Genomic DNA, 56,787 nt, shown 5'->3' on the forward strand with positions numbered 1-56,787 from the left:
GCCAGGCCATGCTGGCCGAGCGCGACGCCGAGATCGCCCTCTCGCCGGGGTTCCGCTGGGGTGGCACACTTCTGCCGGGTGACCCGATCACCTTCGAGGCGATCTCCAACGCCACGGCGATCACCTATCCGGCTTGCTATCGTAACATGATGACCGGCCAGCAACTCAAGGACGTGCTTGAGGACGTGGCCGACAATATCTTTACCCCCGACCCCTATTTCCAGGGCGGCGGCGACATGGTCCGTGTCGGTGGGGTCGGCTATGCCATTGATATCGGCCAGCCCATGGGTAAGCGCATAAGTGAGCTGACTTACCTGAAAACCGGGCAACCGCTTGATCCGGCCAAGACCTATGCGGTCGCCGGCTGGGCCAGCGTCAACCAGGGCGTGGACGGTCCGCCGATCTGGGAACTGCTCGAGCGTTACGTCGCCGCGACCAAGACCATCGACATAACGCCGACGGGCTCGGTCAAGGTTTCCGGCACCTGAGGCGGGGGCGGAGGCTTCGATGCACGTCATACTTATTCAAAAATGCGAATTTGAATATCCGTCCGGGAGGATGCGATGAACCAAACCAAGCCGGGGAGGCGAGTGGATCGCCGCCGCTTTCTCACATTGGCCGGCCTTGCAGGCGCCGGTGCGGCTGCCGGGGTGCGGCCCGCGGCCGCCGAGGCGACGCCCGACCCCGATATCGTCAACCTGCCGCCTTGGACCCAGGCTCTCGGGGCCGGGGTAAACAACCACCCCTACGGCACCCCCTCGCCCTTCGAGAAGGACGTCGTCCGTCGCGAGGTCACCTGGCTTACCGCCAGCAGCGAAAGCTCGGTGAGCTTCACACCGCTCTACGCGCTCGACGGCATCATCACGCCGAACGGCCTGTGCTTCGTCCGCCATCATGGGGGCGAGGCGGAGATCGATCCCGCCCGCCACCGCTTCATGATCCATGGAATGGTCGACAAGCCGCTGGTGTTCACCATGGAGGACATCAAGCGCATGCCGGGGCGCACCAACCGGGTCTATTTCCTCGAATGCGCCGCCAATAGCGGCATGGAATGGCGCGGCGCCCAGCTCAATGGCTGCCAGTACACCCACGGCATGATCCACAACGTGGTCTACACCGGCGTGCCGCTGCGGGCGTTCCTCGAAGCCGCCGGGGTGAAGCCGAAGGGCAAGTGGGTACTCGCCGAGGGCGCCGACGCCTCCGCCATGACACGTTCGATCCCGCTGGAAAAGGCGATGGATGACTGCCTCGTCGCCTGGGCGATGAACGGCGAGGCGCTGCGCCCCGAGCAGGGCTATCCGCTGCGCCTCGTCGTCCCCGGATGGGAAGGCAATATGTGGATCAAGTGGCTGCGCCGGATTGAGGTGGGCGACCAGCCCTGGGGCCAGCGCGAGGAGACGTCGAAATATACCGACCTGCTCGCCGATGGCCGTTCGCGCCGCTTCACCTTCATCATGGACGCCAAGTCGGTGGTCACCAGCCCGAGCCCGCAGGCGCCGCTCCATGCCAAGGGGCCGAACGTGGTCTCCGGCGTCGCCTGGTCGGGGCGCGGCACGATAACCCGCGTCGATGTCACTCTCGATGGCGGCAAGAACTGGACGACGGCTCGCATCGAGGGGCCAGCGTTGCCGCGCGCCATGACCCGCTTCTATCTCGACGTCGACTGGAACGGCGAGGAACTGCTGCTGCAGTCGCGCGCCATGGACGACACTGGCTATGTGCAGCCGACCAAAGCGGAGCTGCGCGCCGTGCGTGGCGTGAACTCGATCTACCACAATAACGGCATCCAGACCTGGCTGGTGCGCAGCAATGGAGAGGCGGAGAATGTCGAGGTCAGCTAGGTCCTGCGCTGTCGCGGGTGCGTTTCTCCTGGCCTTCACTGGCCTTGCCAGCGCGGATGCGGTGAAGCTCGGCCGGCCGGCGCTGCCGGAGGAGATCAAGGCGTGGGACATCGACGTGCGCCCGGACGGCCTCGGCCTGCCCGAGGGCAAGGGTTCCGTGTCGCAGGGCGAGGAACTGTTCCAGAACAATTGCGCCGCATGCCATGGCGAATTCGGCGAGGGCGTCGGTCGGTGGCCGGTGCTCGCCGGCGGGCAGGGCACGTTAAAATCCGAGCGGCCTGAGAAGACCATCGGCTCGTTCTGGCCCGATACCTCGACGGTGTTCGACTATGTGCATCGGGCCATGCCGTTTGGCGCCGCGCAGACGCTGCAGCCGGACGAGGTCTATGCCATCGTCGCCTATCTGCTCTATCTCAACGACGTCGTTGCCGAGGACTATGTCCTGTCGAAGGAGAATTTCCCGAAGGTCGCGCTACCCAACCAGGCGAATTTCTACGATGACGACCGCGAGATCACGGAAAAGGCATTCTGGAATGCGCAGCCCTGCATGAAGGACTGCAAGCCGAAGGTCGAGATCACCAGCCATGCGGCGGTGCTCGATGTCACGCCCGATGCCGGCAAGGAAGGCGACAAGCCCGCCGGCGCGGTCGAATAAGGCTGCGGCTGCACGCCTGCCGTTGCATCCGCCAATCAGGAAGGAAAGCGCCATGCCCATACTGGAGTTGAACCGCCGGAACGTGATGGCTGGCCTGGCCGTCGGCGGTGCCGCGCTCACCGTCGACAGGGCCGCCGCAGCACCCGTGCAGGTGACGCTGGACGAGATCAAGAAGGATGCCGAGGTCGCCTGCCTCTACCATTGCGACTATGGCGACCCCGACCGCTTCGCCCAGACGCTGAACAATATCGGCAACCATTATTCAGTCTATGGCGCGGACCCCTTCGCGCTGCAGATCGTGCTGGTGGTGCATGCTGGCGGCATCAAGTTCTTCCTCGACAGTCTCGACGGCACGATGTGGGCGGATGAAAAGCTGCCGCCGAAACTGTTTGCCCGTGCTGAGGCGATCTCCAAGACCGGGCTGAAGGTCTATCTCTGCGAGATCACCTTCAAGCGGAACCAGCTGGACCTGTCCCGAGCGAAGCAGGCGGACTTCATCTCCTTCGTGCCCTCGGGGGTGGCCACCTGCGCGACGCTTCAGGGAAAGGGCTTCGCCTATATGAAGGTCGGATGAGGCGCCCGGTGCCGATCTCACGGACGCGGCGCGCACTGGTATTGAGCGTTATAGGCGGGCTCGCCCTGCCGCATGTGGCACGTGCGGCGCCGGCACGCGTCGTGGTTGTCGGCGCCGGCGTGGCGGGCGCTTCCTTCGCCACTTATGCCGCCCGCCTTCTCAAGGGGGTGGGCGAAATCGTTCTGGTCGAACCTGCACCGGGTTATCTGGCGCTCTATCGCTCGAACCTTGTGCTCGGTGGAATAATAGAGACGCCGGCAATCTGGTCTGGCTATGACGCGCTCGCCCGCCGCACCGGCATAAAATGGGTCGCGGCGCGGGCCGCGCGGTTCGACCGCTCCCGCCGGGAGGTCGTTCTCACGGATGGTGCCCGGCTTGGCTATGACCTGGCCATCGTCGCCCCCGGCATCGGGCTCGATTATGGCAGCGTGCCGGGTTGGAGCCGGGAGGTCGCCGCCATCATGCCGCACGCCTGGAAGGGAACGGAACAGTTCCATCTGCTTAAGCGGCAGCTTGATGCGGTGCCGGACGGCGGGCGGATTGTGATCCTGCCTCCGCCCGATCCGTCCCGATGTCCGCCGGCACCATATGAGCGGGCCTCGATGATGGCTTTTGCGCTGAAGGCGTCGGGACGCGGCGGATGCCGGATATTCATCGTCGACGTCAAGGAGCGTTTTGCAAAAATGGCTTTGTTTCTAGATGCTTGGGAGAAATATTATCCCGGCATGATCGACTGGCTGCCGCCCTCCATCCATGAGGGCGTCAAGCAGGTCGACCCATTGACCATGAGCGTCGAGACAGGCTTCGAAACATTTCGCGACTGTGCACTGGTGAACGTGATCCCGGCGCAGACGGCGTCGCAGATCGCGGTTGCATCAGGGCTCGCGGACGCGACAGGCTTCTGCCCGGTGGGGGCATGGGACATGCGCTCCCTCATCGATTCAAGCATCTTCGTGCTCGGCGATGCCGCGCATGCGGGCGCGATGCCAAAATCCGCTTTTGCCGCCAACAGCCAGGCAATGGTGGCGGCCCGAACCATAGCGGCTGAATTGCTCGCTCAAGGTAGTGCTCCGCCCGACTATGAGAGTCGGTGCTGGAGCCTCCTGGCGAAAGGCGACAGCGTGAAATCGAGTTCGAATTTTATTGCGGATGATAATAAATTTAAAGAATATGGCGAATCCGTATCTGTTATACATGAAGAGAAATACTTGCGACAAGTAACCGCAGATGAAAGTTCAGTCTGGTTTGATAGACTTGAAAATGATTTATTCATGTAAGCCGTTTATAATAAGCGGCTGTATGGCGTTCGAGTGCCATATTATGTCATGGGGGCAGCATGGCGCTGCTTGTTCGCGATATTCTTTGCCGCGATGCCATGCGTATCGTCGAATTCGCCGCGGATGCGCCGATTGAATCCGCTGTTGCGTTGATGGGCTTCGTCGGCCTGCCAGCCCTTGTGCTCATTGATTGCCGTCGTCGCGCCGTCGCCCTGCTCACCGAACGCGACATTGTCGATTATTTCGCGAGGCCCGGCTTCAAGACGGCCTGCAGAGCAGCCCTTGTCGCCCGATCGGCACCGAATGACGAATTGCCGCAATGCTCCAGCTGCGATCGCTTATCGACAGTAATGCAGAGGATGAATGAGGAGAACCTCCGCGCGGTCCTGGTGGTCGAAGGCGGTGTGGGATTGGGACTGCTGACGCAGGACGCTGTTGCGGCTGCGATCGCCAAGGTCGAGACGGAATGAACCGTTGTAGCCAAGCTGAGGCGTCAGTCGGAAGCCGCCGTTAAAGTCCGCTGTCATTAGATCGATCTATGCGTCAGCGGATTACGCTATTCCGGTTGTTTAGCCGGAATCCGCCATGTGGGGACATGGCCGGTATGGGGCGCGGCGCAAGCCGCGTCCCTTTTTTGCGAGGTGCAAACGGACTCGGCTACTCCATCACCTCATAAGGTGATGGTGAGCTGTCGGTAGTTCAAATCGACGCGCCTGCGGCCCAAAGTACAGGCTTGCGATTTGGGTTTTCAAAGAGATGATGTCTCGCTCCTCTAAGCGTCGTTAGGGTCGACCTTCGCCCTGCCACGGCCCAAGCGCCGCGCTGTGCGCCAAGCACAACGCCAGGACCCGCGCCGAGCCAAGGCGATGATGGCGGGAACACGCTGCTCCCCGACGGCGTGCGTCGATCCTGGTGAGCGGCCAACTCGGCCATCGGGAAATCAGAGATGCGCGGCGAGCATATGCGCGCGGCGAAGACCGGGAGGAACGTGTTCGGCGGGGGGCCCCGTTCCAAGACACCCGCACGAGCTTGCCGCCATTCGCGCATTGACAGCCGCCGTGAACAAAGCCGCCTCGAAGAGTGCGCTGGCCTGCTATTTGCTGCTCAGCGGGGAAACGAGGGTGGATAGTGCTGCGCGTATTGGTGATCGATCAGAATCGCAAGCGGGCCGAGGGCGTTCAGGCGGCTTTGCAGGCCGAGCCGGATGTAGAGGTGCAGATTGCCGCCGTCGGCTCCAGCCATCTGCTGGGCTTGCTGCGGCAGGCGGCCCCCGATGTTCTTATCGTCGACCTCGATCTGCCCGACCGCGACACGATCGAGCAATTGCGTATCGCCAATCGCGAGGTCGCGCGGCCGATCGTGATGTTCGTCGACCAGAGCGACACGGAAGCCATGCGCACCGCTGTCAGCGCCGGGGTCAGCGCCTATGTGGTCGACGGTCTCCAGCCGCAGCGGGTGAGGGCGGTGCTGGATGTCGCGGTGGCGCGCTTTCAGGAATTCGAACGGCTGCGCCGCGAACTGGATATCGCGCGTACCAGTCTTGCCGAGCGCAAGCTGATCGACCGCGCCAAGGGCATCTTGATGCGGGCGCGCGGCATGAATGAGGAGGATGCCTATAATCTGCTGCGCTCCAAGGCGATGAAGGACCAGAAGAAAGTCGCGGAGATCGCCCAGTCCGTCATCACGGCGGCGGAGTTGCTGAAATGAGAATCCGCGCCGGCTTTATTCCGCTGGTCGATGCCGCCATCCTGGTGGCGGCGGCCGATCATGGATTCGCGGCGGCGGAGGGGATCGAACTCGAACTGGTGCGTGAAGTGTCCTGGTCCAATGTGCGGGACAAACTCACGCTCGGCCATTTCGAGGCGGCCCATATCCTCGCGCCTCTGGCGATCTCGATCAGCCTTGGCCTCGATCATGCGCGGGTGCCGCTCGCCAGCCTCATCGCGATGAACCAGAACGGCAATTCCTTCCTGCTCGGCAACGAGACCTTCCGGGCGCTGGAGGAGGAGGCGCAGGGCGGCGACCTCGCCGATCCCTTCATCTCCGGCGCGGCGTTGAAGCGCCTTGTCGCGGCGCGTGCCGCGCGCGGCGAGGAGCAGCTTGCCTTCGGCATGACCTTTCCCTTCTCCACGCATAATTACCTGCTGCGCTTCTGGATGGCCGCCGCCGGCATCGACCCGGACCGCGACGTGCGCCTGATAGTGCTGCCGCCGCCCTATATGGTCGACGCGCTCTCGAACGGGCATGTCCACGGCTTCTGCGTGGGTGCGCCCTGGCCGAGCGTGGCGGTCGAGACGGAGATTGGGCGCATCCTGCATTTCGGCTCGGAAATCGTCGCCACCTGCCCGGAAAAGGTGCTGGCCATGCGCGCCGGCTTCGTCGCGGAAAACGGCGAGGCGACGCTGGCGCTGACCCGCGCTCTGATCCGCGCCACCGCCTGGTGCGCGACGCCGGAGAACAGGGTGGCGCTTGCTCATATGCTGGCGGCGCCCGAACGGCTCAATCTGGGGGCGGATTTGATCCTGCGCTCGCTGGACGGGCGGCTGCGCATCGATGCCAGGGGCATGGTTCGCGAGGATCCGCGCTATCTGGTGCTCGAAAGTGCGGCGGCGCGGCCGGATGTCCGCCAAGCTCTTTGGCTCTATGCGCAGATGGTGCGCTGGGGGCAGGCCACGCTCGGTGAGGCGGGGCGCGCGGCCGTGGAAAGCTGCTATTCGCCTGAAATATATGACATGGCGCTTGCCGGAATGGCGGGTGGCGGGCGGCGGGACGACGGCATCGGCGCCTTTGCCGGCCCAAGCTTCGATCCGCTCAATCTGGCGGGTTATCTGGCAGAAACCTCGAAGTGACCACGCTTTGTGCAGGGTGCGCACAATAAACCGTCTTGCACAAAGTTGAGAGCACTTCGAAACTGATGCTCGGTTAGATGTCCTGACAAGAGCAGGTGTCACGACCCAGAGTTTCGTCGCCCCATGATGCGGGCGGCACGTTTCGCGCCCAACGAAGGGTGCATCCATAAGCAACGCCGCTGCGAGCCTGGTCATTTCGTCCGGGATGCGCGGCGGCGTTTTTGTTTGCACCAGAGGCCAGCGACATGACGACTTCACGGAAGATCGACGGCACCACTCTGCGCGGCGGGATCACCCGGCGCGGCATCTTGCGGGCAGCCTCCGCCACTGCGGTGCTCGCCGCGGCGAAAACCACCTTCCCGTTCGGGGCGTATGTGGCCGAGGCCGCGGGCCCGGAAACCACACGCGCCGTCCTCGGCTATATCGCGCTGACCGACGCCTCGCCGCTGATCATCGCCAAGGAAATGGGCCTCTTCGCCAAGCATGGCATGCCCGATGTCGAGGTGAACAAGCAGGCAAGCTGGGGCACCACGCGCGACAATCTCGTGCTCGGCTCGCAGGGCTCGGGCATTGACGGGGCGCATATCCTGACCCCGATGCCCTACCTCATCTCGGCGGGCAAGGTGACGCAGAACAACGTGCCGCTGCCGATGTACATCCTCGCCCGGCTCAATCTCGACGCGCAGGGCATCTCGGTCGCCAAGGACTATGCGGATCTCAAGGTCGGGGTGGACGCCGCGCCGTTGCGCGAGGCCTTCGCCCGGAAGAAGGCCGCCGGCCAGTCGGCCAAGGTTGCCATGACGTTTCCGGGCGGCACGCATGATTTGTGGCTGCGCTACTGGCTCGCCGCCGCCGGCATCGACCCGGACAAGGATGTCGAGACCATCGTGGTTCCGCCCCCGCAGATGGTGGCGAACATGAAGGTCGGCACCATGGACGCCTTCTGCGTCGGCGAGCCCTGGAACGAACAGCTCGTCAATCAGGGTATCGGCTACACCGCCTGCAACACCGCCGAACTGTGGAACCTGCACCCCGAGAAGAGTCTGGCGATGCGTGCCGACTGGGTGGACGCCAACCCGAAGGCGACGCAGGCGCTGATGATGGCCGTTATGGAAGCCCAGCAATGGTGCGACGACATGGCGAACAAGGAGCAGATGGCCGACATCATCGGCAAGCGTGCCTGGTTCAACGTGCCCAAGAAAGACATCATCGACCGCATCAAGGGCAATTACGACTACGGCAATGGCCGGATCGAGCCGAACAGCCCGCACTTCATGAAGTTCTGGCGCGACCACGCCTCCTATCCCTTCCAGAGCCACGATCTGTGGTTCCTCACGGAAGACATCCGCTGGGGCAAGCTGCCGCCGGAAGCCGACATCAAGGCGATGGTCGCGAAGGTGAACCGGCAGGATCTGTGGAAGGAGGCGGCCGTCCAGCTGGGCGTCAAGGACATCCCCGCCTCCACCTCGCGCGGTGTCGAGACCTTCTTCGACGGCAAGGTTTTCGATGCCGACAAGCCCGGCGACTACCTCGCCAGTCTCGATATCAAGCGCATCGCCGCGTGAGCGCGCGCCGCAGGAGAGCCGCCATGAGCGTTCCCGCCCGAGATAGCGTTCCCGCTCCCGAGACCAGGGTCGCTGCCTTTCCGAAGGCGAAGGTGCTGCCGATCGTGGCAGCCCGGCCCAAGCCCTGGCGCGCCCGGTTCGTCGCCGTCGGCCGCGCGGTTGCGGGCAAGGTGGTGCCGCCGCTGATCCCGCTCCTGTTCCTTCTGGTCGTGTGGGAACTGCTGTGCGCCGGGCCGGATGCCGCGCTGCCGCCGCCGTCCCGCGTCGTCGCCGATACGTGGGAGCTGATCACCGATCCGTTCTATGATCGGGGCGGGCTCGACAAGGGTCTGTTCTGGCACCTGTTCGCCAGTCTCCAGCGCGTGCTTCTGGGATATTCGCTCGCGGCCATTGGCGGCGTCGCGATCGGTACGCTGATCGGCCAGTCGCAATGGGCGATGCGCAGCCTCGATCCGCTGTTCCAGGTGCTGCGCACCGTGCCGCCGCTCGCCTGGCTGCCGCTGGCGCTGGCGGCCTTCAAGAGCGGCGAGCCCTCGGCGATCTTCGTCATCTTCATCACCGCGGTCTGGCCGATCGTCATCAATACCGCCGTCGGGATCCGCAATATTCCCGAGGACTATCGCAATGTCGCGCGGGTGCTTCAGCTCAATCCGCTCGAATACGCCGTCAAGATCATGATCCCGGCCGCCGCTCCCTACATCTTCACCGGTCTGCGCATCGGCATCGGCCTGTCCTGGCTCGCCATTGTCGCGGCGGAGATGCTGATCGGCGGCGTCGGCATCGGGTTCTTCATCTGGGATGCCTGGAACTCCTCGCTGATCAGCGACATCATCGTGGCGCTGATCTATGTCGGGATCATCGGCTTCTTCCTGGATCGTTCCGTCGCGCTGGTCGGGGTGCTCGTCACCCGCGGCACCGCCACCTCCTGAGGAAGAGGCGATCATGGCAAGCGCCTATCTCTCCATCGAACAGGTCGGCAAGTCGTATTCGCGCGGCGGGGCCACCACCCAGGTCCTGACCGACATCGACCTCAAGGTCGATCGCGGCGAGTTCATCTCCATCATCGGCCATTCCGGCTGCGGCAAGTCCACGCTGCTGAACATCGTGGCCGGCCTCACCCCGGTGAGCACGGGCGCGGTGCTGCTGGACAATTGCGAGGTGAATGCGCCGGGGCCGGACCGCGCCGTGGTGTTTCAGAACCACTCCCTGCTGCCCTGGCTTACCGTCTACGACAATGTCCGCCTCGCGGTGGACAAGGTGTTCCGCGGGCGCAAGACCTCCGCCGAACGCCACGACTGGACGATGCACAATCTCGATCTGGTGCAGATGGGCCATGCCCGCGCCAAGCGGCCCTCCGAGATTTCCGGCGGCATGAAGCAGCGCGTCGGCATCGCCCGGGCGCTCGCCATGGAACCGAAGGTGCTGCTGCTCGACGAGCCCTTCGGCGCGCTCGATGCCCTGACGCGGGCTCACCTTCAGGACTCGGTGATGCAGATCCATGCCGGCCTCGGCAACACGGTGATGATGATCACCCATGATGTCGACGAAGCCGTCCTGCTCTCCGACCGCATCGTGATGATGACGAACGGCCCCTCGGCCCGCATCGGCGAAATCCTCGACGTGCCGCTGGAGCGCCCGCGCCGGCGCCTCGATCTGGTGGCGGACCCCATTTATCTGCGCTGCCGGGCGGCGGTGCTGAAGTTCCTCTATGAACGTCATCGCTTCGTCGAGGCGGCGTGAGGGGGCGATGCACCATCTCAGCACCCCGCCGTCACGCGAGCGCCTCCTCGTCATCGGCAACGGCATGGCCGGCATTCGGCTGGTCGAGGAGGTGCTGGAACGCGCGCCCGACCGGTTCGACATCACCATTTTGGGCGCCGAGCCGCGCCCGGCCTATAACCGCATCCTGCTCTCCCCCGTTCTCGCGGGCGAGAGGGTGGCCGACGACATCCTCATCCATGAGCCCGGCTGGTATGCGCGGCATGGCGTGACGCTCCATACCGGCGTCACGGTGCAGGCTCTCCAGCCGGAGGCGCGCCGCGTCGTCGCCACCGACGGCCGCGCCTTCACCTATGACCGACTGGTGCTGGCAACCGGCTCGGACCCGGTCGTTCCGCCACTCCCCGGTGTCCGGCTGCCGGGGGTCGTCCGCTTCCGCGATGTCGAGGATGTCACTTCCATGCTGGCGCAGGCCGGCGCGGGGCGGCGGGCCGTGGTAATCGGCGGAGGTCTGCTGGGACTGGAGGCGGCTTATGGCCTCGTCCGGCGCGGCATGGCGGTGACGGTGCTGCACCTCATGCCTCATCTGATGGAGCGTCAGCTCGACGCGGAAGCCGCCGGTCTGCTACGCGGGGCTCTGGAGGCGCGCGGCATCGCCATCCTCACCGGCGCGGCAACGCAGGAAATCACCGGCACGGATCATGTCACCGGAGTGCGCCTTGTCGATGGCCAGACCCTCCCGGCCGACCTCGTCGTGCTGGCGATTGGCGTCCGCCCCCGTGTGGAGCTGCCGCGCGCCGCTGGGCTTGAGATCGCGCGCGGCATCGTGGTGGACGACGCGCTGTGCACCAGCCGGCCCGGAATCTACGCGCTGGGCGAATGCGCCGAGCACAGGGGCATCTGCCACGGCCTCGTCGCGCCGCTCTATGAGATGGCGCGGGCGCTCGCCACCCATCTTGCCGGAGAGGCCGGTCACTATGTTCCTTCGCCGACCGCCACGCGGCTGAAGGTGACGGGGATCGACCTGTTCTCGGCCGGAGACTTCGCCGGTGGTCCCGGCAGCGAGGACATCGTGCTGCGGGATCCCCGCATGGGCCACTACGCCCGCCTTGTGGTGCGGGACGACCGCCTGGTCGGTGCCGTGCTCTGCGGTGACACCACGGATGCCGGCTTCTTCTTCGATCTCATCCAGAGCGGACGGGACATCGATCCCATCCGCGACACCCTGATCTTTGGCCCGGCCCTGTGCGCGGCCGCCTGACGATTCGAGCTGAGGACGCCATGAGCGGGGATTTCACGGTCGAGCAGAAGAATTACCTGGAAGGTTTCGTCTCCGGCATCGCCGCGATGCGGGCCTCCCGTGGCCTCGGCCCCATCGTCGGCACGAAGGCGGCGGCGGCTGCGTCGGCCTCACATCCCGAGCCGATCGGCCCGGATGCCGCGAGCCACCGCGCCATGGCCCGGTTCGAGGCTGCGGGCAGGAAGCTGGTCGATGCCGAGATCGCCAAGCGCGAGGAAATGGGCCTCGATTCCTATGCCCGCATGAAGAAGGCGGCCCAGGAGGGCAGCTATCCCAAGGGGCCGGATGTGCTGCGCTGGCGCTATCACGGGCTGTTCTTCGTCGGCCCGACGCAGGACAGCTACATGGTGCGCCTGCGCATCCCCAACGGGGTGATGACCCATTGGCAGCTTGCCGGCGTGGCCGACATTGCCGAGGCCCATGGCGGCCCCTATGCGCATGTCACCACCCGCGCCAATCTTCAGATCCGCGAAGTGCCGGCCACTGATGGCATCGCGGTGCTGGAGAAGCTCGTCGGGCTCGGCCTTACCTGCAAGGGCTCGGGCGCGGACAATATCCGCAACGTCACGGGCACGCCGACCGCCGGCATCGATCCGCAGGAACTGATCGACACCCGCCCCTATGCGCTGGAATGGCACCACCACATCCTCAATGAGCGGGTCATGTACGGCCTGCCGCGCAAGTTCAACGTTGCCTTCGACGGCGCCGGGCTGATCGCCGCGCTGGAAGACACCAACGATATCGGCTTTCAGGCGGTGGAGGTGACGGACGGCCACGGCGTTGCGCCGGGCATCTGGTTCCGCCTCGCGCTGGGCGGCATCACCGGCCACAAGGACTTCGCCCGCGATACCGGGGTCATCGTCCGGCCGCAGGATGCCACCCGGGTCGCCGATGCCATTGTCCGTGTGTTCATCGACCATGGCGACCGGACCAACCGCAACAAGGCCCGGCTGAAATATGTGCTGGACGCCTTGGGCTTCGACGCTTTCCTCCGGGAAGTCGAGGGCAAGCTCGGCGCGCCGCTCACCCGGGCGCCGGCCGGGTCCATCGCCGAGCGTCCCGGCGCCGGCCGGCAGACGCATATCGGCGTGCACCGGCAGAAGCAGGCCGGGCGCAACTGGATCGGCGTGGTGCTCCCGGTCGGTCGCATGGACCTCGACCAGATGCGCGGCATCGCCCGCATCGCCCGCGATCTCGGGGATGGCGATATACGCCTCACGGTCTGGCAGAACCTGCTGATTTCCGGCATCCGGGACACCGATGTCGCTCTGGCCACCGCGGCGCTGGAGGCGCTCGGCATCGGCATATCGGCGAGCGCGGTGCGCGCGGGTCTGGTGGCCTGCACGGGAAGCGAAGGCTGCAAATTCGCGGCCGCCCCGACCAAGCGGAACGCCGAGGAAATCGCGGCCTGGTGCGATGGCCGCATCCGCGTCGACCAGCCGGTGAACATCCATCTGACGGGCTGCCACCATTCCTGCGCGCAGCATTACATCGGCGATATCGGCCTGCTCGGCGCCCGCGTCCCGGTCTCGGAGGAGGGCGACACGGTGGATGGCTATAATGTGCTGGTGGGCGGCGGCTTCGGCCCGGAGGCCGCCATCGGCCGCGAAGTCTTCGCGCAGGTGAAGGCGGAAGACACGCCCCGCCTGATCGAGCGCATGCTCGGCGTCTGGATGGAGCGGCGGGCCTCGCCCGATGAGAGCTTCGCCGCCTTTTCGCACCGCCATGAGGTCGCCGAGCTTGCGGCGATGTTCGGCCCGGAGGGTGCGCAATGAGCGTCCAGCCGCCTCCCTTTCTCACCCCGCTCCTGCCGGACAATGCGCCGTTTACGCCGGTGCAGCGGGCCTGGCTCAACGGCTTCTTTGCGGGCTTGCTGTCGCTGGACGGGCAAGGACCGTCCCCGCTTGCGCCGGGCGACGCGCAGGCGCTGATGCCGGGCCTGACCCTGCCGCAGGGGGCAGTGGGTGATGGCGATGATGGCGCCGCGCCCTGGCATGACCCGAGCCTTCCGCTGGGGGAGCGCATGGAGATGGCGGCCGGCCGGCCGTTGCGCCGCCGGATGATGGCGGCGATGGCCCAGCAGGATTGCGGCCAGTGCGGCTACACCTGCGAGGATTATTCCAACGCCCTCGCCGGCGGCGCCGAGGCGCGGCTGAATCTCTGCCAGCCCGGCGGCAAGGACACGCTGCGCATGCTCAAAAAGCTCGCCGCCGAACGCGACGGCGACGCGGGCACCCCCACAGGCGCCATCGCCCAGGCCGCGCCGGCGCCCTCGTCCGGGCCGTTGCCCGGCCGCTCGCGCGAGCACCCGGTGAGCGCGACCTTCCTGTCCCGCCGCCGGCTCAACAAGGGCGCATCGGCCAAGCAGACGTGGCATCTGGATTTTCAGCTGCCGGAGGGGCTCGACTATGCGGCGGGCGACAGTTTCGGCCTGCTGCCGGTGAACGCGCCTGAACTCGTGGATGCGGTGATGGCGCGGCTCGGCCTATCCCTCGACGCGAGGGTGGACGGTCGCTCTGTGCGCGGGCTGCTCCTTACCGAAAAGGCGCTCGGTGCCGCCCCCGATGCGCTGTTCACGCTGCTGGCCGAGACCACGGCGGACCCGGACGAGAAGGTGAAGCTCGCCCGCTTGGCCGAAGGGGACGATCCCGATGGCGACCTCGAGACGACCGATGTCCTGGCCGCGCTCGACAAGGCCTCCGCGGTGCCGGAGGCGGGCGCCTTCCTCGCCGCGCTCGATCCGCTCCAGCCCCGGCTCTATTCCATCTCCTCCAGCCCGAAAGCCTCGCCCGGTCAGTTGAGCCTGACGGTGGATACGGTGCGCTACGACATTGGCAGCCGCACCCGCCTCGGCGTCGCCTCGACCTTCCTTGCCGACCGCATCGAACCGGGCGCCACCCTTCCGGTCTATGTGCAGAAGGCCCATGGCTTCGCGCTGCCGGCCTCGGGCGAGGTGCCGATCATCATGGTCGGTCCGGGCACCGGCATCGCCCCCTTCCGCGCCTTTCTTCAGGAGCGCCTTGCCACCCGCGCGAGCGGCGGGGCGTGGCTGTTCTTCGGCCATCAGCGCCGCGAGAGCGATTTCTTCTACGAGGAGGAACTGGAGGGGCTTCAGGCCACCGGCACGCTGACGCGCCTCTCGCTCGCCTGGTCGCGCGATGGGGAGCGCAAGGTCTATGTGCAGGACCGGATGCGGGAGGAGGGGGCGAGCCTGTTCGACTGGCTGGAGCGGGGAGCGCATTTCTATATCTGCGGCGATGCCAAGCGCATGGCGGCCGATGTCGACAAGGCTCTGCATGCGGTGGTCGAGCAGCATGGCGGGCGCGATGCCGCCGCCGCCAAGGCCTATATCGCGGCGTTGAAAGCCGCCGGCCGCTATCAGGCCGACGTGTACTGACGGGCAGGCTGATGACGGCACTCACCACTCCCGCCCTGGTGCGCACAACCTGTCCCTATTGCGGCACGGGATGCGGGGTGTTGGGCGGGCCCTCGCCCGTCACTGCCGGCGATCCCGGCCATCCCGCCAATCATGGGCGGGTCTGCACCAAAGGATCGGCGCTGGGGGAAACGCTCTCGCTGGAGAACCGCCTGCTCCACCCGATGGTGAAGGGCGAGCGCACCGGCTGGGAGACCGCGCTCGATCTGGTGGCGGCGCGCTTTCGCGCGGCGATCGAGACGCATGGGCCGGAATCGGTCGCCTTCTATGCCTCGGGCCAGCTTCTGACCGAGGATTACTACGTCGCCAACAAGCTGATGAAGGGCTTCATCGGCGCGGCCAATATCGACACCAATTCCCGCCTGTGCATGGCGTCGTCCGTTGCCGGCCATGTGCGCGCCTTCGGCGAGGACATCGTTCCCTGCTGCTATGAGGACCTCGACGAGGCCGACCTTGTCATTCTCGTCGGCTCCAATGCCGCCTGGTGCCACCCCATCCTGTTCCGCCGCCTCACCGATGCCCGCGCCCGGCGCGGCACCCGGCTGGTGGCGATCGACCCGCGCCGCAGTGCCACCGCCAGCGACTGCGATCTGTTCCTGCCGATCCATCCGGGAACGGATGTGCTGCTGTTCAATGGCCTGCTGGCCCATCTCGCCCGCATCGGCGCGCTCGATAAGGCCTATCTCGAGCGTTCTACCGCCGGCTTCCCGGCCACGCTTGCCGCGGCACAGCAGGACGCGCCGGATGTCGAGACGGTCGCGCGCGGCTGCGGCCTGGAGGTGGCGCTGGTCGAAGCCTTCTATGCCGCCTTTGCCGCCACGCGCCGCGTCGTCACCGTCTATTCGCAGGGCGTGAACCAGTCCTCGCACGGCACCGACAAAGTCAACGCCATCATCAACTGCCATCTTGCCACGGGACGGATCGGCGCGCCGGGCATGGGCCCGTTCTCCTTCACCGGCCAGCCCAATGCCATGGGCGGGCGCGAAGTAGGCGGCCTCGCCAACCAGCTCGCCGCCCATGCCGGCTTCACGGAGGCGGCCGATCTCGACCGGGTGCGCGATTTCTGGCGGGCGCCGCGTCTCGCCGAGCGGCCGGGGCTGAAGGCCGTGGAGCTTTTCAACGCGTTGGGGGAGGGGCGTATCCGCGCCCTTTGGGTGATGGGCACCAACCCCGCCGCCAGTCTTCCCGATGCAGCCCGCGTGCGGGCGGCGCTGGAGAGCTGCGATTTTCTCGTCGTGTCCGATTGCGTGGCCGGCACCGACACGGCGCGCCATGCCGATGTGCTGCTGCCGGCCGCGGCGTGGGGTGAGAAGGCGGGCACCGTCACCAATTCGGAACGGCGTATCTCCCGCCAACGCGCCTTTATGCCGTTGCCCGGTGAGGCGAGGCCGGACTGGTGGATGCTGACGCAGGTCGCCCGCCGGCTCGGCCATGGCGCGGCCTTCGCCTATGACAGCCCCGCCGACATCTTCCGCGAGCATGCGGCGCTGTCGGGCTTTCGCAATGAGCGACGCCTGTTCGATATTTCCGGCCTCGCCGATCTGTCGGATGCGGACTATGAGGCGCTCGATCCGGTGCAATGGCCGGTGCCGGCCGGACAGCGTGCCGGCACCGCGCGGCTGCTCACGCAGGGGCGTTTCCCGACACCGGACGGGCGGGCGCGCCTCGTCCCCGTGCGGCAGGCCGCTCCCGCCCACGCCCCTTCCACCGCGGCGCCGCTGGTTCTGAACACCGGGCGGCTGCGCGACCAGTGGCACACCATGACGCGCACCGGCGAGGTGCCGCGCCTCATGGCGCAGGCCGCCGAGGCCTTCGTCGCCGTCCATCCCCTCGACGCCGCCGCCGCCGGTCTGCGCGAGGGTGACATCGCCGATATCACCAGCGCCTGGGGCCGGGCGAGGGGGCGTGTGCGGCTCAGCGACGATCTGTCCGCCGGCCAGATCTTCATGCCGATGCACTGGACCGATGAGGCGATGCCGTTCGGCTCCCCTGGTCGGGCGGTCAATCCAGACTGTGATGCTGTTTCCGGTCAGCCGGAACTGAAGCACACGCCTGTCCGCCTCTCTCCCGTTCCGCTGGGCTGGGAGGGGCTGCTGCTCTCCCGCCGCCGGCTGCGCCCCGAGAATATCGACTACTGGGCCCGGACGCCCATCGAGGGTGGGCACGCTTACCGGCTGGCCGGATCAGGAGCGGCCGAAGACGGCATGGAGCGCGCACTCCACCTGCTTGGCGACGATGCGGGACGAGCCGAATTGCGGGATCAGAGGCGCGGCATCTTCCGCTGCGCGATCACGGACGACGCCGGCAGGATGCTCGACTATCTCATGATCGCGGCACCCGGCGCGCTTCCCGATCCAGACTGGCTTTTCACGATGTTTGCGTCGACCGGGCCGCTCGATTCCCAGATGCGCAGAAGCCTGCTGGCCGCGCGTTCCAGCGGTCCCGTGGTCGCGGCAGGAGAGATCGTCTGCTCCTGTTTCGGCATCGGTAGCGAAGCCATCCGTCAGGCGATCTCCGATGGTGCGCGTGACACGGCCGCGCTCGGCGCGGCGCTGAAATGCGGCACCAATTGTGGCTCATGCCTGCCCGAGCTGCGCCGGTTCATTGCGGCTGGCGAGGGCGGTCGGGAAAGGGCGATGCCATGTTTTCTACCGTCCTGACCCTGGTGCTCGTCCTCGCGGTGACGTTCAGCCTGCCGTCCTTCCTTGCGCTGCTCAAGGAAACGCAGGAGACGGTGTACCCCGTTCTGGCCACGGTGGGGACAACGGCGCTGATCGGCTCGCTGCTCCTGCTCGCGGCACGGCTGGGCTGGCCCTCATCCGCCGCCGTGCTGGTCGCCGCGGGCGTCTTTGACAGGTTCGTCTACACGCCGCGCTCCGACTTTTCCCACCAACTCACGACGGTCTCGGCGATTGCTCTCCTGCTGATCGGGATCAGCCTGGGCGACGGGCCTGTCATCCACACCCATTGAGCCGCCCCCATTGAGCCGCCCGTCCGGCATGTGAAGCCGCCGAGAGCGGCATGGGCCGGCCGGCTTGTCGCTCGTGCCGGGCTCCCCGATGATCAGCCCCCGAGTATATTCTCCGGGCGAACCGGACGGGATGACGCCTCATGACACTCGACCAGTTGCGCGTTTTCGCCGTGGTGGCGCAGCATCAGCACATCACCAAAGCCGCGAAGGCGCTGAACATGACGGCGTCGGCGGTCAGCGCGGCCGTCACCACGCTGGAACAGCGTCACGGTGTGAGCCTGTTCGATCGCGTCGGCCGGTCGATCGTGCTCAACCAGACCGGGCGGATCTTTCTGGAGCGCGCCCAAAAGGTGCTGCTCGAAGCCAAGGCGGCGGAAACCGTTCTCGACGATCTCGCCGACCTTGAGCGCGGCGAGTTGTCGATCATGGCGAGCCAGACCATCGGCGCGCATTGGCTGCCGCGCCGGCTCGCCCGCTTCCATGCCCGCTATCCCGGCATTTCGCTCGATATGCGCATGGGCAATACCGAGGCGGCCGCCGACGCGGTCGAAGCCGGGTTGATCGAGATCGGCCTGGTGGAAGGGCGGATTGATCGGCCGGTGCTGTCGTCGCGGGTGGTGGCGGCGGATGAGATGATCATCGTGGTGGCGCCGGACCATCCGCTGGCCGATGGACGCCCGGTGGATCGCGCCGGGCTGGCGGCGCAGTCCTGGGTGCTGCGCGAGGCCGGTTCCGGGACGCGCGGCGCGTTCGAGGCCTTGGCGGAAAGCGAAAATCTTACGATGCCCGCGCTCCATGTCGCCATGGTACTGCCGGGCAATGAGGCGGTGCTCGGCGCGGTCGAGGCGGGGGTCGGCGCGACGCTGACCTCCCGCAGCGCCGCCTCCACCGCGCTTTCCGCCGGGCTGCTGCGCGAGGCGGCCTACCCGCCCGTGCCGCGCCCGTTCTACCTGTTGCGGCACAAGGAACGCTACCGCAGCAAGGCAGCCGCTGCCTTCGAAACGCTGCTGGATGAAGACTGACATCGTTCGATTTTAACGAATGAAATATCAAAAAATGTTCGTTGGAAACGAACAGTCTAATTGCCTATCTACCCTCCAGACGCAGGAGGTGGATCGTGGCACAGTTGATTTCAGTCGCCGACCGGCCGGTCGATGCGGCGTTGCTGGCGAGCCGGGGGCATGTCATCCGCCACTTCACGCCGCAATGGTTCGCCGCGACCATGGGCACCGGCATCCTGTCGGTGGCGCTCGCGCAGTTTCCCGGGCATCCGCTGCTGTTCCAGGCCGGGCAGGCCCTGTGGCTGCTCAACATCGCGCTGTTTGCCGGCTGTGCGCTGCTCTATGGCGCGCGCTGGGTTCTTTATCCCGATGAGGCGGCGCGCATCTTCCAGCATTCGGTGGTCTCGATGTTCTTCGGCTGCGTGCCGATGGGGCTGGCGACGATCATCAACGGCTTCCTGATCTACGGAATCGCGCAGATCGGCGAGATGGCGGTCGCCATCGCCACGCAGCTGTGGTGGATCGACGTGGCGCTGTCGCTCGCCTGCGGTCTGGCCATTCCGTTCATGATGTTCACGCGGCAATCCCATTCCATCGACAGGATGACCGCCGTCTGGCTGCTGCCGATCGTGGCGAGCGAAGTGGCGGCGGTCAGCGGCGGCCTGCTGCTGCCCCATCTCGCCGGGGCCGAGCCGCAGCTTGCCGTCCTGTTCACCAGCCTGCTGCTCTGGGCCTGCTCGGTGCCGCTCGCCATGAGCGTGCTGGTGGTGCTGTTCATGCGCATGGTCCTGCACAAGCTGCCGCCGATCAGCATGGCGTCGTCGAGCTGGCTTGCTCTCGGGCCGATCGGCACCGGCGCGCTCGGCCTGTTCGTGCTCTATCAGAATGCCCCGGCCGTGCTGACGGCCAACGGGCTGGGCGATGTCGCAAGCGCCGTGGCGGGCGCCAGCCTGCTCGGCGGCATCCTGCTGTGGGGCTATGGCGCCTGGTGGCTGGCGATGGCCGTCATGATCACGTTGCGCTATGCGCGGGAGGGCATCCCGTTCAACATTGGCTGGTGGGGCTACACCTTTCCGCTCGGCGTCTATGCCGTCGCCACGCTGCGTCTGGCGCAGATCATCCCGCTCGCCGCCGTGTTCGCTCTCGGGGCCGTCCTTGTCGCCCTGCTGGCCGCCATCTGGGTGTTCGTCGCGGCGCGCACCGTGCGGGGTGTCTGCGACCGCTCGCTTTTCGTCTCCCCCTGCCTCGCCGCCGATTGAGACTGTCGGCATTCCGGCTTGGCCGATCGCCAAAATGCACGGTCCTTCGGGTCGGGCGGGCTATTGGGAACCATGCTCCTGCCCTAGCGTTCTACCTCTCGATCTTTCGAGCCGGCGAGCGGGGAAACAACCGAACATGCAGCAGGGCGCAGAGCAGGGGGGCCGGGCGATCGCGCTGATCGTCATGGGGCCGTCGAGCATCGGCAAGACGACCACGGCGCAGCGTCTGGCCGACGCGCTGGGATGGCCCTTCTCGGAGGGCGACACGTTCCATCCCCCCGCCAATATCGCGAAAATGTCGAAGGGCATTCCGCTCAACGACGATGATCGGGCCCCCTGGCTGGAACTGATCCGCGCCTTCATCGACGACGAGGCCGCCGCCGGTCGCAATGTCATCATCACCTGTTCGGCGCTGAAGCGCCGCTACCGCGACACGCTGCGCGCCGCAAAGGCGGATGTGCGCTTCGTCGAGCTGATCGCCGACCGCGCCGTGGTCGCCGAGCGCATGGCGCGGCGCACCGGCCATTTCATGCCGGCCTCGCTGCTGGATTCGCAATTCGACACGCTCGAAGACCTCGGCGAGGGCGAGCCGGGCATTCAGATCACGGTCGATGTGCCGCCCGACGAGGTGGTCGCGCGGGCCATCAAGGGGCTTGGCCTCGAACAGCGGGCGCGCGAGCGCGAAACGTCGAGGACATGAGCGTGCAGGGTTTCGAACAGACACTGGGCATCGGCCCGCTTCTCGCCATCGTGGTCGGCGCCATCGCGCTGCTGCTGGTCCTCATCATCCAGTTCCGCGTCCACGCCTTCGTCGCCCTCATCCTCGTCAGCCTGCTCACAGCCATCGTCGCCGGCATCCCGCCGCAGGCGCTGCTCACCACCATGACCAGTTCCTTCGGCTCGACACTGGGCGGGGTGGCGCTGCTGGTCGGGCTCGGGGCCATGCTCGGGCGGCTTCTGGAAGTCTCCGGCGGCGCGCAGGTGCTGGCCGACGACCTTGTCGACCGGTTCGGCGAGAAGCGCGCGCCCATGGCTCTGGGCATCGCCTCGCTGATCTTCGGCTTTCCGATCTTCTTCGATGCCGGCCTGGTGGTGATGCTGCCGGTGGTGTTCACCGTTGCGCGCCGGCTCGGCGGCGGTCTGCTGCTCTACGGCATCCCGGTCGCCACCGCCTTCTCGGTGATGCACGTCTTCGTGCCGCCCCATCCCGGCCCGGTCGCGGCCTCGGAACTGCTCGGCGCCGATGTCGGCCTGCTGGTGCTGGTCGGCCTTGCCGTGGCGATCCCGACCTGGGTGGTCGCCGGCTGGCTGTTCGGCCAGTGGATCGGCGCGCGCATCGTGCTGCCGGTGCCGGACATCCTGTCCGGTGGCACGCGCAGCGACGAGCCGCCGGTCAATCCGCCGGGCTCCGGCACGGTGATCGGCCTGCTGCTGCTGCCGCTGGGGCTCATCTTCATCAATACCGGCCTTGATTTCGCCCGTGCGCAGGGCTGGGTAAATGGCGATGCCGGCTGGTTTCAGCTTGCCCGCACCTTTGGCGCGACGCCGGTGGCGCTGCTCATTTCCGTGCTGGTCGCCGCCTATGTGCTGGGTCCCCGGCGCGGGCGCGATGCGGCCACTGTGGAGCGCACGCTGGATTCGGCGCTCGGCCCGGTCTGCTCGATCATCCTTGTCACCGGCGCTGGCGGCATGTTCGGCGGCGTGCTGCGCGCCTCCGGCATTGGCGACGCGCTGGCCGACGGCATGGCCTATATCGGCCTGCCGATTTTCGTGGCCGGCTTCCTCATCGCCACCGCGCTGCGGGTCGCGCAGGGTTCGGCCACGGTCGCGCTCATCACCTCCGCCGGGCTGGTGCAGCCGGCGGTACAGGCGGCCGGCTATCAGGGCGCGGATCTGGCCGCCATCGTGGTGGCGCTGGCCGCCGGCTCGGTCATGCTCTCGCATGTCAATGATTCCGGCTTCTGGCTGGTCGGCCGCTTCTTCAACATGGACATCAAGACCACGTTCAAGACCTGGACCGTCATGCAGACGCTGGTCGGCCTCATGGGTTTCGCCCTCGCCGGGCTGATCTTCTGGCTGTTCTAGAACGTACCCGGTAACAGGTCGCGTGCTGTTGACGTATCCTCCCAAGGTGAGCGGGCATCCGCGATCCCTCTCAATGCCCCAGCGTCGGAGAACGCCATGAAAGCCGCCGCCATCCGCCTTGCCGGTGCCGCCCTGATGAGCCTCGGTCTCGCCGTTGCCGCGCCGTTGGCGGCCGCGGCCAAGCCGGTCGTCGTCGCCTCGAAGATCGACACGGAAGGCGCGGTGCTCGGCAACATCATCGCGCTGATGCTGGAGAATGCCGGCATCGAGGTGAACCGCAGGATCCAGCTCGGCCCGACCAAGATCGTGCGCACCGCGCTGCTGGTCGGCGAGATCGACATCTACCCGGAATATACCGGTAATGCCGGCTTCTTCTTCTCCATGCCCGACGATCCCGCCTGGAAGAACCCGCAGGCCGCCTATGAAAAGGCGAAGGCGCTCGATGCCGCCAACAACCTTGTCTGGCTGACCCCGGCGCCGGCCGACAACACCTGGGGCATCGCCGTGCGGGGCGATGTCGCGCGCCAGCAGAAACTCGCCACGCTGGAGGATTTCGGCCGCTGGGTGCGCGAGGGCGGCAAGGCCAAGCTCGCCGGCTCGGCCGAATTCGTCGAGAGTGCCGCGGCGCTGCCGAGTTTCCAGACCGCTTATGACTTCAAACTCGCCGGCGACCAGCTGCTCGTCCTGTCCGGGGGCGACACCACCGCCACCATAAAGGCGGCGGCGGAGGGCACCTCGGGCGTCAACAGCGCCATGGTGTACGGCACGGACGGCGCCATTGCCGCGCTGGACCTGAAGGTCATGCGCGACACCAAGCAGGTGCAGCCGGTCTATCAGCCCGCGCCGGTGGTGCGGGCCAGCGTGCTCGCCGAGCAGCCGAAGATCGCGGAAATCCTCGCCCCGGCCTTTTCCGGCCTGACGCTGGAGGTGCTTCAGGGCCTCAACGCCAAGGTGCAGCTTGACGGGCAGGATGCGCGGGCGGTCGCGCAGGCTTACCTTCAGGAGGCGAAGCTGCTGAAATAGCGGCGCCCGAGGGATCTGCATGACTCACAGCACGGCGCAGGACGGCAGCCTGGCTCTCCCCCGCGCCCGGCCGGGCGCGCCTGCGCTCGCCGCCGCCTTCATTCTCGCGCTCTGTGCGGTGGCGGGGCTGGCCGGCTTCGTCTCGGTGGCGCCGAACCGTCTGGCCAGCGGCCAACCGCTGCCGCTCTGGGTCGCCAGCGGGCCAGCCGTCACCTTCGCTCTTGTCGCGCTGGCCGGGCTGATCGCCGGGCTGGCGCTCGCCCCGCGCCGGCCCGATCGTCCTCTGCTCGTGGCGCTGGCCTCGGCCATGCTGGTCCTGGGGCTGGTCGCCGCCACCGGCGAGGCGGCCACCCGTCTCGTTGCCGAGGGGGCATCGGGCGGCGGCCGGCTCACACGGGTTTCGCTCGGCCCGGCCTTCTGGATCTGGCTCGTGGTGGCGCTTCTCGTCTTTGCCGACGCCACGGGCCGGATCGCGGCGCTGAAGCTGCGCTTCCTGCTGGTGCTCGGGCTCGCCGCCGGGCTGGGCGGTCTGGCCGCCAGTGGGCGGCTGGCGGACCTGTCGCTCGCGCGTGAGTTCGCAGTGAACCGGGATATCTTCGTCGAGGCGGTGGCGACCCATCTCGGGCTCACCTTTGGCGGGCTGCTGCTGGCGCTGCCCGCCGGCATCGCCATCGGCGCCTATGCGGCGGCGCGGGGCCGGCGGGCCGGGGCGCTGTTCGCCGGGCTGAACCTCATCCAGACCATTCCTTCGATCGCGCTGTTCGCCCTGCTGATCGGTCCGCTGACCGCGCTCACCGCCGCCCTGCCGGCGCTGCGCGCGCTGGGACTGGCCGGCATCGGCGCCTTCCCGGCGCTGATCGCGCTGGCGCTCTACGCCCTGCTGCCGGTCGCCCGCGCCGTGGCGGCGGCGCTCACCGCCGTGCCGCCGGCGACGCTGGAGGCTGGCCGGGCCATGGGCATGACGCGGACCCAGCTCGCGCGCGAGGTCACGCTGCCGCTCGCCCTGCCGATCCTGCTGGAAATGGCGCGCGTCGTCCTCGTGCAGTTGATCGGCCTCACCGTGCTGGCGGCGCTGATCGGGGCGGGCGGGCTCGGCACCTTCATCTTTCGCGGGCTCGGCCAGACGGCGGCCGATCTCGTGCTGCTCGGCGCGCTCGCCACCATCGCGCTGGCGCTCGCCGCCCATCTCGCGCTCGGCCTGCTCATCGGCCTCGCCCGACCGCAGGGGGCGGCATGATCCGGCTCGACCATCTCACCAAACGCTATGGCGCGACCGTCGCGGTCGACGACGTGTCGCTGGATATTCCCGCCGGGGCGATCTGCGCGCTGGTCGGCCCGTCCGGTGCGGGCAAGTCTACCCTCTTGCGCCTGATCAATCGCCTCATCGAACCGGATGGCGGGTGTGTCCAGATTGGCGGCGCGGAAGCGGGCACGCTGCCGGTGGTCGCCCTGCGCCGGCGGATTGGCTATGTGATTCAATCGGTTGGCCTGTTCCCGCACTGGAGCGTCGCCCGCAACATCGCCACCGTGCCGCGCCTGCTGGGGTGGGAGACGGCGCGGATCGAGCGGCGCATCGACCAACTGCTCGACCTCGTCGGCCTCCCCCCCTCCCTCGCAACCCGTTATCCGCACGAGCTTTCTGGCGGTCAGCAGCAGCGCGTCGGGGTCGCCCGCGCGCTCGCCGCCGAGCCGGAACTGCTGCTGATGGACGAACCCTTCGGCGCGGTCGATCCCGTGACCCGCCGGACCCTGCAGGACGCCCTTCTCGAGATCCAGGCGCGTACCGGCACCACTATCATTCTCGTCACCCATGATGTCGACGAGGCGGTTCGCCTCGGCACGGTCATCGCCTTCCTCAGCCATGGCCGGCTGGTGCAGGCGGCATCCCCCGCCGAGATGCTGCGTGCGCCGGCAAGCGCCGAGGTTGCCGCCTTCTTTGGTGGCCCGCGCCTGGGCCTGCGGCTGCTGCAGACGGCGAGCGCCGGCGAACGGGCCGATTTTGCCCGCACCATCGCTGGCGAGCCGGTCGAGGCCGAGGCGATGCTGGACGAGGTGGTCGCCCGCATGGCGGCGGCTGGCGTCACATCGCTGCCGGTGAAGGATGGGCAGGGCCGGCGCGGCGTGATCTCGCTCGACGACGTGGTGGCGCGGTGAGAATGCTGCTCGCCCGCCCGGCCGCCTGGGTTGGCGCGCTGTTCCTCGGGCTCACCTTCGGTATGGACCGTCTGGCCCCGTTGTTCTCATGGCTCTACCCGGACCTCGATCGCCCAGTCTACACCCGCGCGGGCTTCCCCGAGCTCGCCCTGTCCCATGCGCTGCTCGCCGGCTCGGCCAGCCTTGTAGCGACGCTGATCGGCATTGGCGCGGCGGTGCTGGCGACACGGCGTGCCGGGCGGGCCTTCGCGCCCAGCCTTCAGGCGCTCACCTCCATCGCCCAGACCTTCCCGCCCGTCGCGGTGCTGGCGCTCGCCGTTCCGGCCACCGGCTATGGTGCGCTGCCCACCCTCATCGCCCTCATCCTCTACGGGCTGATGCCGGTGACCAGTGCGACGCTGGCGGGGCTCGCCTCGGTGCCGGCGGCGCTGCGCGAGGCGGCGGATGGCAGCGGCTTCTCGCCCGTGGCCCGGCTCTGGCAGGTGGAACTGCCGCTCGCCGCTCCGCTGATCCTTGCCGGGGTGCGCACCTCCACCATCATCGGCATCGGTACCGCCACTATCGGCTCGACGGTCGGCGCGCTCACACTGGGCTCACCGATCATTGACGGCCTGTCCGGCTCCAACCCGGCCTATGTGCTTCAGGGCACGGTGCTGGTGGCGCTGTTCGCCATCTTTGTCGATCTGCTGTTCGGCGAGATCGAGCGCCGCCTGCCGCGGCTGTGATGGCGGCGCGCTCGCCAAGGCCGGCGGCGATCTTTATGGTCGCGCCCCCGACCTGACGATTCCGTGGATTGCATGACCGCCGACAAGACCAGCAAGACCGCCGAGACTGCCGCCATCGCCGCCCGCATCATCCGGCAGATTGCCGGGGAGATCGGCGCGCGGGCCGAGCAGGCCGCCGCCGCCATCGCGCTTCTCGATGAAGGGGCAACCGTGCCTTTCATCGCCCGCTACCGCAAGGAAGTGACCGGCGGGCTCGACGACACGCAATTGCGCCGGCTCGACGAGCGGCTGGTCTATCTGCGCGAGCTGGAAAGCCGCCGCGCCGCCATCGCCGAGTCGATCCGCCAGCAGGACAAGCTCACCGCGGAGCTGGAACAGGCCATTGCCGGCGCCGTCACCAAGGCGGAGCTGGAGGATATCTATCTTCCCTACAAGCCCAAGCGCCGCAACCGCGCCGACATTGCCCGCGAGCGCGGCCTTGGCCCGCTCGCCGACACGATCCTCGCCGACCGCGCGCGCGTGCCGGCTGACCTGGCGGCGGGCTACATTACCGACGAGGTGCCGGATGTGAAGGCGGCGCTGGAAGGCGCGCGCGACATCCTTTCCGAGCAGTTCGCGCAGAATGCCGAACTGCTCGGCCGATTGCGCACCCATCTGCGCGAGAAGGCCAGCCTGCGCGCCCGCGTGGTGGAGGGCAAGCAGGAGGCCGGCGCCAAATTCTCCGACTATTTCGACCATGTGGAGAAATGGGCAGGCGTGCCAAGCCACCGCGCGCTCGCCATGCTGCGCGGGCGCAATGAGGACGTGCTGACCCTCGACATCGAGGTCGACGCTGACGATGCCGCGCCGGTGAAGCCCACGCTGCGCCTCATCGCGCAGGCCTATGGCATTGGCGACCGGCTGCCGGGCGATGTCTGGCTGATGGAGGTCGCCGGCTGGACCTGGCGGGTCAAGCTCTCGCTGCATCTGTCCATCGACCTGATGACCGAGCTGCGCAGCCGCGCCGAGACCGAGGCGATCAACGTCTTCGCCCGCAACCTCAAAGACCTGCTGCTCGCCGCCCCGGCCGGCACGCGCGCCACCATGGGGCTCGATCCCGGCATCCGCACCGGTGTGAAGGTGGCGGTGGTCGACGCCACCGGCAAGCTGCTGGCGACCTCCACCGTCTATCCCTTCCCGCCGAAGAACGATGTGCGCGGCACGCAGGCTGAACTCGCCCGCCTCATCCGCCTGCACAAGGTGGAACTGGTGGCCATCGGCAACGGCACCGGCAGCCGCGAGACGGAGAAGCTGGTCGCGGATATGCTGGGCGACCTGCCTCCGCCCAAGCCAATCAAGGTCGTGGTCTCCGAGGCCGGGGCCTCGGTCTATTCCGCCTCGGAAGCGGCCGCCGCCGAATTTCCCGGCCTCGACGTGTCGCTGCGCGGCGCCGTTTCCATTGCCCGCCGACTCCAGGATCCGCTGGCGGAACTGGTCAAGATCGAGCCGAAATCCATCGGCGTCGGCCAGTACCAGCACGATGTCGACCAGCACCACCTCGCCCGCGCGCTCGACGCGGTGGTGGAGGATGCGGTGAACGCGGTCGGCGTCGATCTCAACACGGCATCAGCCTCGCTGCTGGCCCGTGTCTCCGGCCTTGGCGCCTCGCTGGCCGAGGCGATCGTTGCCTATCGCGATGTCAACGGCCCCTTCGCGAGCCGCAAGCAGCTCCTTGGTGTGGCCCGTCTCGGGCCGCGCACCTTCGAGCAATGCGCCGGCTTCCTGCGCATCCGCGACGGCGCCGAACCGCTCGACGCCTCCGCCGTCCACCCGGAGGCCTATGGCGTCGCCCGCAAGATCGTGAGCGCCTGTGGGCGGGACCTGCGCGTGCTGATGGGCGACAGCGCGGCGCTGAAGGCGGTCGATCCGCGCGCCTTTGTCGATGACCGTTTTGGCCTGCCCACCGTGCGCGACATCATCGCCGAGCTGGAGAAGCCCGGCCGCGACCCCCGCCCGGCCTTCAAGACGGCGACCTTCGCCGATGGCATCGACGACATGAAGGACCTGAAGCCGGGCATGCTGCTGGAGGGCACCGTCACCAATGTCGCGGCCTTCGGCGCCTTCGTCGATATCGGCGTGCATCAGGACGGGCTGGTCCATGTCTCCCAGCTCGCCGACCGCTTCATCAAGGACGCCCATGAGGTGGTGAAGGTCGGCGATGTGGTGAAGGTGCGGGTGCAGGAGGTCGATATCAAGCGCAAGCGCATCAGCCTCTCCATGCGCAAGGATAGTGCGGGTGGCGGGCAGGGCGATCGCACGCCGCGCGATCAGGCTGCGCGCGCCCCGGCGCCCAAGGCGGCGCCGTCCAGATCCGCCCAACCCCAACCGTCACGCGCAGAACCGCAAGGCGCGCTCGGTGCCGCGTTGCTGGACGCGCTGCGGCGCAAATAAGCCCAGCGTCCCGGCAGGTCTAGCGGCCGGGCAGGGCGAAGACGGTCAACTGGCCGCCCAGCGCGGTATAGCTGGAGAGCGCGGCATAGGCGTCCTTGGCGCCGGAACCGGCATTGGGATCGGTGAGGCCGGCGGCAAGGCCGATCCCGGCCCACCCGCCGACGCCGGAGAGCACGGCGACGAATTGTCGGCCGCGATGGCTGTAGGTCATGACATTGCCGACGATGCCGGAGGGCGTCTTGAAGCGGTAGAGTTCCCGCCCGGTCGCGGCGTCGACCGCCTTCAGATAGCCTTCCAGCGTGCCGTAGAACACCACGCCGCCAGCGGTCGCCAACGCGCCGGACCAGACCGAGAACCGCTCCGGCACCGCCCACACCACGCGGCCCTTGAGGTTGTCCCAGGCGATGAAGCGCCCGGTGCGCCCCTCGCTGCCCGGCGCGGGATACATGGTCAGCGTCGCCCCGACATAGGGCTGGCCCGCCGCGTAGTCGACATGGAAGGGCTCGTAATCCATGCAGAGTTGCGTGCCCGGCACATAGAACAGGCCGGTGACCGGCGAATAGGCCGCCGGCTGCTGGTTCTTGGCGCCGATGGCGGCCGGGCAGATGCCGGAATAGGTGACGTCCTCGCCCTCCGCTTCCGTGCCATAGCGCGGGTCGCGGATCGGCCGTCCATAGGTCGGGCTCGCGCGGTCCATGTCGATACCGCGCGCCCAGTTCACGCCGTCCTCGAAGGGCGCGGCAACGAGCAACTCACCCGTGGCGCGGTCGAGCGTGTAGGCAAAGCCGTTGCGGTCGAAATGGGTGAGCAGGGGGCGCATATGGTCGTCCACGGTCTGATCGGTCAGGATCATCTCGTTCACGCCGTCATAGTCCCACTCGTCATGCGGGGTCATCTGGTAGACCCAGCGCGCCATGCCGCTATCCGCGTCGCGGGCGATGATGGCGGATGCCCAGCGGTTGTCGCCGGGCCGCTGGGAGGGGTTCCAGGTGCCGGGATTGGCGGTGCCGTAATAGATCAGGTTCAGCCGGGGATCATAGGCGAACCAGCCCCAGGGCGCGCCGCCGCCCAGCGTCCATTGCTCGCCCTCCCAGCTCTTGAGCGAGGAGTCCGGCCCGACCGGCTTGCCGAGTTCGGTGGTCTTTTCCGGGTCCACCCGCATCTCGGCATCCGGCCCGGTGGAATAGGCCCGCCAGAGCCGCGCGCCGTCCTTCAGCGCATAGGCGGTGATATGGCCGCGCGCGCCGAACTCCGCCCCGGCGATGCCGACGATCAACTTGTCTTTCACCGGCATCACCGTGGAGGTGTTGGATTCGCCGTGCCTGGGGTCGCCATTGGCGACCTTCCAGCGCACTGCCCCGGTCCTGGCGTCGAGCGCGACGACGGTGGTGTCGGCCTGCGCGAGGAACACCAGGCCGTCCGCATAGGCGAGGCCGCGATTGACCAGATCGCAGCACATGATGCCGGCGACGTCGCGCGTCTGCTGCGGCTCGTAGCGCCAGAGGATGCGTCCGTCATTGTCGAGATCGAGCGCGTAGATGATGTTCGGGAAGGGCGTGTGCAGATACATCACGCCATCGACGACCAGCGGGCTGCCCTCATGGCCGCGCAGCACGCCGGTCGAGAAGGTCCACGCGACCTGCAACTGGCCGACATTGCCGGCATTGATCTGGTCGAGCCGGGAGTAGCGCGTATTGGCGTAATCGAGCGTCTGCAACACCTGCACGCCGGGGTCGGCGAGATGGGCGAGCACGTCCTCATTGGCAGAGGCGGCGCTTCCCGTCGCGGCGAGAGCGAGGCTTCCTGCCAGAGCGATGAACCGGCGCCGCCATGTTCCGCACGCACGCATGAGAACTCCTGCCCGATTGCGCCCCGTGAGACGGCGCCCATAGAGCCGTCCTGCTGTCGATAACATGCCCGCCGGGTCTGTCGGCAAGATCACGCTGGGGCAGGGTGCGGCAATGTTGACACCCTTAACATTCAGCGGCACTGATGCGCGCGTCATCCCTGTGCCGCGTGATCCGCCATGCTGTTCTTCGTTCTTGTCGCGCTGGCGAGCGGGCTGGCCTATCTCGTCCAGATGCTGGTGATGCCGGCCGCCGATCTGCCGTTCGCCATGGCATGGGGGCTGGCCGGGGGCCTGATGTTCGCGGGGGTCGATCACCTGCGCACGCCGCAGCGTTACCGGCCGATGCTGCCGCCCCTCGTGCCCTGGCCCGGCTTGGTCATTGCCTTCACCGGCCTGTGCGAGATTGCCGGCGCGGTGGGGCTGGTGCTGCCGCCAACCCGGCTCCTCGCGGGCTGGATGCTGGCGCTCTATTTCGTCTGCGTCTTCCCCGCGAATATCCGCAACGCGATCCAAGGCCTGGCCGTCGACGGCTTGCCGGGCGCGCGCTGGTATTACTGGCTGCGCCTGCCGTTCCAGCCGCTCATCATCTGGTGGGCGCTGTTCGCGGTGGGCATCACGCGCTGGCCATTCGCGGGCTGATTTTCAGTCGTGAATGGCGAAATGCGCGTCGACCGGCTTGCCGCCATTGATCGGCGTGATGTCCTGCGGGCAGGCGGAGAACACCACGACGCAGTCGCGCGCGGCGCGCAGCACCACCTTGTCGCCCGGCTTGCAGGGCGGTTCGCCCTGAACCAGCGTGAAGTCGGCGTCGATCGGGATGTTCATGAACAGGTTGAGCGGCTGGGGGATGTGGTGAAAATCCAGTCCCAGCTCGGCGAGCGCCTCCACCATGTTGTCCGCGCAGTTGCGATGATATTCGGTGCAGCCGAGGTGCTCGTAGCGCCAGCGGTCGCAGGCGGCCATGATGGTGTCGTGGATGCCGGAGGAGGTGTCCGCCTCCATCATCAGGATCGGCTCGCGGCGATTGGTCCACAGCGTCTGGCCGATGGCGGGCATCAGCCGGCCATTCTGCACCCGCGTATGCTCCATCGACATGAAGTGATCGAGGTCTTCCACGCAGAACGCCCAGGTGTCGACCACCTGCGTCCCGTGGGTGTTGATGACCTCGACGGCCTGTCCCGCCGAGAGGCGGACGGCCTTGCCGTGGCGGGCGGGAATGGTCTCGATCGGCATGACGGCCTCACACGGGGCGGACGCGACGCCGCGCGGCCCAGCGCGGCTGATCGCAGATATGGGCGAGGAACTCGATGACGGTGACGGCGCCGAGATAGGCGGTGACGCCGGTGCCGACATCAAGCGGCGGATTGACCTCGACGAAGTCGAAGGCGACGACCTCGTAATTCTCGGCGATGGCCTTCAGGCTGTCGCGCAGTTCCGGGTAGCTCATGCCGTTCGGCTCGGCCGAGACGCAGCCCGGCACCAGCGACATGTCGAGCGCGTCCACGTCGATGGAGACATAGACCTTCGATTCCCTCGGCAGCAGCGTGCCGATGCCGGCCGGGCCGATGGCGCGGAACTCGCCCATCGGGATGATCCGGTTTCCGTCGGCCTCGACATCTTCCATCATCGGCCGCGCCGAGCGCAGGCTGCGAATGCCGATCTGGGTGAGGCTCAGCTTGGTCGGCAGCGCGTTGATGTGCCGGAAGGCGTGGCCATTGGTGTAGCGCAGCCCGCCGTCAATATCGGCATAGTCGCTATGGGCGTCGAAGTGCAGGACGTGGACCGGCTGCTCCAGCGCGCGGAAGATCGGATAGGTGATCGAGTGATCGCCACCCAGCACCACGGGCATGGCCCCGGCGGCGAGGATCGCCTTCACGTCGCGGGTGATGTTGGCGAAGGTGGCTTCCACATTGGTCGGCTGCACGTCGACATCGCCGCAGTCGACGATGCGTCCGCCCGCGAGTTCCTCGACGAGATAGGATCGCTTCGTTTCCGGGTCGTAGATGCCGGAAGTGCCGAAGCGCAGCGAATGCTCGCGCAGCGCGCGGGGCGCCATGCGCGAGCCGGGCAGGAAGGGCGAACCCTCGTCGAACGGCACGCCGAGCACGGCAATGTCGGCGTCGATGGCGCCGAAATCCTCGACGATGCGCGAGCGCAGGAAGCTCGGTATGCCGACATAGGGGCGGTTGACGCGGGACATGGCAGCTCCGTCAGGCGAGGGGAGGGGCCGGGCCGTCGCGATGCGACAGCACCAGATCGAGAAAGCCTTTGAGCCGCGGATCGCGCGGCGCGTCGATGAGCTGGCGCGCCGGCCCTTCCTCGACGATGCGGCCGTGATCCATGAAGGCGATCCGGTCCGCCACATTGGCGGCAAAGCCGATCTCATGGGTGACCACCAGCATCGTCGTGCCGGCCTCGGCGAGCTGGCGCAGCACCGCCAGCACCTCGCCCACGAGTTCGGGATCGAGCGCGGATGTGGGCTCGTCGAACAGCATCAGCGCCGGGTCCATGGCGAGCGCGCGGGCGATGGCGACGCGCTGCTTCTGCCCGCCGGACAGCGAATGCGGGTAGCGTTCCGCACGGTCGGCCAGGCCAAGGCGGGCGAGCAGGTCGCGGGCGCGGCGTGTCGCCTCCTCGCGGGGGCGCTTCAGCACCACGATTTGCGGGCGAACGATGTTCTCCAGCGCGGTCAGATGCGGCCAGAGGTTCAATTGCTGGAAGACGAGGCCGATCCTCGGACGGATGCGGTCGATCTCCCGTCCGCTCTGCCGGCGCACCACGGCGCCGATGCGCTCGCGGCCGAAGGGCTGGCCGGCCACCTCGATGAAGCCGTCATCGGGCTGTTCCAGCCAGGTCAGGCAGCGCAAGAAGGTGCTCTTGCCACAGCCGGAGGGACCGATCAGGGCGACGATCTCGCCCGGCTGGATCTCCAGATAGACCGAGTCCAGGGCCGTGGTGCCACGGAACTGCTTGGTCAGGCCTTCGACCTTGAGGGCCAGCGTCGCGGTCATCGCGCGGGCCTCCGTTCGAGCGAGAGGTAACGGTCGGCGATCGGGTTGCGGGTGACGCTCTGGCGCTGGGCGAGGCCGACGCGGGCCTCCAGCCGGCGCGAGGTTTCGGCGATGACGATGGCGATCATCCAGTAGATCAGCGTGATCGCGGCGAAGACCTCGAACGGGGCGAAGGTGTTCCCCTGGATCACCAGGCCTTGATAGGTCAGTTCCGGCACGGTGATGGAGGAGAGCACGGCGCTTTCCTTCATCATGGTCAGCGTCATGTTGGTCGAGGGCGGGATGATGGTGCGCAGGACCTGAGGCGCCACCACGTTCCACATGGCCTGTGCCGGCGACATGCCGATGGCGCGGGCGGATTCGAACTGGCCGCGCGGCAAGGCGAGGATCGCGGCGCGCACGATCTCGGAATAATAGGCGCTGACGAAAAGCGAGAGCGCCAGCGTTCCGGCAAACAGCGCGGGCATCCGCACGCCGCTGAAGGGCAGGCCGTAATAGACCAGGAACAGGATGATGATGAAGGGGATGTTGCGCAGCACCTCGACATAGGTGCCGGCGATGGCGCGCAGCGTCCGGCTCCGCGCCATTCCCAGCAGGGCCACGCCGATGCCCAGCAGGTAGCCGAGGACGAGCGCCATGACGGTGATGCGGATGGTGAGCCAGGTGCCCTGCAGCAGCAGTTCCCAGTAATCGAGCAGCATCCACGGATCGAAGCGCATGGCTCAGGCCCTCGAGACGGCGTAGCGGGCTTCGGCGAATTTGCCGACAAGGCTGATGACCAGATTCATCACCAGGAAGATCAGCGCGGCGCCGAGCAGCGTCTCGAAGGGGCGGTAGCTGGCGGCGGAAATCTGCTGGGCGGTGCGCAGCACTTCGACCACGGTGATGACGGAGAGCAGCGCCGTGCCCTTCACCACGATGGTCGCCTCGTTGATGAGGACCGGAATGACCCGCCGGAACAGCTGCGGCAGCACAACCTTGTACCAGATGGCGCGCGGCGGCAGGCCGAGCGCGGTCGACGCCTCGATCTGGCCGGGGTCGATGGTGGCCAGCCCGCCGCGCAGCGTCTCGGAAACGAAGATCATCGAATTGAAGGCGATGGCGGCGACACCGGCGACTTCCGGCCTCATGTCGAGGCCGACCGAGGGCAGCACGTAATAGGCGATGAAGATCTGGATCAGCAGCGGCGTGCCGCGCACGAAGCTGATGACGACGGCGATCACCTCATTGACCACCGGGAGCTTGGCGGCGCGCAGGATGGTGAGTCCGGTGCCGAGCAGCACCGACAGCGCCATGATGATCAGCGCGAGGCGGATATTGACCAGCGAGGCATCGATCAGCCGCGGCATCACGGAGAGGAGATACTCGAAATTGAACTTCAAGGTCGATCATCTCCTCTCGCGTTCAGGCAGGGTGCCGGCTGGCGGGTGTCACTCCGCGCCGGGCGGCAGGTAGCCGGAATCCGGGATCTTCATCTCGAAGCCGAACCACTTCATCTGCAGGGCGGCGAGGCGGCCATCGTCGCGCATCTTCTTGATCGAGGCGGAGATGGCGTCGCGCAGATCCTTGTCGTCCGGGCGGGTGACCCAGGCGAGATAGGGGTAGCCGCCATCCTTCGGGGTGGCGATGGCCAGCTCGAACAGGTCCGGCTTTTCCTTCACCGCTACCGCAAGCGCCGGCAGCGACTGCATGACGGCGTCGACCTCGCCATTGGCGAGCGCGACATAGGCCTCGGGGAAGGCGGTGAACAGCTTGAGTTCCTTGAAACCCGTGCCGCCGGCGGCCTTGAGCTTCTCGTCGAGGGCGCGCGCCACCGGCTCGGTGGATGAGGCGAGCTGGGTGGCCATCACCTTGCCGTTGAAGTCCTCGATCTTGGCGATGGCGTCGCCCTTGCGCTTCATCGTGTAGGGCATGCCGTCGGCGATCGGGAAGGTGTAGGCGTAACGCTTGGCCCGCTCCTCATTGATGCCGACCGTGGTCGCGACGAAATCGAACTTGCCGGCCAGCACGCCCGGCAGGATGCCCTGCCAGGGCAGGTCGAGCTGGTTGAGCTTCTTCACGCCGAGATCCTGCACCACCACGGCGAGGATGTCGGCGCCATAGCCGACGATCTTGCCGTCCTTCACGAATTCGAAGGGCGGGAAGGCGGCCTCGGTGCCGACCGTGACCTCACCGGTGCGCTTGATCTTCTCCAGCGTCGTCTCGGCGGCGGCGGGCAGGGCAAGCGTGGTGGCGCAGGCGGCGCCGGCCACGAGCATGAGCATTCTGCGGCACATCAGTGACATGGAACGGCCCTCTGGTTTTCGTGTCGTTGGGTGAAAGGATGTTCCCAGGCGCGGTCGGGGGTCCTCGCCGGGGAACGGCACGCGCACGCTTGCCCCTCAGGGGGCTTCGATCGTCGAAGGGTCGATCTTCGGCGCGTCGAAATAGTTGGCCCGCACGGCGGCGCCGATCAGGTTCACGATGAGCCGGCCGGCGGTGATGCAGCTGATCATGTTCACATCGCTGGATGGGGTGATCTCGACGATGTCCATGCCCATCACCCGTCCCTTGGCGACAAGGCCGTGGATGAGCTTGCGCACCTGGTGGAAGGTCAGCCCGCCCGGCGCCGGGCCCTCGACCGCCGGCATGACCGACGGGTCGAGCCCGTCGGCATCGACGGTGATGTAGTATTTGCCGCCGTCCGGGATGCGGGCGAGCACCGCCTCGATGCCGCTGTCATGTACCTCGAAGGCCGGAATGATGTTGGCGCCATAGGCCAGCGCCGCCTCGACCTCTTCGGGCCGGCCGGAGCCCTGAGCCCGGATGCCGATCTGGAAGATGTCCGTGATGTGGGCCATCTCGGAGGCGCGGCGGATCGGGCTGGAAAGACCGTCGGTGACCCCGTTCACATGGTCGCGCCAGTCGATATGGGCATCCACCTGGATGAGCGTGATCGGCCCGTGATCCTCGAAGGCGCGCAGGATCGGGATCGGGATGCCATGGTCGCCGCCGAGCGTGATCGGCATGGCGCCAGCTTTGAGAATCTTGCGGACGGCCTGCTCGGCCCGGACATAGTGGCTCGTCAGGTCGGTCATGTCGGCCGGCACATTGCCGACGTCGACCGCCTTCACCGCCCGGTTGTCGTAGATCGGCCCGCCGACGTCGAAATCGTGGCGCTGGAGATGGCGCGAAATGCGGTCGGTCATCGCGCGCACCGCGTCCGGGGCCTTGGACTGGTCGTTGGTGATGGCGCCGGCATGATAGGCGCTGCCATAGGGAATGCCGAGAAAGGCGATATGGGCGTCCAGCGCATCGAGATCGGTCGAGATCGGCGCGTACAGGAAGCTCTGGTGAGCCTTGGACGGCTCGACGGTGAGCGGCAGAACCATGGGACCTCCCAGCGGTCGGAGCGGCGGCATGGCCGACGATCCTTCCGCGACGTGAATTTCCGGGCGCAGCCTGACTGCGGATTTTCACGGTAGGCGCCCTGCGTAGGATTAAAAATGTCGCAGATCGAACCCATGCTTGTATAATGTGCAACATGGATGCTGTGACCCCGACCTCCGTGCCGCCGCTGACCGAGAGCGACCTCCGGCTCCTGCGCATATTCCGCAGCGTGGCCGAAGCTGGAGGGCTGACTGCGGCCGAGCGCGCGCTCGGCATGGAACGCTCCACCATCAGCCGCCACCTGCAGACGCTGGAAGGCCGGCTTGGCGCCCGGCTGTGCCTGCGCGGCCCTGCCGGTTTCGAGCTGACCGAGTTCGGCCGCTGCGCGCTGGAAGCGGCGATAAGCGCGTCGGAGGCGCTGGAGGCGCTACGCCACGATCTGAATCTGGCGCGCCATGTGATGACCGGCGAACTGCGGATCGGGGTCGCCGACAATTGCCTGTCCAACCCGCATTCGGCCTTCGCCGCCTCGCTGGCGCGGTTCCGCGAGATGGCGCCGGATGTGACGGTCAATCTCTCGATCAAGCTGCCGGGCGACATCCTCACCGGCCTGCAGGACAAGAGCCTGCATCTCGGTGTCACCGGCGCCGCGCCGGGGGTGGAGCGGCTGCGTTTCGAGCCGCTCTTTCTGGAGGATTTCCGCCTTTATGCCTGTCGGCGCGAGGGCCCGCCGCCATCCCGCGCCGATCTGGCGCGCCAGGGTTATGGGCTCGTCACCCGCACGAACGACCAGCGCACGCAGATGGCGGCGCGTGAGCTGAAGCTGGAACGCACCGCCATGGCTTTCGGGCTGGAGGCCGTGGCGACGCTGCTGGTCAGCGGAGGTTTCGTGGGCTTCCTGCCCGTCCACTATGTCGCGGCATGGGCGTCGATCTACCGCTTTGTCGAGGTGCGCGACGCGCAGGACCTCGCCTATGACACGATCTTCTCGCTGGTCACGCTGAAGGACCGCCCGCCGCCGCCGGCCGCGGTGCTGCTCGCCCGCATTCTGCGCGAGGAGCACGGCGCGGAAAAGCGCGCCCTGGCGCATCGTTTCGCGCTGGCGGGAGGTGCCGTCGCGGTTGACTAGCGATCCGGCACGCGCCGTCATCCGGGCACCCGAAAGGTGAGGTATTCAGGCGCCGCACTTGCGCGGACAAGCCGTGCTAGCCATGCTTCGCCGTGGCCAGGGACAGAATGATCGTATGTGGCGGATACCCGAGCATCCCGCGAACGAGGCCGAACGGCTGGCGGTCCTGAATGCCCTCGCCATCATGGATTCGCCCCGCGATGAGCGGTTCGACCGGATCGCGTGGCTGGCCCAGTGCCTGTACGGGGCCGACGTCGCCTTTCTCAGCTTCATCGATGGCGACTTCCAATGGATGAAATCGGTCACGGCGGACGAGATCGCCCCGAGCATTGAGCGCAATCGCTCCGTCTGCCAGCACATCATCGCCTCCGGCGAACCGCTGATGTCGCCTGATCTGAAGAACGATCCGCGCTTTGATGGCCATCCGGTGGTGCCGCATCTGCCTTTTCGTTTCTATGCCGGCGTGCCGCTTCTCGTGTCGCCGGGGTTGGCGGTCGGCAGCCTGTGCGTGCTGCGGCGGGAGCCGGCGGCGGACACGCCCCCGTTCGATTCCGCGCCGCTGGAGGCGCTCGCCGCCGTCGCGGTCGATGCGCTCGATCTGTGGCGGCGCAACGAGGATCTGGCCCATGAAACACGTATCGATGCGCTGACCGGCCTCACCAATCGCCGCGGCTTCGACGAGGCTCTGGCCCGCATCGCCAGCCGCTGCGCGCGCACCAATGAGTCGCTGGCGCTGCTGATGATCGATGTCGATCACTTCAAGGCGATCAACGACGAACTCGGCCATGTGGCCGGCGACGAGGTGCTGCGGCGGCTCGGCCATGCCCTCGGCGCCGCTCGGGTGCGGCTCGAAGATGTCACGGCCCGCTATGGCGGCGAGGAGTTTGCCGTCATCCTGCCGGGCTCGGACTCAAAGGGCGCCCTGAGGGTGGGGGAGCGCATCCGGGAGGCGATCGCGGGGGCGTGCATAGAGCGGCCGGGAGGCACGCTCACGGTCAGCATCGGCATGGCTGTGCAGGATGGTGGCCATTGCGACGCGCGCGGGCTAGTCGCCGCCGCGGACGCCGCGCTCTATCAGGCCAAGCGCGAGGGCCGCGATCGCATCGTCGGGGCGGAAGCACGGACGGGCGCTGCGGGTTGAGGCGTATGGCAGTGCTGGCGTTCCAGAGCGTCTCACGGCAGCTCCGGTGGAACCGGCTCGCGCACGGTGAACGCCATGCCGAGGGCACTGACGCTTTGCACGTCGATGGTGACGCTGTCGCCGGAATCGAGAACCAGCGTTGCCCAACCGGTCGCCGAGGCACCGATCATCGCCGCCAGCTCTGCGACCAGTCGTCCGGCCCGCGGCCCGGCGGCGTGGGTGGCGTCGAGTTCGTAAGTGGCGGTGGCGGACCCGAAATCGGGTGCGCGTAGCCATCCGCGTCCGCTCCTCGCGGGGCGCTGCATCAGGTGAGCCCGCCAGTGGCGGGGCGGCCGGCGGCAAGAGGAAAGCCGGCGTCGCCGGGTCCGCTCACTTGGACTTCGCAGCCGTTCGGGGCGCCTTGGAGGCGGTCTTGACGGATTTGGTCGCCTTGGCAGCCGGCTCGGCGGCGGATTTGGCAATGCGCCGCGTCGTCACCGGCGGCGTGTCCACGGCTTCCTGCGCCAGGCGAGCCTGCCGCAGGCGCTCGGTCTTCGCCTCGCGCACGGCGACTTCCTGCTCGATCATCGACATGGCGATACGCGAGACGGCTTCCGCCTTGCTCTCGGTACGCGACAGGGTGGGCTTGAACAGGGTATCGCGGGTCAGCTTGGTCATCCCTCGTTCCCTTCAAAACAGAAAAGGCCGGGACGATCCCGGCCTTCCCAAAAAGTGTCTACCCGGCCGGACTTGCCAGGCCTGGGTAAGCAAGGATCACGCGGCCTGGAGGTTGCCGGCGGACTGCTTGCCGGTGCGGCGATCAGCCAGCACCTCGAAGGAGACCTTCTGGCCTTCGTTCAGGCTGGACATGCCAGCCCGCTCGACCGCCGAAATATGCACGAACACATCCGGGCCGCCGTTATCCGGCTGGATGAAACCATAGCCCTTCTGGCCGTTGAACCACTTCACAGTACCTGTCGCCATGACAAATTCCTTTCAGTCGACATAGATATTCAACCGCCCGCATACATACGGGCGTTCCGCTGGCATCGATTTGAGAGGAAGTTCGCCGACGCGCATCGCTGCGCAAAACAAAGTTCAACGTCCAAGATCGATGCAGATACCGTACAGGGTTGCAAGCCTTATTACAACCCCGACGGCGTCTTATTTTGCTTCGGAAGACGCGCCAAAGGGGGCGCCGCCGGCCGAGCCAGGACGCGCCGGGCGACCCGGAATCAGCTTCTTCTTCGGGGCGGCGATGAGCCCGTCGCGAACCGCCTGCTTGCGGGCGGCCTTGCGTGCGCGGCGGACCGCTTCGGCGTCTTCGCGATTGCGCCGCTCGGACGGCTTCTCATAGGAGCGCCGGGCCTTCATTTCCCGGAACACGCCTTCACGCTGCATCTTCTTCTTCAGGACGCGTAGAGCTTGGTCGACATTGTTGTCGCGGACAAGAACCTGCAAACCGTTTCCGATCTCATGCAGCCCGATAGGCGGCTGCCAATTCAAAAGGCCGGCCGACATGGCGGGCTGTTCCTATATGGGCCCATATGCCGGCTGAAGAAAGGGGTATGGCCGGAAAACGACTCATCGATGTCGTGATGGCGTAACAATTGATCTGTCCGCGCCCTCTCAGGAACCGGCGATGATCAGCTCAATACCGGCGCTCGCGATCGCCTTTACCATGGCGTCCGAGGGCTGCCTGTCGGTCACCAGCGTGTCGATCCGGCCGAGGCCGGCGACCTCGAACACGGCGCGGCGGTCGAACTTGCTGTGGTCGGCCAGGACCGTCACCTGGTCGGCGCGCTCGATCATCGCCTTGGCGATCTCGGCTTCCTGAAGGTCGAAATCCATCACGCAGGTCGGGTCGATGGCGCCGATCGTCAGCACCGCGTGGCGCGCGCGGAACTTGCCGATCTGTTCCAGCGCCAGCGGTCCCAGGCTTTCGCCGGCATCGGCGCCATAGGCGCCGCCGATCAGGAACACCTTGTGACTGTGATTGGAGGCCAGCGTCGCGGCGATCCGCGGGGCGTTGGTGATCGTGACGAGGGCGGGCACCGCCACCAGCGCCTCGGCGAAGGCGATGGTGGTGCTGCCGGTGTCGATAAAGATCGAATCCTCCGGCCGGAACAGGCGCGTCGCGGCGGCCGCGATCAGTTTCTTGGCTGCCGCATTCTGCGCCACACGCTGCGCAAACGGCCATTCCTGCTCCGCCACCGGCGGGAGCACGGCAAGGGCGCGCGCGCCGCCATGGAACCGGCGCAGCCGGCCGGCGGCGTCGAGGCGGGTGAGATCGCGGCGCACCGTCTCGCGCGACATGCCCAGATGCTCGGCCAGCGCCTCCACGCTCAATTCGCCGGAGCGTTCGAGCAGCGCAAGGATGCGGTCATGGCGCGAGGGTGTCGGCACGGCGTGTCCTCATGGTCATTCCCGCCAAGGGCGGGCGGCAATCGCTCGCCGGGTCGGTCCCGCGGAGGCCTCCGGCTGGCCTATGCGACCTTCGTATGGGTCTGGATGTCGGCGTCAATGCGACAAGGTCGTTGCACGCAGGCGACGTGGCCCCAGACTGCCTGCTCCGTTGTGAGGGTTTGACGGCAAAAATAGACCGATCGGGCATAAAACGCCAGCTTAATTCGACCATTCGGTCAATACCGCAGCCAGTATGTGGCTGAACGGTCATTTTTCGCCAGAAACGGGCTTCCCCTCGGTCGCGAAAACGGTACAGTGCTTGCTAGTGCAAGAAAAGCGGGCAGGCATGTTTGGTGTGCACCGCAGCACGAGGGGACGGCGAATGAACCGGCTTTCGACACTTCCTGCCTGAAGGCGGAGATGGCGCACTTCGCCGCCGGCACGGCCGGCGCTGCGGCGTCCATCCTGTCTTGCCCGCGGCGATGGCGGCGGGCGGGGAGCGCGATAGCGGACATCAACGGAGCAAAAGCGTGACGGCGGACGAGGCAAAACGAGCAGGGGAGGGCGCCTGGGGGGTAGCGGCCCGCTATGTGCGGGTGGTGGACGGCCTGTCCAATTATGTCGGCTATCTCGCGGCGTCGCTGATCTTCTTCATGGGTGGCACGCTGTTGTTCGATGCGGTGATGCGCAACGTTGTGAAAATGCCCGTGCATTGGGCGGTGGAACTCACCCAGTTCACCCTCGCCGCCTATTACTTCATGGGCGGGCCGTTCACGCTGCGCAACAACGAGCATGTGCGGATGGACCTCTGGTATTCCACGCTCTCCGAGCGCGGCAAGGCCAAGATGGACCTGATCACCGTCTGGTGCCTCATCTTCTATCTCGGGGTGCTGCTGGCGGGCTCGATCTCCAGCCTGCAATACGCCATCGCCACCAATGAGAAGCGGTTCTCGATCTGGAATCCCTCGGTCATTCCGATCAAGGCGCTGCTGACCGCCTGTCTCGTCCTGATGCTGCTGCAGGCCTTCTCGCTGGTCATCAAGCACATCTTCACGCTGCGCGGGGAGAAGATCTGATGACTTACGAGATGATCGCGCTGCTGATGTTCGCCTCGATGGTGGTGGCGCTCATCAGTGGACAGCTTGTCTTCGCCGGCATCGGCTTCGTCGCCTCGGCGGCGGCTCTGATGCTCTATGGCCCCGGCGCCATCGACCTGCCGTTCAACCAGGTGTTCAAGCTGTTCAACTGGTACGCCATGCTGACGCTGCCCATGTTCATCTACATGGGCTACATCCTGGCGGAGTCCGGGATCGCGGAAGACCTGTACCGAGCCTTGCACGTCTGGTTCGGTCGGTTCACCGGTGGCCTCGCCATCGGCACCATCTTCCTGATGGTCATCATCTCCGCGATGAACGGCCTCTCGGTCGCCGGCATGGCAATCGGTGCCACCATCGCACTGCCGGAGATGATCCGCCGCGGCTATGACAAGGTGCTGATCTCGGGCGTGGTGCAGGGCGGTTCCTCGCTCGGCATTCTCATCCCGCCCTCGGTCGTGCTGGTGCTCTACGGCATGATCGCCCGCCAGCCGGTCTCCAAGCTGTGGTTCGCCGGCGTCGGCCCCGGCCTGCTGATGGCGGCGCTGTTCATCATCTACATCTATGTGCGGGTGAAGCTGAACCCGAAGCTCGCGCCGGCGCTGACCGATGACGAGCTGAACATGCCGCTGCGCGAGAAGCTGGCCTTGGCGCGGGCGGGCATCATTCCCTTCGTCATCTTCTTCTTCATGACCGGCCTATTCGTCTTCGGCGTCACCAGCCTGGTCGAGAGTTCGGCCGTCGGCGCCGCCTCCGCCACGCTCGCGGCGGTGGTCAAGGGTCGGTTCACCTGGCCGATCATCCGCGACACCGCGCTGAAGACGCTGAACGTCTCCTGCATGTTCATGTGGCTGATCCTCGCCGCCCTGGCGTTCGGCACGGTGTTCGACGGGCTCGGCGCGGTGAAGGCGATCGAGTTCCTGTTCGTCAAGCAGTGGGATCTCAACCCCTGGACCATCATCATCATGATGCAGCTCAGCTTCATCGTGATGGGGATGTTCCTCGACGACACGGCGATGCTGGTCATCGTCGCGCCGCTCTACATCCCGCTGGTGAAGGCGCTGGATCTCGGCTTCGACAACCAGCTGATCTGGTACGGCATCCTGTACACGATCACCTGCCAGATCGCCTACATCACCCCACCCTTCGGCTACAATCTGTTCCTTATGCGCTCGCTGGCGCCAAAGGAAATCTCGTTGATCGACATCTACCGGTCGATCTGGCCGTTCGCCGCGATCATGTTCTTCACCATCATCATCCTGATGGTCTTCCCGCAGATCGCGCTCTGGCTGCCGGCCCACATGAACGTCAAGGGCTGACGCCTCGCCCTCTCCACGACCTTCCAAAAAACCAGAGGAGAAACCAATGACCGACATCAAGAAGCCCGTGCAGAAGAAGGTGGACCCGGCCGCCGACACGATCCTCGCCAGCCGCCGCAACTTCATGGCCAAGGCCGGCCTCGGCGCCGGCGCGGCGCTTGCCAGCACCACGCTCGCGGCCCCGGCGGTGATCGCCCAGACCGGGCCGATCAAGTGGCGTCTGCAGACCTATTCCGGCGCGCCGCTCGGCGCCCACGTCATCAAGCCGCAGATCGACGCCTTCAACGCCGCCGCCAATGGCGAGATGGTGATCGAGCTCTATTACGCCGACCAGCTGGTGCCGACCTCGGACCTGTTCCGCGCGCTCCAGTCCGGCACGCTCGACGCGGTGCAGTCGGACGAGGCGACCATGGCCTCGCCGGTCGATATCGCGGTATTCGGCGGCTACTTCCCCTTCGCCACCCGCTACAGCCTCGATGTGCCCGCCCTGTTCCGCTACTACGGCCTCAAGGAAATCTGGGAAGAGGCCTATGCCGAGGTGCCGAACGTCACCTGGCTGTCGACCGGCGCCTGGGACCCGCTGCACATCTTCACCGTGAACAAGCCGATCAAGAGCCTCGCCGATATGAACGGCCTGCGCGTCTTCGGCGTGCCGACCGCCGGCAAGTTCCTGTCGAAGTACGGCCTCGTGCCGGTGACCATCCCGTGGGACAACGTCGAGGTCGCGCTCCAGACCGGCGAACTCGACGGCGTGGCATGGTGCGGCTTCACCGAGGCCTATGAGGTTGGCTGGGCGGATGTGTGCAACTACGCGCTCTCCAACTCCGTCACCGGCGCCTGGTTCGGCAGCTACTTCGCCAACTCCCCGAGCTGGGCGAAGGTGCCGCCGCATCTCAAGGAGCTGTTCCTGATGAGCATCGACCAGTCCCATTACTACCGCGACGTCTGGTACTGGGGCGGCGAGGCGAAGCTCCGCGTGGAAGGCAACAAGATGGAGCTGACCCAGCTCCCGTCGGCCGACTGGGCCAAGGTGGTCGACGATTCCAAGGGCTTCTGGGACGAGATCGCCGCTTCCAGCCCGCGCGCCGGCAAGGTGGTCGCGGCCTTCAAGAAGTACGACGAGACCATGAAGAAGGCCGGCTACCCCTATCGTTGATCGCCTTATCGAACCTCGCGGCTCCGCCTCCGGGCGGGGCCGCATGGCCTGAGCTGCCGCTCGGCCTTCGCGTGACGCGACGGACAGGATCCGGCGCGTGCTGACAGGAAAGGAGCGCGCATGCGCCCCGCAACACCCCCTTGTGCCACCGACGATTACGACCTCGCCATCATCGGCGCGGGTGTCGTCGGCTGCGCGGTCGCCCGGCGCTTTGCCCTCGCCGGGGCAAAAGTCGTGGTGATCGAGAAGGGCAGCGACATTCTCTCCGGCGCCTCCAAGGCCAACAGCGCCATTCTGCACACCGGCTTCGACGCGCCGCCGGACAGTCTCGAACTGGAGCTGGTGAAGGCCGGCCGCGCCGAATATCTCGCCGACCGCGAAAGTCTCGGTCTGTCGCTGGTGGAAACCGGCGCGCTGGTCTGCGCCTGGACGCCGGAGGAGGCCGGCAGGCTGGAGGCCATCGCCGCGCAGGGCCACGCCAATGGCGTGGAGGGCCTCACGCTGATGACCGCATCGCAGGCCCGCGCCACGGTGCCGGGCCTGTCCGGGCGGCTGGTCGCCGCGCTGGAGGTGCGCGACGAGCACATCATCGACCCATGGACCGCCCCGCTCGCCTATCTCACCCAGGCGGTGGCGCTCGGCGCGCGCCTGTTGCGCCAGGCCGAGCTGCTCGCCGGCCGCTATGAGGGCGGCTGGCATCTGACGACGAGTGCGGGCGACATCCGCGCCCGCGCCGCGGTCAACGCCGCCGGCCTCTATGGTGACGAGGTGGACCGCCGGCTCGGCTTTGCCCCCGATTTCGAGATCCGCCCGCGCAAGGGCCAGTTCGTGGTGCTGGACAAGGCGGCGTTCGGCCATGTGCCGCGCATCCTGCTCCCGGTGCCGACCGAGATCACCAAGGGCGTGGTGGTCTGCCCGACGGCCTTCGGCAATGTGCTGATCGGCCCGACCGCCGAAGAACAGGATGACCGCGTGCGCGCCACCGTCGAGCGGGAGGCGCTGGAGGCGCTGCTGGCGCGCGGCGCGCAGATCGTGCCGGCTCTGGCCGCCATTCCCGTCACCGCCGTCTATGCGGGGCTTCGCCCGGCCACCGAGAAGAAGCACTACCGCGTCACCACGCGGCCCGAGCAGCGTGCCATCACCCTGGGCGGCATCCGCTCGACCGGGCTGTCCGCCGCGCTGGGTCTGGCCCAGCACGCCCTGAGACTGCACGACGCCTTCGGCCTGCCGGCGCGCCCACGGGTCGATCCCCCGCCGGTGACCCTGCCCAATCTGACGGAGACAGGCGCGCGCGACTGGCAGCAGCCCGGCCATGGCGAGATCGTCTGCCATTGCGAGCTGGTGACGCGCCGCGAGATCGAGGCGGCGTTCGACAGCACCGTGCCGCCCGGCGATTTCGGTGGCCTGCGGCGGCGCACCCGCGCCGGCATGGGGCGCTGCCAGGGGTTCTACTGCAATGCCCGCCTGGCCGAGATGAGCCGGGGACGGCTCGCCGTGCCGCTGGCGGTGGAGGATCGGGACGAGGCATGAACGACGCCGATGTCATCGTGATCGGCGGCGGCCCCGCCGGTATCGCGGCGGCGGTGGAACTGCGCCGCGCCGGTGTTCCCCGCGTCATGCTGCTCGACCGCGAGCCGCAGCTCGGCGGCGCCACCCGCCATTGCAGCCATTCGCCGTTCGGCATGCGCGAATTCGGCCGGGTCTATCTCGGCGCCGCCTATGGCCGCCGGCTGACGGCGGAGGCGACGCGGGCAGGTGTCGATGTCCGCACCGGCCACAGCGTCGTGCGGCTCGATGAAGGCGGGCGGCTGGACATCGCCACGCCCGAGGGCCTGGGCACGCTGACCGCCCGCCGCATTCTCGTTGCCACCGGCGCGCGCGAGAGGCCGCGCGCCGCGCGCCTCATCTCCGGGGACCGGCCGGTCGGCGTCGTCACCACCGGCACGCTGCAATCCTATGTCGCCTTTCATGGCCTGATGCCGTTTACCCGGCCGCTGATCGTCGGTTCGGAACTGGTGAGCCTGTCCGCTCTGCTCACCTGCCTCGGCCATGGCGCCCGCCCGGTGGCGATGGCCGAGCCATTCCCGCAGGCACTGGCGGGGGCGCCGTTCAGCTGGTTTCCCGCGCTCGCCCGCGTGCCCTTCCATCGCGGCACCGAACTGGTCGACATTCGCGGCACCGGCCGCGTCGAGGCGGCGACGCTGCGCCATGGCGATGGACGCCTGGAGACGCTGGCCTGCGACGGCGTGCTGCTCACCGGTCGCTTCACCCCGGAATCGGCGCTGTTCCTCGCCTCGCCGGTCGGCCTTGATCCTGGCAGCGCCGGCCCGGCCGTGGACCAGGACGGACGCACCCTCGATCCCGTCTGCTTTGCCGCCGGCAATCTCCTGCGCGCGGTGGAGACCGGGGGCTGGTCGTTCCGCGAGGGACAGGCGGTCGGCCGGGCGCTGGCGCGCGATCTGGCCGCCGATCCCTGCGCCACGGCGCCGATTCCGGTCGGTTTCGAGGAGCCGATCAAGCTCGTCGTCCCCAGCCTGTTGCGCCCGACCGGACAGAAGGCGGCGCTCGCCGACTTCCAGCTGCGTGTCACGCGGGCGGTGCGCGGCCGCCTGTCGCTCGAACTGGACGGGCGCGAGGTGTGGGCGACGGTTCGGCAGTTTCTGCCGGAACGGCGCATCCTCGTGCCGATCCCGCCCGCCGCCTTCGCCGCCGGCTCGGTGCGGTTCCGCCTGCGGGAGAATGTATGATGCGCGTCGCCGCCATCGACCAGGGCACGACCTCGACCCGCTGCCTCACCGTGGAGGCGGACGGCACCGCCCATGTGGCGGGCGCCCGTGGGCACGCCCAGTCCCATCCCGCGCCCGGCTGGGTGGAGCATGATCCCGAGGAACTGCTCGCCAATATCCGCGCCGTGCTGGCCACTGCCGGTCCGGTCGACGCGATCGCGCTCGCCAATCAGGGCGAGAGCTGCCTCGCCTGGGACGCGCTGACGGGAACGCCGCTCTCCCCGGTCATCGTCTGGCAGGATTCCCGCACCGCCACCTATCTTGCGGGCCTTGGCGAGGATGTGAGTGCCCGCTCGCAGGCGATCTGCGGTCTGCCGCTCGATGCATATTTCTCCGCCAGCAAGCTGGGCTGGCTGATGCGCAACAATCCCGTGGTCGCCGCCGCCCACGCCGCCGGACGGCTGCGGCTGGGCACCACGGACGCGTTTTTTCTCGACCGGCTGACCGGCACCTTCGCCACCGATCTCGCCACCGCCTCCCGCACCGGCCTGCTCGATCTCAGCAGCGGAAAATGGAGCCCGCAGCTCTGCGCACTGCATGGCGTGCCGCTGGCGACCCTGCCGCCGATCCGCGCCGTGGATGCGGGCTTCGGCCTGCTGGACGGCGTGCCGCTCAAAGCGTCCATCGTCGACCAGCAGGCGGCGCTCTATGGCCATGGCGGCCGCTGGCCGGGCGATGTGAAGATTACCTTCGGCACCGGCGCCTTTCTGCTGGCGGTGACGGGCCGGTCGCGGCCGGAGGCGCCGGGGCTCCTGCCGACCGTCGCCTGGCAGCGCGTCGATGAAGCGCCGGTCTATGCCCTTGAGGGCGGTGTCTATGATGCTGGCGCGGCGCTGGAATGGCTGCGGCGCCTCGGGCTCTACGCGGCGCCGGAGGAACTCGACGGCTTCGAGGGGCCGTCGGCGCTGAGCCGCGGGCTGGTCTTCGTGCCGGCGCTGTCCGGCCTTGCGGCGCCCTATTGGGACCGGCGGGCGGCGCCGCTGTTCATCGGCATGGACGCGGCGACGGACCGGCGCGACCTCGTGCGCGCGGCACTGGAAGGCATCGCCCTGCTCACCGTCGGGCTGATCGACGCCGCCGCCGCCCATGTCGGGTCGATCCAGACCCTGTCGATTGATGGCGGCCTGTCGCAAAGCGGCTATTTCACCCGCTTCCTCGCCGCCGCGTCGGGCCGCGCCGTCCGCGTGCCGGCGCTGCACGAGATGACGGCGCTCGGCCTTGCCGAACTGTGCGGGGCCGATGTCGGCGCCGCGCGGGCCGCTGCCCATGTGCTCCAGCCGGATGGTTCGGTGACGGGGGAGCATCACCGGCGCTTCGCCGAGGCCGTCGCCCGCAGCCGCGACTGGCGCTGAGCGCCGGGCTCGCCACGGGAGCTTATTGCGGTCCGGCGATCCGCATGTCATATCTCAAGACATGTTGAGATATTGAGGCGTTCCATGGATGAAGCGCGTGCCATCGACGCCTTTGGCGCACTGGCCCAGGAGACGCGGCTGCGGATCGTGCGCCTGCTGGTCACCGCCGGGCCGGAAGGTCTTCCCGCCGGTGTCATCGGCGAGGCGATGGGGGGCGCCTCCTCCTCCCGCATGTCCTTCCATCTGAGCCAGCTTGAGCAGGCGGGGTTGGTCACCTCCCGGCGGGAGGGGCGCTCCATCCTCTACAACGCCACCTTTCCCGCACTGGCGGAGCTGATCGAGTTTCTGATGCGCGATTGCTGCCGGGGCCACCCGGACGTGTGCCGGCCGGCTGTGGCGGCCCTGTCCGGCGCTGCCGGTTCTGAGGCCGTGAGGGCCGCTGTGCCTGACAAGGGCGCGCCAACCAGCGCGGCGTGAGAGAGGGATCATGGACGTCGTCATCTATCACAACCCCGCCTGCGGCACCTCGCGCAACGCGCTGTCCCTCATCCGCGCAGTCGGCATCGAGCCCCATGTGGTGGACTATCTGAAGTCGCCGCCCGCCCGTGCCCTGCTGCAGCAACTCGTGGCCCGCATGGCCCTGCCGCTACGCGCCCTGCTGCGCGAGAGGGGTACGCCTTTCGCGCAGCTCGGCCTTGCCGACCCCGCCTTGACCGACGCGCAGATCATCGACGCGATGATGGCGCATCCGATCCTGATCAACCGGCCCATCGTGGTCACGCCGCTCGGCGTCAAGCTCTGCCGCCCGTCCGAGACGGTGCTCGACATTCTGCCCTTCGCGCCCCGCGAGGATAGGGTCCGGGAGGACGGCTCACTGTTCCTGCGCGATGAGCAGATCGGCGCGGGCGAGCCGCGGCTGGCCAAGGCGCTGCGCGAGGCGGGATTGCCGACGCAGGATTTGCGCGAAAGCCCCGGCCGGTTCTACAGCTTCCGCACGCTGGGCGGCCGCCTCATCGGCTATGGCGGCTTCGAGCTCTATGGCACCGATGTGCTGCTGCGCTCGCTCCTCGTGACGGAGAGCGGGCGGGGGCAGGGTGCCGGCCGCAACATGGTTCTGCTGCTGATGAGCCGGGCCTTCGACCTTGGCGCCCGCACGGCCTGGGTGCTGACCACCGATGCCGCGCCCTATTTCGAGACGATCGGCTTCACCCGCCACGCCCGCGAGACGGCGCCGCCTGCCATCGCCGGCTCGCCTCAGGCCGCGGGAATCTGCCCCGCCTCCGCCATCCTGCTGTCCCGTTCCATCGCGCTCTGAGGCATCCCATGTCGATCGTCGACCCCTCTCTCACGCACCGGCCGGCGACCCCGTCGGCGCCGCTCATCCGCACGGGCGGCGCCGCGCCCGCCAACGCTTCGCTCCCGGAGGCATGGTGATGACGGACGATCTCCCCAATCTCGTCGAGGCGCTGGTTGTGACGCCCGCCGCGGCGCTTCTGCGGGCCGAGCCTTCCACCCACGCGCCGCGCATCCTGCTGCTCTACGGGTCGCTGCGCGAACGCTCCTACAGCCGGTTTCTGACGCTGGAAGCGGAACGGCTGCTGCGCCATTTCGGTGCCGAGACGCGGGTGTTCGACCCGGAGGGCCTGCCGCTGCCGGACGGTGCGGGCGCCGACCATCCCAAGGTGCAGGAGTTGCGCGAGTTGTCCCTGTGGTCGGAGGGGCAGGTCTGGGTCAGCCCCGAGCGCCACGGCGCGATGACGGCGGTGATGAAGGCGCAGATCGACTGGATCCCGCTCGCCCTCGGCGCCATCCGCCCGACGCAGGGGCGCACGCTCGCGGTGATGCAGGTCAGCGGCGGCTCGCAGAGCTTCAACGCGGTGAACCAGATGCGCGTGCTCGGGCGCTGGATGCGGATGATCACCATCCCGAACCAGTCCTCGGTCGCCAAGGCGTTCGAGGAGTTCGACGAGGCCGGGCGCATGAAGCCCTCGCCTTATTATGACCGCGTGGTCGACGTGATGGAGGAACTGGTGAAGTTCACCCTGCTCACCCGCGATGTCTCCGCCCATCTGACCGATCGCTACAGCGAGCGCAAGGAAGCGGCGCAGACGCTGGCGGCGCGGGTCGGTCTCGCCGCGATCTGAGCCGGCCGACCGGTCGGCGCCCGCCGGAGCGGGCGCCGGGGATCGGTGGATCAGGCGGCGCGCACCGTGTCGAGGAAGCGTTGCAGTTCCGCCTCCAGCTGGCGGGCCTGCTCGTTGAGCGCGGAGGACGCGCTGAGCACCTCGCCCGCCGCCGCGCCGGTCTGCTTGGCGGTGTTCGCCACATCGGTGATGTGGCTGCTCACCGAGTTGGTCCCGCTCGCCGCCTGGTCGACATTGCGCACGATCTCGCGTGTCGCCATGCCCTGTTCCTCGACCGAGGTGGCGATGCTCGCCGCCACGTCGCTCATCTGCCGGATCTGCTGGCCGACGCCGAGGATCACGCCGACGGCATCCTTGGTGGTGTTCTGGATGGCGCGGATCTGGCCGGCGATCTCGTCGGTGGCCTTGGCGGTCTGGTCGGCCAGCGCCTTCACCTCGGAGGCGACGACGGCAAAGCCGCGGCCCGCCTCGCCGGCGCGGGCCGCCTCGATGGTGGCGTTGAGCGCGAGCAGGTTGGTCTGGGCGGCGATGTTGTTGATCAGTTCGACCACATCGCCGATCCGCGCCGCGCCCTGGGCGAGTTCCTGCATCACCTCGCCGGTCTTCTCGGCTTCCTTGACCGCATTGGCCGACATCGCCGCCGACTGTTCGACCTGGCGCGAAATCTCGTCCACCGAAGCGCCGAGTTCCTCGGCCGAGGAGGCGACGATGATCACGTTGGTGGAGGCTTCCTCCGCTGCCGCGGCCACCGCCGTCGATTGCGAGGAGGTCTGGTCGGCGGCCGACGACATCTGCTCGGCGGTGCGATAGAGCGTGTCGGAGGCGGTCGTGACCTGCGTCACGATGCTGCCGACGCTCGCCTCGAACTGGCCGGCGAGTTCCATCATCCCCTGCTTGCGCTCAAGCTCGGACCTGCGGCGGGCCTCTTCCGCCTCGCGTTCCATCTCGGCATTGCGCACCAGCCCATCCTTGAACACGAGCAGCGCCTTGGCCATCGACCCGATCTCGTCCTGGCGGCCGGTGCCCGGCACCTCGACGGTGAGAGCGCCGCCGGCCAGTTCCTGCATGGTGCGGGTGAGCTGGGAAATCGGCCGGACCACCCGGCGGGCGACCACGACCAGCCCGGTACCGGCAAGACCCAGCGCCACGATCAGCAGCGCGCCGTAGAAAAGGGCGGCTTTCTCGGCCTTCGCTTCGGTCGCCTGCGCGGTCGCGGCGAGATTGTCGAGCGCCACGCCGGCAATGTCGGCGATCGTGCCGAGGGTGGAATCAACTCCCGCGCGCCAGCCGGCGAGGTCGACATCGGGCGCCTGGCCCTGCGTCATCAGGCCGGCGAGGCGGTCGCGCATGGTGCGGAAGGAACCGCCGAAATAGAGGCTCTGGGCGGTGTCGACCGCCTGCTTCAGGCTCTCCGGGGCGTTCGGCGCCGCCGCGATGTCGCGCACCGTCAGCCAGGCGAGATCCGCCTTGGCGTCATTGATGGTGAGCACGCGGATTTCGTCCGGGGTAAAGAAACGCTGCTTGGGAATGGCGGCGTTGAACAGCAGCGTGCTGATGCCGGCATGGTTGCGCGTGGTCCAGGCCATGGCGCGGGCCAGAATGAGCTGCGAGAGCGTCGGGTCGAGCGAGCGGATGCGGCTCTCAATGTCGGTGGCGGTCTTGTCGAGCGTCGCCAGCAGCTTGCCGCCGTCCTCCATCCAGGTCGGCGAGAATGTCTTGTCGCGGCCGGCAAGCGGCAGCTTGGCCTGCGCGTCGACCAGCAGGCGCTGCGCCTTCAGCTTCTGGTACTGCGCGTCCAGAGCGGCGCCGAGTTCCGGCAGGCCGGGCTGATCGGGCATGCCGTCGAGACCCGCAATGGCCGCCTCAATGCCGCTTGTCACCTTGAGGCGCCGGGCGGCGATATTATCGACGCTGCGCCCATTCGCACCGGTGTCAAGGGTCAGCGCCGAATTCGATTCGCCGCGCTCGAAACGGAAATTGGCGAGCGCCTCGAACACGGAACGGTCGATCTCCGCCAATCTGGTGACCTCTCGCGCCGCGACGAGCGTGCGGTAGGACGTCTGAAGCGCCTCGATGCACAGGACCGCCAGCATCAGGCTGAGGATGGCGAACAGGGAGAGCAGGGTGGCCTTGATAGAGATGCGCATCTTTCGCCCTATCTGAAATGTCTGGCCGCAGGAAACAGGGTTAGGCTGTTTCGAGGCTTGCGGAGCGGTGCCACGTTCGCCGCTGCCCTTGCCGCGCCGCCGGACTTGCTTGCCTTCGGCGCGGCGGCACGGCAGACACTGGATGGCTTGAGACGACTCTCCCATGATCATGGCTCTCACCATGTGCGGACAAGGGCTATGCTATCCGCTGGACTTCTGCAGGACAGGTAATGGACCCGAGAGCCGAGCACGCGGCGGTCGAAGGGCCGATCGACATCCTTCTGGTCGAGGACGACCTGCCGACGCTTGAGCGTCTGCGCGACGCGCTGGATGCCGCCGGCGAATTCGTCGTGACCAGCGTCGCCACCCTCGCCGAGGCGATGGCGAAGCTCGATGCCGGCATGCCGCGCATTCTGCTGACCGACCTGCAATTGCCGGATGGTCACGGCATCGAGCTGATCCGGCGGGTGCGCCGCGCGTCGCCGGGCACGGATATCATGGTCATTTCCATCCTCGGCGACGAGGAAAGCGTGATCGCCGCCATCACGGCGGGAGCGACCGGCTATCTGCTCAAGGACGCGGTCCCGACCGACGTCGCCGCCACGGTGCGCGAGCTGGCGCAGGGGCATTCGCCGATCTCCGCCTCCATCGCCCGCTACATCGTGCGCCGCACCCAGGCGAGCGGACAGGCCCATGCGGAGGCCGAACGCCGTCCCGCCCTCAACACCGCCAAACTGACCGCCCGCGAGATCGACATTCTCTGGGGCATCGCCAAGGGCTTCAGCTACGCCGACATAGCCGAGCATCTCGGCCTGTCGCGCCAGACAGTGCCCGGCCACATCAAGAACATCTACCGCAAGCTTGAGGTGAACACCCGCGGCGAAGCGGTGTTCGAGGCCGTGCAGCAGGGGCTCATCCGGCTGTGAACGAGCCGGCGGGGCGTGCCGCCCCCTTGTCCGGGAGGCGGCACGAGAAGCCGTCCGCCTTGTGGCGGCGCATCGGCCTTTTTGCCGTGCTCCAGCTTCTTGTTGTCGTGACGTGCCTGCTGCTCATGCAACAGGCGCCGCCCACCCCGCCCGCGGCCTATGCCATCCGTTCGGCCACGCTGGTGGCGAATGGCGAGAGCACGCAGGTTTCCCTGCCTTTCCTGCTGCACTCGACCTTCACCATGGCCGATCCGCCGGTGTTCGAGAGCAGCTTTCAGTATCACCCCGACAGCGCCGGGACCCCCTGGGCCATCATGCTGCCGCGCTTCGCCAATGCGGTGGAGGTGAGGATCAACGGGCAGAACGTGCTCGACACCCGGCTGGACCCGGTTGCGAACCGGCAATTGCAGAACCCGTCGGTCATCGCCACGATTCCCGATACGATGCTGCGCGAGGGCCGCAACGATCTGTCCATGCGGCTTTATGTATGGGGCCCATTGCGGGGCTATCTGGACCGCGTCTTCATCGGACCGCGCGCGGAACTCAGCCCAGCCTACCGGCTGCGCAATTTCCTGTTCTCGACACTGCCGCTGATCTTCAAGGCCTGGCAGGCGATCCTCGCGCTGATCCTCGGCATCATGTGGCTCAACCGGCGGCACGACGTGGCCTATGGCGTGCTGGGCCTGACGATGGTGGTGGGCGTGCTTCAGGGGCTCGCCATGACACCGCTGACCACCGGCGTGCCGGCCAGCCTCGATGCATTGCTGGCCGCGACGATGCCGCTTGAAGCGGCGCTGATGTTCATCTTCCTCGTGTTGTTCTTTCACTGCCCGCTGCCACGCTGGACGCCGCTGCTGTTTCTTCCCTCGCTGGTGATGCTGATCAGCGCCATTCCCGGTGATCCCGCTCTGGTTCGCTGGGTCTATGCGCTGGTTGGCGTCTCCGCCGGTGGCCTGTTCATGGTGCTGTGCCTCTTCTTTCTCGCGCGCATCACGCTTCAGCGCGGCGATATTGTCAGCCTCACCTTGAGCTGCGCCATCACGGCCCTCGTCACGGCCTGGGGTTATGACCTGCTGGTGGCCACCGATATTCTCGGCCATGGCCGCATCTTCCTGTCGCGCCTGTCCTATTCCTTCCTGCTGGTGGCGATTGGGGCCGGCCTGACCTGGCGCTTTGCCCACGCTTTGAACGAGGTGGACAATTTCGCCAGCCGGATGGTGGAACTGGTCGGCGAGGCCGAGGAGAAGGTCCGCGCCAGCTTCGCCCGCGAGGAGGAACGGTCGCGCGCCATGACCCTCGCGGCGGAACGCTCCCGCCTGACGCGCGATCTGCATGACGGGCTCGGCGGCCAGCTCATGAGCATTGTCGCGCTGAGCGAACGCGAAGCCGGCGGCGAGCGCATCAACCAGGCCGCGCGCGCCGCCCTGCGGGAGCTGCGCCTCGTCATCGACGCCATGGACGATATGGGCGGCGATCTGCTGCTCGCTTTGGGCAGTTGGCGGGAGCGCGCGCAGGCCCAGTTGCGCTCGCACGACATCCAGCTCGACTGGCAGGCCGAGCAGCAGGGCCTGCCGCTCCATCCCGAGCTGCGTCCGTGGCACGTCATCCAGATCGTGCGCATCCTCGACGAGGCGATCACCAACGCGGCCCGCCATTCCGGCGCCGGCCGCGTGCGGGTGCGCGTCGGCTCCGGGAGGCCGGATGGCCCGGAGGCCAGCGGTTCGGGGGGGTGGATCAGCATCAGCGACGATGGCCGGGGGGCAGCGCCGCCGCCCGATCTCCGGGTCCCGGTCCGCAAGGGGCGCGGGCTCGCCAACATGCGCGCGCGGGCAACCATGTGCGGGGCGTCGCTGGATATCGTGATCGGCGGCTCGGGGGCCTCCGTCCGGCTCGACCTGCCGGCCACTTTCCCCGCCACGCCACTGGCGGAGCCGGCGGTCGCCGCGTCCTCCTAGGGCCTGAACCAGTTCGTTTCGATCCGTCGGAAACTCAGTTTAAGTATTTGATTTAAATATATTTTATTGAGTAGGGTTCGTGCCGGTCGGTCCTGGCCGATGTCGGAACAATCCCGCTGGCCCAGCGTTGCCCCCCGGTCGACGCCATCCTTTCTGACCC

The 56,787-nt window shown here is 67.4% G+C and carries 53 protein-coding genes (1 of these 53 running past the window's edge); 39 read left to right on the forward strand and 14 right to left on the reverse strand.

Annotated features, from left to right (window positions below; genetic code table 11):
- The 25 genes from soxB to KIP89_RS18215 all read left to right on the forward strand — a co-directional run.
- A protein-coding gene (gene soxB / locus KIP89_RS18095) for a thiosulfohydrolase SoxB (protein ID WP_213756996.1) crosses the window boundary here: on the forward strand, positions 1–488 show its final stretch. Its footprint begins 1,207 nt before the window's first position; only the last 488 of its 1,695 coding nucleotides appear in the window; its start codon lies beyond the left edge, outside the window; its stop codon occupies positions 486–488.
- 75 nt (positions 489–563) lie between these two features.
- Entirely contained in the window at positions 564–1,841 is a 1,278-nt protein-coding gene (soxC, locus tag KIP89_RS18100; RefSeq protein WP_213756997.1) for a sulfite dehydrogenase, read from the forward strand.
- Positions 1,825–2,496 (forward strand): c-type cytochrome, encoded by a 672-nt coding sequence (locus tag KIP89_RS18105; RefSeq protein WP_213756998.1) that lies wholly within the window; start codon positions 1,825–1,827, stop codon positions 2,494–2,496. Before soxC ends, KIP89_RS18105 begins: the two co-directional genes overlap by 17 nt.
- Positions 2,497–2,548: 52 nt before the next feature.
- Positions 2,549–3,070: a DsrE family protein gene (locus KIP89_RS18110; protein WP_213756999.1), complete on the forward strand. Its 522-nt coding sequence runs from the start codon at positions 2,549–2,551 to the stop codon at positions 3,068–3,070.
- Positions 3,071–3,078: 8 nt separating this feature from the next.
- A complete protein-coding gene (locus tag KIP89_RS18115; RefSeq protein WP_213757000.1) occupies positions 3,079–4,347 on the forward strand; it encodes an FAD-dependent oxidoreductase in 1,269 nt (422 codons plus the stop codon).
- Between the two features lie 59 nt (positions 4,348–4,406).
- Positions 4,407–4,817: a DUF294 nucleotidyltransferase-like/CBS domain-containing protein gene (locus KIP89_RS18120; RefSeq protein ID WP_213757001.1), complete on the forward strand. Its 411-nt coding sequence runs from the start codon at positions 4,407–4,409 to the stop codon at positions 4,815–4,817.
- A gap of 658 nt (positions 4,818–5,475) precedes the next feature.
- The gene (locus tag KIP89_RS18125) at positions 5,476–6,054 is read left to right on the forward strand and encodes an ANTAR domain-containing response regulator (RefSeq protein ID WP_369807196.1); all 579 of its coding nucleotides are present in this window, start codon (positions 5,476–5,478) and stop codon (positions 6,052–6,054) included.
- Positions 6,051–7,196 (forward strand): CmpA/NrtA family ABC transporter substrate-binding protein, encoded by a 1,146-nt coding sequence (locus KIP89_RS18130; protein WP_213757002.1) that lies wholly within the window; start codon positions 6,051–6,053, stop codon positions 7,194–7,196. Before KIP89_RS18125 ends, KIP89_RS18130 begins: the two co-directional genes overlap by 4 nt.
- Positions 7,197–7,441: 245 nt before the next feature.
- A complete protein-coding gene (locus KIP89_RS18135) occupies positions 7,442–8,761 on the forward strand; it encodes a CmpA/NrtA family ABC transporter substrate-binding protein (protein WP_213757003.1) in 1,320 nt (439 codons plus the stop codon).
- Positions 8,762–8,784: 23 nt separating this feature from the next.
- A complete protein-coding gene (gene ntrB / locus KIP89_RS18140) occupies positions 8,785–9,690 on the forward strand; it encodes a nitrate ABC transporter permease (RefSeq protein ID WP_213757004.1) in 906 nt (301 codons plus the stop codon).
- A 13-nt stretch (positions 9,691–9,703) separates the two neighbouring features.
- Positions 9,704–10,501: an ABC transporter ATP-binding protein gene (locus KIP89_RS18145; RefSeq protein ID WP_213757005.1), complete on the forward strand. Its 798-nt coding sequence runs from the start codon at positions 9,704–9,706 to the stop codon at positions 10,499–10,501.
- A gap of 7 nt (positions 10,502–10,508) precedes the next feature.
- Positions 10,509–11,741, forward strand: coding sequence for an NAD(P)/FAD-dependent oxidoreductase (locus KIP89_RS18150; RefSeq protein ID WP_213757006.1), 1,233 nt, complete (start codon positions 10,509–10,511; stop codon positions 11,739–11,741).
- A gap of 20 nt (positions 11,742–11,761) precedes the next feature.
- Positions 11,762–13,555, forward strand: coding sequence for a NirA family protein (locus KIP89_RS18155; protein ID WP_213757007.1), 1,794 nt, complete (start codon positions 11,762–11,764; stop codon positions 13,553–13,555).
- Entirely contained in the window at positions 13,552–15,177 is a 1,626-nt protein-coding gene (locus KIP89_RS18160; protein WP_213757008.1) for a sulfite reductase subunit alpha, read from the forward strand. Before KIP89_RS18155 ends, KIP89_RS18160 begins: the two co-directional genes overlap by 4 nt.
- An 11-nt stretch (positions 15,178–15,188) precedes the next feature.
- The gene (locus KIP89_RS18165) at positions 15,189–17,876 is read left to right on the forward strand and encodes a nitrate reductase (RefSeq protein ID WP_213757009.1); all 2,688 of its coding nucleotides are present in this window, start codon (positions 15,189–15,191) and stop codon (positions 17,874–17,876) included.
- A complete protein-coding gene (locus KIP89_RS18170; protein WP_213757010.1) occupies positions 17,858–18,187 on the forward strand; it encodes a hypothetical protein in 330 nt (109 codons plus the stop codon). Before KIP89_RS18165 ends, KIP89_RS18170 begins: the two co-directional genes overlap by 19 nt.
- A 140-nt stretch (positions 18,188–18,327) precedes the next feature.
- Positions 18,328–19,209, forward strand: a complete 882-nt coding sequence (locus tag KIP89_RS18175) for a LysR family transcriptional regulator (RefSeq protein ID WP_213757011.1) — start codon at positions 18,328–18,330, stop codon at positions 19,207–19,209.
- Between the two features lie 95 nt (positions 19,210–19,304).
- Positions 19,305–20,447 carry a TDT family transporter gene (locus tag KIP89_RS18180; protein WP_369807197.1) on the forward strand — a complete coding sequence of 381 codons (1,143 nt, stop codon included), beginning with the start codon at positions 19,305–19,307 and terminating at the stop codon, positions 20,445–20,447.
- Between the two features lie 136 nt (positions 20,448–20,583).
- Complete coding sequence (locus KIP89_RS18185; protein WP_250152632.1) at positions 20,584–21,147, forward strand: gluconokinase; 564 nt, start codon at positions 20,584–20,586, stop codon at positions 21,145–21,147.
- A gap of 2 nt (positions 21,148–21,149) precedes the next feature.
- Complete coding sequence (locus KIP89_RS18190) at positions 21,150–22,532, forward strand: GntP family permease (RefSeq protein WP_213757012.1); 1,383 nt, start codon at positions 21,150–21,152, stop codon at positions 22,530–22,532.
- Positions 22,533–22,628: 96 nt separating this feature from the next.
- Positions 22,629–23,555 carry a glycine betaine ABC transporter substrate-binding protein OsmF gene (gene osmF, locus KIP89_RS18195; protein WP_213757013.1) on the forward strand — a complete coding sequence of 309 codons (927 nt, stop codon included), beginning with the start codon at positions 22,629–22,631 and terminating at the stop codon, positions 23,553–23,555.
- Positions 23,556–23,574: 19 nt separating this feature from the next.
- Positions 23,575–24,792: an ABC transporter permease subunit gene (locus KIP89_RS18200; RefSeq protein WP_213757014.1), complete on the forward strand. Its 1,218-nt coding sequence runs from the start codon at positions 23,575–23,577 to the stop codon at positions 24,790–24,792.
- A complete protein-coding gene (locus KIP89_RS18205; protein ID WP_213757015.1) occupies positions 24,789–25,709 on the forward strand; it encodes an ABC transporter ATP-binding protein in 921 nt (306 codons plus the stop codon). The genes KIP89_RS18200 and KIP89_RS18205 overlap by 4 nt, the downstream gene beginning before the upstream one ends.
- Before the next feature lie 2 nt (positions 25,710–25,711).
- Complete coding sequence (locus tag KIP89_RS18210) at positions 25,712–26,434, forward strand: ABC transporter permease (protein WP_213757016.1); 723 nt, start codon at positions 25,712–25,714, stop codon at positions 26,432–26,434.
- A gap of 72 nt (positions 26,435–26,506) precedes the next feature.
- Entirely contained in the window at positions 26,507–28,864 is a 2,358-nt protein-coding gene (locus KIP89_RS18215; RefSeq protein WP_213757017.1) for a Tex family protein, read from the forward strand.
- 19 nt (positions 28,865–28,883) lie between these two features.
- On the opposite strand, the gene KIP89_RS18220 is transcribed toward KIP89_RS18215, so the two are convergent.
- Positions 28,884–30,713 carry a methanol/ethanol family PQQ-dependent dehydrogenase gene (locus KIP89_RS18220; RefSeq protein WP_213757018.1) on the reverse strand — a complete coding sequence of 610 codons (1,830 nt, stop codon included), beginning with the start codon at positions 30,711–30,713 and terminating at the stop codon, positions 28,884–28,886.
- Positions 30,714–30,890: 177 nt separating this feature from the next.
- Here KIP89_RS18220 and KIP89_RS18225 point away from each other — a divergent pair, with 177 nt between their 5' ends.
- On the forward strand, positions 30,891–31,352 hold the full coding sequence (locus KIP89_RS18225) for a DoxX family protein (RefSeq protein ID WP_250152633.1): 462 nt from the start codon (positions 30,891–30,893) through the stop codon (positions 31,350–31,352).
- 3 nt (positions 31,353–31,355) lie between these two features.
- On the opposite strand, the gene KIP89_RS18230 is transcribed toward KIP89_RS18225, so the two are convergent.
- The 7 genes from KIP89_RS18230 to KIP89_RS18260 form a co-directional block, all read right to left on the reverse strand.
- Entirely contained in the window at positions 31,356–31,946 is a 591-nt protein-coding gene (locus KIP89_RS18230; RefSeq protein WP_213757019.1) for a DUF1989 domain-containing protein, read from the reverse strand.
- Positions 31,947–31,953: 7 nt separating this feature from the next.
- Positions 31,954–32,913: an arginase family protein gene (locus tag KIP89_RS18235; RefSeq protein ID WP_213757020.1), complete on the reverse strand. Its 960-nt coding sequence runs from the start codon at positions 32,911–32,913 to the stop codon at positions 31,954–31,956.
- A gap of 10 nt (positions 32,914–32,923) precedes the next feature.
- Positions 32,924–33,724: an amino acid ABC transporter ATP-binding protein gene (locus KIP89_RS18240; RefSeq protein WP_213757021.1), complete on the reverse strand. Its 801-nt coding sequence runs from the start codon at positions 33,722–33,724 to the stop codon at positions 32,924–32,926.
- Positions 33,721–34,443 carry an amino acid ABC transporter permease gene (locus tag KIP89_RS18245; RefSeq protein WP_213757022.1) on the reverse strand — a complete coding sequence of 241 codons (723 nt, stop codon included), beginning with the start codon at positions 34,441–34,443 and terminating at the stop codon, positions 33,721–33,723. Before KIP89_RS18245 ends, KIP89_RS18240 begins: the two co-directional genes overlap by 4 nt.
- A gap of 3 nt (positions 34,444–34,446) precedes the next feature.
- The gene (locus KIP89_RS18250; protein ID WP_250152634.1) at positions 34,447–35,106 is read right to left on the reverse strand and encodes an amino acid ABC transporter permease; all 660 of its coding nucleotides are present in this window, start codon (positions 35,104–35,106) and stop codon (positions 34,447–34,449) included.
- A gap of 48 nt (positions 35,107–35,154) precedes the next feature.
- Positions 35,155–36,000: a transporter substrate-binding domain-containing protein gene (locus tag KIP89_RS18255; RefSeq protein ID WP_213757074.1), complete on the reverse strand. Its 846-nt coding sequence runs from the start codon at positions 35,998–36,000 to the stop codon at positions 35,155–35,157.
- A gap of 105 nt (positions 36,001–36,105) precedes the next feature.
- Positions 36,106–37,095, reverse strand: a complete 990-nt coding sequence (locus KIP89_RS18260; RefSeq protein ID WP_213757023.1) for an agmatinase — start codon at positions 37,093–37,095, stop codon at positions 36,106–36,108.
- A gap of 152 nt (positions 37,096–37,247) precedes the next feature.
- Between KIP89_RS18260 and KIP89_RS18265 the strand changes: the two genes are divergently transcribed.
- Both KIP89_RS18265 and KIP89_RS18270 read left to right on the forward strand, forming a co-directional pair.
- On the forward strand, positions 37,248–38,222 hold the full coding sequence (locus tag KIP89_RS18265) for a LysR family transcriptional regulator (RefSeq protein ID WP_213757024.1): 975 nt from the start codon (positions 37,248–37,250) through the stop codon (positions 38,220–38,222).
- A 115-nt stretch (positions 38,223–38,337) separates the two neighbouring features.
- Positions 38,338–39,363, forward strand: a complete 1,026-nt coding sequence (locus KIP89_RS18270) for a GGDEF domain-containing protein (protein ID WP_213757025.1) — start codon at positions 38,338–38,340, stop codon at positions 39,361–39,363.
- Positions 39,364–39,395: 32 nt separating this feature from the next.
- On the opposite strand, the gene KIP89_RS18275 is transcribed toward KIP89_RS18270, so the two are convergent.
- From KIP89_RS18275 to KIP89_RS18295, 5 genes are all read right to left on the reverse strand, one after another.
- Positions 39,396–39,668: a hypothetical protein gene (locus KIP89_RS18275; RefSeq protein ID WP_213757026.1), complete on the reverse strand. Its 273-nt coding sequence runs from the start codon at positions 39,666–39,668 to the stop codon at positions 39,396–39,398.
- A 64-nt stretch (positions 39,669–39,732) separates the two neighbouring features.
- On the reverse strand, positions 39,733–40,020 hold the full coding sequence (locus KIP89_RS18280; protein WP_213757027.1) for a hypothetical protein: 288 nt from the start codon (positions 40,018–40,020) through the stop codon (positions 39,733–39,735).
- 96 nt (positions 40,021–40,116) lie between these two features.
- Entirely contained in the window at positions 40,117–40,326 is a 210-nt protein-coding gene (locus KIP89_RS18285) for a cold-shock protein (protein ID WP_213757028.1), read from the reverse strand.
- Positions 40,327–40,506: 180 nt separating this feature from the next.
- Entirely contained in the window at positions 40,507–40,803 is a 297-nt protein-coding gene (gene rpsU / locus KIP89_RS18290) for a 30S ribosomal protein S21 (RefSeq protein WP_213757075.1), read from the reverse strand.
- Between the two features lie 168 nt (positions 40,804–40,971).
- Positions 40,972–41,748 (reverse strand): DeoR/GlpR family DNA-binding transcription regulator, encoded by a 777-nt coding sequence (locus tag KIP89_RS18295; RefSeq protein WP_213757029.1) that lies wholly within the window; start codon positions 41,746–41,748, stop codon positions 40,972–40,974.
- Positions 41,749–42,278: 530 nt separating this feature from the next.
- Between KIP89_RS18295 and KIP89_RS18300 the strand changes: the two genes are divergently transcribed.
- The 9 genes from KIP89_RS18300 (at position 42,279) to arsH (ending at position 51,599) form a co-directional block, all read left to right on the forward strand.
- On the forward strand, positions 42,279–42,824 hold the full coding sequence (locus tag KIP89_RS18300) for a TRAP transporter small permease subunit (protein WP_369807198.1): 546 nt from the start codon (positions 42,279–42,281) through the stop codon (positions 42,822–42,824).
- Complete coding sequence (locus KIP89_RS18305) at positions 42,824–44,161, forward strand: TRAP transporter large permease (protein WP_213757030.1); 1,338 nt, start codon at positions 42,824–42,826, stop codon at positions 44,159–44,161. The genes KIP89_RS18300 and KIP89_RS18305 overlap by 1 nt, the downstream gene beginning before the upstream one ends.
- A 46-nt stretch (positions 44,162–44,207) precedes the next feature.
- Positions 44,208–45,317, forward strand: coding sequence for a type 2 periplasmic-binding domain-containing protein (locus tag KIP89_RS18310; protein WP_213757031.1), 1,110 nt, complete (start codon positions 44,208–44,210; stop codon positions 45,315–45,317).
- Between the two features lie 120 nt (positions 45,318–45,437).
- Positions 45,438–46,847, forward strand: a complete 1,410-nt coding sequence (locus KIP89_RS18315; protein ID WP_213757032.1) for an NAD(P)/FAD-dependent oxidoreductase — start codon at positions 45,438–45,440, stop codon at positions 46,845–46,847.
- A complete protein-coding gene (locus tag KIP89_RS18320) occupies positions 46,844–48,064 on the forward strand; it encodes an NAD(P)/FAD-dependent oxidoreductase (protein WP_213757033.1) in 1,221 nt (406 codons plus the stop codon). The genes KIP89_RS18315 and KIP89_RS18320 overlap by 4 nt, the downstream gene beginning before the upstream one ends.
- Positions 48,064–49,455, forward strand: a complete 1,392-nt coding sequence (locus KIP89_RS18325) for an FGGY family carbohydrate kinase (protein WP_213757077.1) — start codon at positions 48,064–48,066, stop codon at positions 49,453–49,455. Before KIP89_RS18320 ends, KIP89_RS18325 begins: the two co-directional genes overlap by 1 nt.
- Before the next feature lie 84 nt (positions 49,456–49,539).
- Complete coding sequence (locus tag KIP89_RS18330) at positions 49,540–49,932, forward strand: ArsR/SmtB family transcription factor (RefSeq protein WP_213757034.1); 393 nt, start codon at positions 49,540–49,542, stop codon at positions 49,930–49,932.
- A 10-nt stretch (positions 49,933–49,942) separates the two neighbouring features.
- Positions 49,943–50,770 (forward strand): arsenate reductase (glutaredoxin), encoded by an 828-nt coding sequence (arsC, locus tag KIP89_RS18335; RefSeq protein ID WP_213757035.1) that lies wholly within the window; start codon positions 49,943–49,945, stop codon positions 50,768–50,770.
- 118 nt (positions 50,771–50,888) lie between these two features.
- On the forward strand, positions 50,889–51,599 hold the full coding sequence (arsH, locus tag KIP89_RS18340; protein WP_213757036.1) for an arsenical resistance protein ArsH: 711 nt from the start codon (positions 50,889–50,891) through the stop codon (positions 51,597–51,599).
- A gap of 50 nt (positions 51,600–51,649) precedes the next feature.
- On the opposite strand, the gene KIP89_RS18345 is transcribed toward arsH, so the two are convergent.
- Positions 51,650–53,746 (reverse strand): methyl-accepting chemotaxis protein, encoded by a 2,097-nt coding sequence (locus KIP89_RS18345; protein WP_213757037.1) that lies wholly within the window; start codon positions 53,744–53,746, stop codon positions 51,650–51,652.
- A 230-nt stretch (positions 53,747–53,976) separates the two neighbouring features.
- Between KIP89_RS18345 and KIP89_RS18350 the strand changes: the two genes are divergently transcribed.
- Together KIP89_RS18350 and KIP89_RS18355 are read left to right on the forward strand one after the other, a co-directional pair.
- Positions 53,977–54,672 (forward strand): response regulator, encoded by a 696-nt coding sequence (locus tag KIP89_RS18350; RefSeq protein WP_213757038.1) that lies wholly within the window; start codon positions 53,977–53,979, stop codon positions 54,670–54,672.
- Between the two features lie 59 nt (positions 54,673–54,731).
- The gene (locus KIP89_RS18355) at positions 54,732–56,627 is read left to right on the forward strand and encodes a sensor histidine kinase (RefSeq protein WP_250152636.1); all 1,896 of its coding nucleotides are present in this window, start codon (positions 54,732–54,734) and stop codon (positions 56,625–56,627) included.
- Positions 56,628–56,787 lie beyond the last annotated feature (160 nt).

This window comes from Ancylobacter radicis (assembly GCF_018449475.1).
Lineage (GTDB): Bacteria > Pseudomonadota > Alphaproteobacteria > Rhizobiales > Xanthobacteraceae > Ancylobacter > Ancylobacter radicis.

Coding starts and splice junctions, on each gene's coding strand:
- KIP89_RS18110 (WP_213756999.1), top strand. CDS start 2,549: ATGCCCATACTGGAGTTGAACCGCCGGAACGTGATGGCTGGCCTGGCC.
- KIP89_RS18215 (WP_213757017.1), top strand. CDS start 26,507: ATGACCGCCGACAAGACCAGCAAGACCGCCGAGACTGCCGCCATCGCC.
- KIP89_RS18165 (WP_213757009.1), top strand. CDS start 15,189: ATGACGGCACTCACCACTCCCGCCCTGGTGCGCACAACCTGTCCCTAT.
- KIP89_RS18275 (WP_213757026.1), bottom strand. CDS start 39,668: ATGCAGCGCCCCGCGAGGAGCGGACGCGGATGGCTACGCGCACCCGAT.
- KIP89_RS18145 (WP_213757005.1), top strand. CDS start 9,704: ATGGCAAGCGCCTATCTCTCCATCGAACAGGTCGGCAAGTCGTATTCG.
- arsC (WP_213757035.1), top strand. CDS start 49,943: ATGGACGTCGTCATCTATCACAACCCCGCCTGCGGCACCTCGCGCAAC.
- KIP89_RS18265 (WP_213757024.1), top strand. CDS start 37,248: ATGGATGCTGTGACCCCGACCTCCGTGCCGCCGCTGACCGAGAGCGAC.
- KIP89_RS18260 (WP_213757023.1), bottom strand. CDS start 37,095: ATGGTTCTGCCGCTCACCGTCGAGCCGTCCAAGGCTCACCAGAGCTTC.
- KIP89_RS18135 (WP_213757003.1), top strand. CDS start 7,442: ATGACGACTTCACGGAAGATCGACGGCACCACTCTGCGCGGCGGGATC.
- KIP89_RS18105 (WP_213756998.1), top strand. CDS start 1,825: ATGTCGAGGTCAGCTAGGTCCTGCGCTGTCGCGGGTGCGTTTCTCCTG.
- KIP89_RS18170 (WP_213757010.1), top strand. CDS start 17,858: ATGTTTTCTACCGTCCTGACCCTGGTGCTCGTCCTCGCGGTGACGTTC.
- KIP89_RS18285 (WP_213757028.1), bottom strand. CDS start 40,326: ATGGCGACAGGTACTGTGAAGTGGTTCAACGGCCAGAAGGGCTATGGT.
- KIP89_RS18280 (WP_213757027.1), bottom strand. CDS start 40,020: ATGACCAAGCTGACCCGCGATACCCTGTTCAAGCCCACCCTGTCGCGT.
- KIP89_RS18225 (WP_250152633.1), top strand. CDS start 30,891: ATGCTGTTCTTCGTTCTTGTCGCGCTGGCGAGCGGGCTGGCCTATCTC.
- KIP89_RS18175 (WP_213757011.1), top strand. CDS start 18,328: ATGACACTCGACCAGTTGCGCGTTTTCGCCGTGGTGGCGCAGCATCAG.
- KIP89_RS18210 (WP_213757016.1), top strand. CDS start 25,712: ATGCTGCTCGCCCGCCCGGCCGCCTGGGTTGGCGCGCTGTTCCTCGGG.
- KIP89_RS18330 (WP_213757034.1), top strand. CDS start 49,540: ATGGATGAAGCGCGTGCCATCGACGCCTTTGGCGCACTGGCCCAGGAG.
- KIP89_RS18240 (WP_213757021.1), bottom strand. CDS start 33,724: ATGACCGCGACGCTGGCCCTCAAGGTCGAAGGCCTGACCAAGCAGTTC.
- KIP89_RS18315 (WP_213757032.1), top strand. CDS start 45,438: ATGCGCCCCGCAACACCCCCTTGTGCCACCGACGATTACGACCTCGCC.
- KIP89_RS18230 (WP_213757019.1), bottom strand. CDS start 31,946: ATGCCGATCGAGACCATTCCCGCCCGCCACGGCAAGGCCGTCCGCCTC.
- KIP89_RS18205 (WP_213757015.1), top strand. CDS start 24,789: ATGATCCGGCTCGACCATCTCACCAAACGCTATGGCGCGACCGTCGCG.
- KIP89_RS18350 (WP_213757038.1), top strand. CDS start 53,977: ATGGACCCGAGAGCCGAGCACGCGGCGGTCGAAGGGCCGATCGACATC.
- KIP89_RS18220 (WP_213757018.1), bottom strand. CDS start 30,713: ATGCGTGCGTGCGGAACATGGCGGCGCCGGTTCATCGCTCTGGCAGGA.
- ntrB (WP_213757004.1), top strand. CDS start 8,785: ATGAGCGTTCCCGCCCGAGATAGCGTTCCCGCTCCCGAGACCAGGGTC.
- KIP89_RS18235 (WP_213757020.1), bottom strand. CDS start 32,913: ATGTCCCGCGTCAACCGCCCCTATGTCGGCATACCGAGCTTCCTGCGC.
- KIP89_RS18155 (WP_213757007.1), top strand. CDS start 11,762: ATGAGCGGGGATTTCACGGTCGAGCAGAAGAATTACCTGGAAGGTTTC.
- KIP89_RS18310 (WP_213757031.1), top strand. CDS start 44,208: ATGACCGACATCAAGAAGCCCGTGCAGAAGAAGGTGGACCCGGCCGCC.
- KIP89_RS18325 (WP_213757077.1), top strand. CDS start 48,064: ATGCGCGTCGCCGCCATCGACCAGGGCACGACCTCGACCCGCTGCCTC.
- KIP89_RS18130 (WP_213757002.1), top strand. CDS start 6,051: ATGAGAATCCGCGCCGGCTTTATTCCGCTGGTCGATGCCGCCATCCTG.
- soxC (WP_213756997.1), top strand. CDS start 564: ATGAACCAAACCAAGCCGGGGAGGCGAGTGGATCGCCGCCGCTTTCTC.
- KIP89_RS18150 (WP_213757006.1), top strand. CDS start 10,509: ATGCACCATCTCAGCACCCCGCCGTCACGCGAGCGCCTCCTCGTCATC.
- KIP89_RS18345 (WP_213757037.1), bottom strand. CDS start 53,746: ATGCGCATCTCTATCAAGGCCACCCTGCTCTCCCTGTTCGCCATCCTC.
- KIP89_RS18255 (WP_213757074.1), bottom strand. CDS start 36,000: ATGTGCCGCAGAATGCTCATGCTCGTGGCCGGCGCCGCCTGCGCCACC.
- KIP89_RS18245 (WP_213757022.1), bottom strand. CDS start 34,443: ATGCGCTTCGATCCGTGGATGCTGCTCGATTACTGGGAACTGCTGCTG.
- KIP89_RS18120 (WP_213757001.1), top strand. CDS start 4,407: ATGGCGCTGCTTGTTCGCGATATTCTTTGCCGCGATGCCATGCGTATC.
- KIP89_RS18305 (WP_213757030.1), top strand. CDS start 42,824: ATGACTTACGAGATGATCGCGCTGCTGATGTTCGCCTCGATGGTGGTG.
- KIP89_RS18320 (WP_213757033.1), top strand. CDS start 46,844: ATGAACGACGCCGATGTCATCGTGATCGGCGGCGGCCCCGCCGGTATC.
- arsH (WP_213757036.1), top strand. CDS start 50,889: ATGACGGACGATCTCCCCAATCTCGTCGAGGCGCTGGTTGTGACGCCC.
- osmF (WP_213757013.1), top strand. CDS start 22,629: ATGAAAGCCGCCGCCATCCGCCTTGCCGGTGCCGCCCTGATGAGCCTC.
- KIP89_RS18160 (WP_213757008.1), top strand. CDS start 13,552: ATGAGCGTCCAGCCGCCTCCCTTTCTCACCCCGCTCCTGCCGGACAAT.
- KIP89_RS18200 (WP_213757014.1), top strand. CDS start 23,575: ATGACTCACAGCACGGCGCAGGACGGCAGCCTGGCTCTCCCCCGCGCC.
- KIP89_RS18185 (WP_250152632.1), top strand. CDS start 20,584: ATGCAGCAGGGCGCAGAGCAGGGGGGCCGGGCGATCGCGCTGATCGTC.
- KIP89_RS18270 (WP_213757025.1), top strand. CDS start 38,338: ATGTGGCGGATACCCGAGCATCCCGCGAACGAGGCCGAACGGCTGGCG.